Origin of the sequence: Paraburkholderia eburnea, assembly GCF_002917095.1 — a bacterium.
Classification (GTDB): Bacteria; Pseudomonadota; Gammaproteobacteria; order Burkholderiales; family Burkholderiaceae; genus Paraburkholderia; species Paraburkholderia eburnea.
On record NZ_PQGA01000020.1, the window covers coordinates 1 to 57671 of the forward strand.

Annotated in this window: 49 protein-coding genes, 1 tRNA gene and 1 pseudogene (1 of these 51 running past the window's edge); 23 read left to right on the top strand and 28 right to left on the bottom strand. The window is 62.7% G+C overall.

All coding sequences use genetic code 11. The features are described from left to right. Both B0G62_RS25555 and B0G62_RS25560 read left to right on the top strand, forming a co-directional pair. A pseudogene (locus B0G62_RS25555) lies at nucleotides 1-865 on the top strand (hypothetical protein); the annotation flags it as partial. A gap of 20 nt (nucleotides 866-885) precedes the next feature. Continuing rightward, entirely contained in the window at nucleotides 886-1134 is a 249-nt protein-coding gene (locus tag B0G62_RS25560) for a hypothetical protein (RefSeq protein ID WP_244193372.1), read from the top strand. 392 nt (nucleotides 1135-1526) lie between these two features. On the opposite strand, the gene B0G62_RS25565 is transcribed toward B0G62_RS25560, so the two are convergent. From B0G62_RS25565 to pepN, 3 genes are all read right to left on the bottom strand, one after another. Beyond that, nucleotides 1527-1602, bottom strand: a tRNA-Thr gene (locus B0G62_RS25565). A gap of 66 nt (nucleotides 1603-1668) precedes the next feature. Continuing rightward, on the bottom strand, nucleotides 1669-2685 hold the full coding sequence (locus tag B0G62_RS25570) for a class 1 fructose-bisphosphatase (RefSeq protein WP_103706977.1): 1017 nt from the start codon (nucleotides 2683-2685) through the stop codon (nucleotides 1669-1671). Nucleotides 2686-2915: 230 nt separating this feature from the next. After that, entirely contained in the window at nucleotides 2916-5606 is a 2691-nt protein-coding gene (pepN, locus tag B0G62_RS25575) for an aminopeptidase N (RefSeq protein WP_103706978.1), read from the bottom strand. Nucleotides 5607-6022: 416 nt separating this feature from the next. Between pepN and B0G62_RS25580 the strand changes: the two genes are divergently transcribed. After that, nucleotides 6023-6715, top strand: coding sequence for a DUF4136 domain-containing protein (locus B0G62_RS25580; protein ID WP_103706979.1), 693 nt, complete (start codon nucleotides 6023-6025; stop codon nucleotides 6713-6715). Between the two features lie 92 nt (nucleotides 6716-6807). On the opposite strand, the gene guaD is transcribed toward B0G62_RS25580, so the two are convergent. The 5 genes from guaD to B0G62_RS25605 form a co-directional block, all read right to left on the bottom strand. Next, nucleotides 6808-8109 carry a guanine deaminase gene (gene guaD, locus B0G62_RS25585; protein WP_103706980.1) on the bottom strand — a complete coding sequence of 434 codons (1302 nt, stop codon included), beginning with the start codon at nucleotides 8107-8109 and terminating at the stop codon, nucleotides 6808-6810. A 167-nt stretch (nucleotides 8110-8276) separates the two neighbouring features. Then, entirely contained in the window at nucleotides 8277-9332 is a 1056-nt protein-coding gene (locus tag B0G62_RS25590; RefSeq protein WP_103706981.1) for an adenosine deaminase, read from the bottom strand. A 29-nt stretch (nucleotides 9333-9361) separates the two neighbouring features. Further along, the gene (xdhC, locus tag B0G62_RS25595; protein ID WP_103706982.1) at nucleotides 9362-10462 is read right to left on the bottom strand and encodes a xanthine dehydrogenase accessory protein XdhC; all 1101 of its coding nucleotides are present in this window, start codon (nucleotides 10460-10462) and stop codon (nucleotides 9362-9364) included. A 476-nt stretch (nucleotides 10463-10938) separates the two neighbouring features. Next, nucleotides 10939-11469 (bottom strand): disulfide bond formation protein B, encoded by a 531-nt coding sequence (locus B0G62_RS25600; RefSeq protein WP_103706983.1) that lies wholly within the window; start codon nucleotides 11467-11469, stop codon nucleotides 10939-10941. A 191-nt stretch (nucleotides 11470-11660) separates the two neighbouring features. Beyond that, complete coding sequence (locus tag B0G62_RS25605) at nucleotides 11661-13058, bottom strand: amidase (RefSeq protein ID WP_103706984.1); 1398 nt, start codon at nucleotides 13056-13058, stop codon at nucleotides 11661-11663. A gap of 201 nt (nucleotides 13059-13259) precedes the next feature. Here B0G62_RS25605 and B0G62_RS25610 point away from each other — a divergent pair, with 201 nt between their 5' ends. From B0G62_RS25610 to B0G62_RS25620, 3 genes are all read left to right on the top strand, one after another. Then, entirely contained in the window at nucleotides 13260-15026 is a 1767-nt protein-coding gene (locus B0G62_RS25610) for a cation:proton antiporter (protein WP_103706985.1), read from the top strand. Between the two features lie 168 nt (nucleotides 15027-15194). Continuing rightward, entirely contained in the window at nucleotides 15195-16697 is a 1503-nt protein-coding gene (locus B0G62_RS25615; protein WP_103706986.1) for a type 1 glutamine amidotransferase, read from the top strand. 217 nt (nucleotides 16698-16914) lie between these two features. Then, nucleotides 16915-17637 carry a DUF2968 domain-containing protein gene (locus B0G62_RS25620; RefSeq protein ID WP_103706987.1) on the top strand — a complete coding sequence of 241 codons (723 nt, stop codon included), beginning with the start codon at nucleotides 16915-16917 and terminating at the stop codon, nucleotides 17635-17637. A 159-nt stretch (nucleotides 17638-17796) separates the two neighbouring features. Here the strand turns inward: B0G62_RS25620 and B0G62_RS25625 are convergent, their stop codons facing one another. Next, the gene (locus tag B0G62_RS25625) at nucleotides 17797-19116 is read right to left on the bottom strand and encodes a hypothetical protein (protein ID WP_146055355.1); all 1320 of its coding nucleotides are present in this window, start codon (nucleotides 19114-19116) and stop codon (nucleotides 17797-17799) included. Nucleotides 19117-19361: 245 nt separating this feature from the next. Next, nucleotides 19362-19904 carry a GNAT family N-acetyltransferase gene (locus B0G62_RS25630; protein WP_103706989.1) on the bottom strand — a complete coding sequence of 181 codons (543 nt, stop codon included), beginning with the start codon at nucleotides 19902-19904 and terminating at the stop codon, nucleotides 19362-19364. Between the two features lie 372 nt (nucleotides 19905-20276). On the opposite strand from B0G62_RS25630, the gene tcuC reads away from it, so the two are divergent. Beyond that, nucleotides 20277-21572, top strand: a complete 1296-nt coding sequence (gene tcuC / locus B0G62_RS25635) for an MFS transporter (RefSeq protein WP_103706990.1) — start codon at nucleotides 20277-20279, stop codon at nucleotides 21570-21572. A 104-nt stretch (nucleotides 21573-21676) separates the two neighbouring features. On the opposite strand, the gene B0G62_RS25640 is transcribed toward tcuC, so the two are convergent. After that, complete coding sequence (locus B0G62_RS25640; RefSeq protein ID WP_103706991.1) at nucleotides 21677-23587, bottom strand: tetratricopeptide repeat protein; 1911 nt, start codon at nucleotides 23585-23587, stop codon at nucleotides 21677-21679. Nucleotides 23588-23733: 146 nt separating this feature from the next. Here B0G62_RS25640 and B0G62_RS25645 point away from each other — a divergent pair, with 146 nt between their 5' ends. From B0G62_RS25645 to B0G62_RS25655, 3 genes are all read left to right on the top strand, one after another. Continuing rightward, a complete protein-coding gene (locus B0G62_RS25645) occupies nucleotides 23734-24057 on the top strand; it encodes an ArsR/SmtB family transcription factor (RefSeq protein WP_103707059.1) in 324 nt (107 codons plus the stop codon). Beyond that, nucleotides 24054-25094: a cation diffusion facilitator family transporter gene (locus B0G62_RS25650; RefSeq protein WP_103706992.1), complete on the top strand. Its 1041-nt coding sequence runs from the start codon at nucleotides 24054-24056 to the stop codon at nucleotides 25092-25094. The genes B0G62_RS25645 and B0G62_RS25650 overlap by 4 nt, the downstream gene beginning before the upstream one ends. A gap of 77 nt (nucleotides 25095-25171) precedes the next feature. Next, nucleotides 25172-26908, top strand: coding sequence for an FAD-dependent monooxygenase (locus B0G62_RS25655; protein WP_103706993.1), 1737 nt, complete (start codon nucleotides 25172-25174; stop codon nucleotides 26906-26908). 6 nt (nucleotides 26909-26914) lie between these two features. Here the strand turns inward: B0G62_RS25655 and B0G62_RS25660 are convergent, their stop codons facing one another. Genes B0G62_RS25660 through B0G62_RS25675 form a run of 4 tightly spaced genes read right to left on the bottom strand, consistent with a single transcriptional unit; the run spans nucleotide 26915 to nucleotide 32186 of the window. Beyond that, complete coding sequence (locus B0G62_RS25660; RefSeq protein ID WP_103706994.1) at nucleotides 26915-27151, bottom strand: formate dehydrogenase subunit delta; 237 nt, start codon at nucleotides 27149-27151, stop codon at nucleotides 26915-26917. 4 nt (nucleotides 27152-27155) lie between these two features. Next, a complete protein-coding gene (gene fdhF, locus B0G62_RS25665; protein WP_103706995.1) occupies nucleotides 27156-30092 on the bottom strand; it encodes a formate dehydrogenase subunit alpha in 2937 nt (978 codons plus the stop codon). Between the two features lie 13 nt (nucleotides 30093-30105). After that, nucleotides 30106-31659, bottom strand: a complete 1554-nt coding sequence (locus B0G62_RS25670) for a formate dehydrogenase beta subunit (RefSeq protein WP_103706996.1) — start codon at nucleotides 31657-31659, stop codon at nucleotides 30106-30108. After that, complete coding sequence (locus tag B0G62_RS25675; protein ID WP_103706997.1) at nucleotides 31656-32186, bottom strand: NAD(P)H-dependent oxidoreductase subunit E; 531 nt, start codon at nucleotides 32184-32186, stop codon at nucleotides 31656-31658. The genes B0G62_RS25670 and B0G62_RS25675 overlap by 4 nt, the downstream gene beginning before the upstream one ends. Before the next feature lie 131 nt (nucleotides 32187-32317). Here B0G62_RS25675 and B0G62_RS25680 point away from each other — a divergent pair, with 131 nt between their 5' ends. Together B0G62_RS25680 and B0G62_RS25685 are read left to right on the top strand one after the other, a co-directional pair. Next, complete coding sequence (locus B0G62_RS25680; protein ID WP_103706998.1) at nucleotides 32318-33403, top strand: substrate-binding domain-containing protein; 1086 nt, start codon at nucleotides 32318-32320, stop codon at nucleotides 33401-33403. 153 nt (nucleotides 33404-33556) lie between these two features. Then, entirely contained in the window at nucleotides 33557-33823 is a 267-nt protein-coding gene (locus tag B0G62_RS25685) for a hypothetical protein (protein ID WP_103706999.1), read from the top strand. A gap of 180 nt (nucleotides 33824-34003) precedes the next feature. Here B0G62_RS25685 and B0G62_RS31450 read toward each other — a convergent pair whose 3' ends face one another. Further along, nucleotides 34004-34240, bottom strand: a complete 237-nt coding sequence (locus tag B0G62_RS31450; protein ID WP_146055356.1) for a hypothetical protein — start codon at nucleotides 34238-34240, stop codon at nucleotides 34004-34006. Here B0G62_RS31450 and B0G62_RS32590 point away from each other — a divergent pair. From B0G62_RS32590 to B0G62_RS31465, 11 genes are all read left to right on the top strand, one after another. Further along, nucleotides 34239-34652 (top strand): helix-turn-helix transcriptional regulator, encoded by a 414-nt coding sequence (locus B0G62_RS32590; RefSeq protein ID WP_103707000.1) that lies wholly within the window; start codon nucleotides 34239-34241, stop codon nucleotides 34650-34652. The genes B0G62_RS31450 and B0G62_RS32590 overlap by 2 nt on opposite strands. 161 nt (nucleotides 34653-34813) lie before the next feature. Further along, entirely contained in the window at nucleotides 34814-35260 is a 447-nt protein-coding gene (locus B0G62_RS25695) for a hypothetical protein (protein ID WP_103707001.1), read from the top strand. A gap of 125 nt (nucleotides 35261-35385) precedes the next feature. Further along, the gene (locus B0G62_RS25700) at nucleotides 35386-36951 is read left to right on the top strand and encodes a recombinase family protein (RefSeq protein ID WP_219906128.1); all 1566 of its coding nucleotides are present in this window, start codon (nucleotides 35386-35388) and stop codon (nucleotides 36949-36951) included. Beyond that, nucleotides 36948-37847 (top strand): plasmid partitioning protein RepB C-terminal domain-containing protein, encoded by a 900-nt coding sequence (locus B0G62_RS25705; RefSeq protein ID WP_103707002.1) that lies wholly within the window; start codon nucleotides 36948-36950, stop codon nucleotides 37845-37847. Before B0G62_RS25700 ends, B0G62_RS25705 begins: the two co-directional genes overlap by 4 nt. After that, nucleotides 37844-38725, top strand: coding sequence for a plasmid partitioning protein RepB C-terminal domain-containing protein (locus tag B0G62_RS25710; protein WP_103707003.1), 882 nt, complete (start codon nucleotides 37844-37846; stop codon nucleotides 38723-38725). The genes B0G62_RS25705 and B0G62_RS25710 overlap by 4 nt, the downstream gene beginning before the upstream one ends. 392 nt (nucleotides 38726-39117) lie before the next feature. After that, complete coding sequence (locus tag B0G62_RS25715; protein ID WP_167401337.1) at nucleotides 39118-39372, top strand: ribbon-helix-helix domain-containing protein; 255 nt, start codon at nucleotides 39118-39120, stop codon at nucleotides 39370-39372. Next, nucleotides 39369-40883: an SAM-dependent methyltransferase gene (locus tag B0G62_RS25720; RefSeq protein WP_103707005.1), complete on the top strand. Its 1515-nt coding sequence runs from the start codon at nucleotides 39369-39371 to the stop codon at nucleotides 40881-40883. Before B0G62_RS25715 ends, B0G62_RS25720 begins: the two co-directional genes overlap by 4 nt. Then, nucleotides 40880-42304, top strand: coding sequence for a class I SAM-dependent methyltransferase (locus B0G62_RS25725; RefSeq protein WP_146055357.1), 1425 nt, complete (start codon nucleotides 40880-40882; stop codon nucleotides 42302-42304). The genes B0G62_RS25720 and B0G62_RS25725 overlap by 4 nt, the downstream gene beginning before the upstream one ends. Further along, a complete protein-coding gene (locus tag B0G62_RS31460) occupies nucleotides 42301-43497 on the top strand; it encodes a hypothetical protein (RefSeq protein ID WP_146055358.1) in 1197 nt (398 codons plus the stop codon). The genes B0G62_RS25725 and B0G62_RS31460 overlap by 4 nt, the downstream gene beginning before the upstream one ends. Beyond that, the gene (locus tag B0G62_RS25735) at nucleotides 43490-44731 is read left to right on the top strand and encodes an AAA family ATPase (RefSeq protein ID WP_103707007.1); all 1242 of its coding nucleotides are present in this window, start codon (nucleotides 43490-43492) and stop codon (nucleotides 44729-44731) included. The genes B0G62_RS31460 and B0G62_RS25735 overlap by 8 nt, the downstream gene beginning before the upstream one ends. A 646-nt stretch (nucleotides 44732-45377) precedes the next feature. Further along, nucleotides 45378-46025, top strand: coding sequence for a hypothetical protein (locus B0G62_RS31465; protein ID WP_146055359.1), 648 nt, complete (start codon nucleotides 45378-45380; stop codon nucleotides 46023-46025). Nucleotides 46026-46039: 14 nt separating this feature from the next. Here B0G62_RS31465 and B0G62_RS31470 read toward each other — a convergent pair whose 3' ends face one another. The 12 genes from B0G62_RS31470 to B0G62_RS25790 all read right to left on the bottom strand — a co-directional run. Next, complete coding sequence (locus B0G62_RS31470) at nucleotides 46040-46492, bottom strand: hypothetical protein (protein ID WP_146055360.1); 453 nt, start codon at nucleotides 46490-46492, stop codon at nucleotides 46040-46042. A 281-nt stretch (nucleotides 46493-46773) separates the two neighbouring features. Further along, on the bottom strand, nucleotides 46774-47238 hold the full coding sequence (locus tag B0G62_RS25740; RefSeq protein WP_103707008.1) for a hypothetical protein: 465 nt from the start codon (nucleotides 47236-47238) through the stop codon (nucleotides 46774-46776). Nucleotides 47239-47295: 57 nt separating this feature from the next. Then, a complete protein-coding gene (locus B0G62_RS25745; RefSeq protein ID WP_103707009.1) occupies nucleotides 47296-47568 on the bottom strand; it encodes a hypothetical protein in 273 nt (90 codons plus the stop codon). Between the two features lie 38 nt (nucleotides 47569-47606). Beyond that, complete coding sequence (locus B0G62_RS25750) at nucleotides 47607-48110, bottom strand: glycoside hydrolase family 24 protein (RefSeq protein ID WP_103707010.1); 504 nt, start codon at nucleotides 48108-48110, stop codon at nucleotides 47607-47609. Between the two features lie 2 nt (nucleotides 48111-48112). Continuing rightward, a complete protein-coding gene (locus B0G62_RS25755) occupies nucleotides 48113-48319 on the bottom strand; it encodes a hypothetical protein (protein ID WP_085547485.1) in 207 nt (68 codons plus the stop codon). 68 nt (nucleotides 48320-48387) lie between these two features. Then, on the bottom strand, nucleotides 48388-49770 hold the full coding sequence (locus B0G62_RS25760) for a hypothetical protein (RefSeq protein WP_103707011.1): 1383 nt from the start codon (nucleotides 49768-49770) through the stop codon (nucleotides 48388-48390). A gap of 3 nt (nucleotides 49771-49773) precedes the next feature. Continuing rightward, entirely contained in the window at nucleotides 49774-51162 is a 1389-nt protein-coding gene (locus tag B0G62_RS31970; protein WP_181315643.1) for a hypothetical protein, read from the bottom strand. A gap of 4 nt (nucleotides 51163-51166) precedes the next feature. Continuing rightward, nucleotides 51167-54310, bottom strand: coding sequence for a phage tail protein (locus tag B0G62_RS25770; RefSeq protein ID WP_103707012.1), 3144 nt, complete (start codon nucleotides 54308-54310; stop codon nucleotides 51167-51169). Next, nucleotides 54311-54742, bottom strand: coding sequence for an NlpC/P60 family protein (locus B0G62_RS25775; protein ID WP_244193373.1), 432 nt, complete (start codon nucleotides 54740-54742; stop codon nucleotides 54311-54313). Next, nucleotides 54743-55825, bottom strand: a complete 1083-nt coding sequence (locus tag B0G62_RS25780; protein WP_103707013.1) for a DUF2163 domain-containing protein — start codon at nucleotides 55823-55825, stop codon at nucleotides 54743-54745. A gap of 12 nt (nucleotides 55826-55837) precedes the next feature. Further along, entirely contained in the window at nucleotides 55838-56461 is a 624-nt protein-coding gene (locus tag B0G62_RS25785; protein ID WP_103707014.1) for a DUF2460 domain-containing protein, read from the bottom strand. 7 nt (nucleotides 56462-56468) lie between these two features. Next, nucleotides 56469-57671, bottom strand: the end of a protein-coding gene (locus B0G62_RS25790; RefSeq protein WP_103707015.1) for a phage tail length tape measure family protein. 1614 nt of this gene lie beyond the right edge of the window; only the last 1203 of its 2817 coding nucleotides appear in the window; its start codon lies off the right edge, out of view; its stop codon occupies nucleotides 56469-56471.

A 57671-nucleotide genomic window follows, 5' to 3' on the forward strand; every position in this document is an offset into this window, starting at 1 on the left:
GCGGCCCTTGAGCGAAGTGGACAAGGGCGAGCTGTGGGAAAAGGACCGGCTCAGGCAACTCGCGGACGATACGGCGGCGTTTGTCCGACATTTCCGCCCGAACTGGGACTTACGCACGATTACCGGCGAAAAGGCGCTGCGCGATGTTCAGGTGTTTGTCCGCGACAGTTTGAACCTGGCGCACTGGAACCTGCCGAGCGACAACGCGGTGGTCAAGAAAATACTCAGAGACGCGGTGGCATCCGGTCGGCTCGTGCCGGTTGTGAACCGCGAATATCGGGGCCTGCCGCGCGTAGCCCAGCCGAACGCCGCGCCGCAGCGCTGGGCTGCCCCGGTTGGCAGCGGCGGTTACGGATACGCGCCCAAGGTCTTGAATGCCTGGGAATTTGACGCGCTGCGGCGGGCCAATGGTGAGCTTCCCGCACTGGACTCAGGGGGCAGTGTCGTGAATGCGACGCTCGCCCCCCGGCCTGCCTTGGGTCTCCCTGCCACGGCTGACGACGGTTTTGGTTTGCCCGGCTTCGTTGAGTCGGCGGCGGGTGCTTTGATCGGTGGCGGTGACAATGATTCGGGCTGCGCCGACACGGGCGAAGCCGATTTGCTTGATGATAGCGGCGGCGGTTCAGCCCCGCTTGGTGATGCGCAACCGTTCCGACTTGGCGATGATCCAGAAGCCGCGGTCGGTGACGTTGAACAAGATGCAGGGGTATTCCTTACTCCAGCAGAGGAAGCGGAATGCGAAATGCAATATGAAGCAGACATGGCCGAGTGTAGCGCTTACGCTGCGATGAATCGGTCTTCTTGGGGCATATGCAAGGAGCGTGCAATGAACCGCTATGCAAGCTGCTTAAGGGGATTGGGATGAGCAAAAGAGGACCGAGATGTGTGCTGATTACCTACGACGAAGAGGGGCAGCAGATTGAGACATGCACAGTGGACAGAGACATGGTGGCGGCATTGAAAGAGCGGGCGCTTGTTATGCCGTGGTCTCTTGAGGATCGTTCGTTCACACTCGATGATGAATTCGCCAGGCAACTAGGTGGTGCAGCCCTTTTGCTACTTGCCATCAATCAGCCAGAACTTAAGCAATACGTCACAGTGACGCAGCATCAAGAAACACCGCCGGCACACTGACGCGCTGACCTTCCCGACCCTACACTCAGCCGACCTATGGATAGTCGGTTTTTTGTATTGGGCAAATCGAACGTGCCGCTGTTACCGCTGTGAACAAACCTGTGAGCAAACATAACCCACCCATTTTTCCATCATCGGGCGGCGCTGCTCCAGAAGGCCCGCGCGGTGATAGGTAGCTTCAACCCTGTTCGTGATCGTATGCTTGCCGAGGTGACATGCGAAGCGATAGCCATGTGCGCAACGGAGCGCGAAGAGTCACGCGTGGGGAAACCACGATGCGTAGCTTCAACCGGGGAGTGGGGCAGTGTTCCCGAATTGGCGCTGTACAGCGCTTACATGGCCGCACAAAGCAAAAAGCCCAGTCTTTGACTGGGCTTTTTGTTGAAACTTGGTGGTGCCGGAAAGAGGAATCGAACCCCCGACCTTCGCATTACGAATGCGCTGCTCTACCGTCTGAGCTATTCCGGCGTCACATCACAGAAGAAAGATTATAGAAAAGTGGCTCGAAGAATGCAAGCCCTTTCTTCATCTTTTTTATTTTTTTGCTTCGTGGTGATAACGCGTGACGCGCTCGACCTCGTTCTTCGAGCCGAGGAACACCGCGACGCGCTCATGCAGGCTCGTCGGCTGGATGTCGAGAATGCGATCTTCGCCGTTGGTCGCCACGCCGCCCGCCTGCTCGACAATGAACGACATCGGATTGGCCTCGTACATCAGGCGCAGCTTGCCCGGCTTCGACGGATCGCGCTTGTCGGCCGGATACATGAAGATGCCGCCGCGATTCAGGATACGGTGCACGTCCGCGACCATCGAGGCGATCCAGCGCATGTTGAAGTTCTCGCCGCGCGGGCCATCCTTGCCGTCGTTCAGCTCGCCGACGTACTTCTGGACCGGCTCGTACCAGTGACGGGCGTTCGAGGCATTGATCGCGTATTCGCGCGTGTCTTCCGGGATGCGCATGTTGCTCTGCGTGAGCACCCACGAACCGAGTTCGCGATCGAGCGTGAAGCAGTTCACGCCGTTGCCGGTCGTCAGCACGAGCACGGTCTGCGGGCCGTACACGGCGTAGCCTGCCGCGACTTGCTGCGTGCCGGGCTGCAGGAACGATTCCTCGGTGGCCTGCTTGCCGTCCGGGCAGCGCAGCACCGAAAAGATCGTGCCGATCGACACGTTCACGTCGATGTTCGACGAGCCGTCGAGCGGGTCGAACACGAGCAGGTATTCGCCCTTCGGGTAGTTGGCCGGGATCGGGAAGAAGGTTTCCATTTCCTCGGAGGCCATGGCCGCGAGGTTGCCGCCCCATTCGTTGGCGTCGAGCAGGATTTCGTTCGACAGGATGTCGAGGTTCTTCTGCACTTCGCCCTGAACGTTCTCGCTGCCTGCAGTGCCGAGCGCATCGCCGAGCGCGCCCTTGCTGACGTTGAAGCTGATCGCCTTGCAGGCGCGCGCGACGACTTCGATCAACAGACGCAGATCGGCGGGCAGGTTCTTGTGTTCGCGCTGCTGCTCGATCAGGTATTTCGTGAGAGTGGTACGACGTTGCAAAGCCATTGCAGTACTCCGGGGAGCTTGGGGAATAGCGCAATTCTACCCGCTGGGCTGTGACTGCCCGGTGCGCAACGCCGTAAAAATGCCGTAGGCGCACGGCCTGGCGCGCCGGGCAGGGATCGTGGCGGACAAAAGTAATCGTAAAAAGCGCGAAAAAAACGCGAAAAATAGCGCGAAAAAAAGCCGGCCCTGCGACGTTCGCAAGGCCGGCTTGTCGTGACGTATCTAAAGCGTCAGGCCAGGGCTTTTTCCACGATCTCGCGCACGTCGCGCGACTTCACGCGCGCGGCGACCTGTTCGAGCGCGGCGCGCATGGCGTCGCGCAGCGTCGGCGTGAAGCGGCGCCACAATTCGAGATTGCGGGCCAGTCGCGCGGCAACCTGCGGATTGATGGCGTCGAGCGCGATCACCTGTTCCGCCCAGAACGCGTAGCCCGAGCCGTCGGCGGCGTGGAATTGCGCCGGGTTGGCCGCGCAGAAGCTGAAGATCAGCGAGCGCGCGCGGTTCGGATTCTTCAGATTGAAGGCCGGATGGCGCATCAGCGCGCGCACGGTCTCGATCACCGGGCGCTGGCTGGTGCCGCGCTGGGTCGCCTGCAGCGAGAACCACTTGTCGATGACGAGCGGTTCTTGCTCGAAACGCGCATAGAAGTCTTCGAGCGCCTTTTTCGCGTAACCGGCGCCCGTGGCCGCCGAAGCGTTCATCAGCGCCGACAGCGCCGCCGCGCGGTCGGTCATGTTGTTGGCGGCATCGTACTGGGCCGTGGCGAGGCGCACGGCGTCGGCGGGGTCGTCGAGTTCGCTGAGGTACGAAAGCGCGAGATTCTTCAGGCCGCGATGGCCCGCCGCTTCCGGCGTCGGCTCATAGACTCCGGGCGTCAGATTGGCCTGATAGGCCGCGAGCCATTCGGCCTTGAGCGCCGTGGCCAGGCGCTTGCGCACGAACTGGCGCGCGGCGTGCACGGCGGCCGGGTCCGATTCGGCCATCTGTTCGGCGAGATAGGTTTCCGACGGCAGCATCAACGCGAGTTCGCGGAACGACGGCGACAGCGACGGGTCGGTCAGCACGCGGCTGAAGGCCTGCACGAGCGCGTCGTTGGCTTCGAGCGGCTGACCCGCCGAGGCGCGCGCGGCCAGCGCGAGCAGTTCGCGCGTGGCCAGACGCTGACCGGCTTCCCAGCGGTTGAACGGATCGCTGTCGTGCGCGAGCAGGAAGGCGAGTTCATCGTTGCCGTAGTCGTACTCGACGATCACCGGCGCCGAGAAGTTGCGCAGCAGCGAGGGCAGGGGCTTCGCCGCGACATCGACGAAGGTGAAGGTCTGCTGCGTTTCGGTGACTTCGAGCACGCGCGTCGTCGCGCCGAAGGCGCTTTCGCCTTCGAGCTTGAGCGGCAGATCCTGACCGTCCGGGCCGATCAAACCGATCGCGAACGGAATCAGCAGCGGCCCCTTTTGCGTTTCGCGCGCGGCAGGCGAGCTGTTCGCATAGCCTTGCGAAAGCGTCACGCTATAGCGCTTCGCGGCGGCGTCGTAGTGTGTAGTCACGCTCACGCGCGGCGTGCCCGCCTGGCTGTACCAGCGCTCGAATTGCGCGAGGTCGCGGCCATTGGCGTCGGCCATCGCGCGGCGGAAATCGTCGCAGGTCACGGCCTGGCCGTCGTGGCGCTGGAAGTACAGGTCCATGCCCTTGCGGAAGCCGTCGCGGCCAAACAGCGTCTGATACATCCGCACGACTTCCGAGCCTTTCTCATACACGGTCATCGTGTAGAAGTTGTTGATCTCGACGTAGCTCTCGGGGCGCACCGGATGCGCCATCGGGCCCGCGTCCTCGGCGAACTGCATCTGGCGCAGCACGCGCACGTCCTCGATACGCTTGGTCGCGCGCGCGGCTTCGTTTTCGTCGCCGCCCGACATCGCCGCCGAGAACTCCTGGTCGCGGAATACCGTCAGCCCTTCCTTCAGGCTCAGCTGGAACCAGTCGCGGCAGGTCACGCGGTTGCCGGTCCAGTTGTGAAAGTACTCGTGGCCGACCACGGCTTCGATGTTGGCGAAGTCGACGTCGGTGGCCGTTTCGGGGTTCGCCAGCACGTACTTCGTGTTGAAGATGTTGAGCCCCTTGTTTTCCATCGCGCCCATGTTGAAGTCGCTCACGGCGACGATCATGAAGCGGTCCAGATCGAGTTCGAGGCCAAAGCGCGCTTCGTCCCAGCGGATCGAGTGGATCAGCGAATCCATCGCGTGGCGCGTCTTGTCCAGATCGTGCGGCTCGACCCACACCTGCAGCAGCTTTTCCTTGCCCGAACCGGACTGGATGCGCTCTTCCAGCGCGACCAGCTTGCCCGCGACCAGCGCGAACAAATAGCTCGGCTTGCGGAACGGGTCTTCCCACTTCGCATAGTGACGGCCATCGGGCAGGTCGCCTTCGGCGATCAGGTTGCCGTTCGAGAGCAGCACGGGGTACGAGATCTTGTCCGCGCGCAGCGTCACCGTGTAGGTGGACATCACGTCCGGGCGGTCGAGGAACCAGGTGATGCGGCGAAAGCCCTCGGCTTCGCATTGCGTGAAGAAGTTGCCGCTCGACACATAGAGGCCGGAGAGCGTGGTGTTCGCCGCCGGGTCGCATGCGCCCGTGAGCGTGAGCGTGAAGGTATCCGGCACGTTTTCGACCGTCAGGCCATGGTCGTGCGCGCGCACCTGTTCCCAGGGCTGGCCGTCGATGGTCGCGGAGATGAACTCCAGTTGCTCGCCCATCAGTTCGAGATGGGTTGCGTGGTTCGCATCGGGGTTGCGGCGCACGGCAAGCGTGCTCTTGACGATGGTGCGCTCGGGCACGAGATCGAATTCGAGATCGACGGTATCGATCAGGAAGGCGGGCGGCGCGTAGTCTTCGCGGCGGATCACGGTAGGCGTGGCGGTATCGGACATGGTCTCGTGCGGGGAAACGTCGGGTCGTCGGTTCGTGGGATCGGGCGTCAGTCGATTCAGGTGGCCGCCTGCTCGTGCTGTGCCGAAGGCGGCCGGCCGTCCCATTGTACAAAGGCTCGGGCGGCTTGTCCGGAGGGCGGCAGCGGGAGATGGGGCGGCGTCAGCCAGGGGGGCGCCGGTGAGCCGAACTTTCGCGTCGTCGCGCGAGTCAGTATGATCGGACCTGCCGCGTCGCCCGCACCGCATCACGCGTGCCTGCGAAGCCGTTCGGAGCACAAAAGATTCGCTGCAAAATCACAGGGCGACGCCCATCCGACGGAATAAACGCCGTGGCAGATTCGTACCGGATAGGTACCGGAAGGAGCGGCCCCACGACTGCGCTTTCACAACCACTGGCAAGACTGCAAGAGAAGACCATGATGCCCGATCGATGGACCCGCCGCGCCCTGCTGATGCTGGCCGCGCTCGCCGTGACGCTGTCCGGCTGCACTACCTACGTAACGAGCCAGGTGACGGCGTTCTCCGCGTGGGAAGGCGGCAGCGACGCCACGCGCACCTTTGCGTTCACGCGCAACCCCGACCAGCAGCACAGCATCGAACAATCGACCTATGAGAATCTGGTCGCCGATGGTCTCGCGACCCAGGCGTTCCATCAGGTGCCGCTGCCGCAGGCACACTATCTCGTCGGTCTCGCCTACGGCAGCCGCATGGATACGGTGACGGTTGCCCAGCCCGTGTTCTACAACCCCTGGCCGGGTCCGTACTGGGGGCCGTTCAATCCGTGGGGCCCTTGGGGTCCGTATGGTCCGGCCTATGTGAACCAGAGCTATCCCGTCTATTCGCACGTGCTGGCGATCCGCATCACGGACAAGGCGTCGGGCAAGGAGTTGTATAACGTTTCCGCGCGCGCCTCGGGCGACGATCCCTCGCTCGTGCGGGTGATGCCGTACCTGGTGCGCAGCGCGCTCGCCAACTTCCCGTTGCAGAACGGCACCGTCACGCAGGTCAAGCTGCCGCTCGACAAGAACGGCGGGGCGCCGAACGAAGCGCCGGCTGCTCCGGCGGCCGCGATGCCTCCGGCGGCATCTGCTGCCGCACCCGCGAAGTAAGTCGCCAATAAGGGAAAAAAAGCAAAAAAAAGCGCGCCGGACCCGAAGGTCCGGCGCGCTTTGCTTTGGGGGAGACGCTCGTATGAGCGGGCTTACACGGTTTCCCGGCTGTGCACGCGCGCGCCTGCCGCATAGGTCTCGAACACGGCGCGGTCGTCGCCCAGCAGCGCGAACGCGAACAGCAGTTCTTCGAGCGATTCGGCGCGCGCGGTGCGGCGCGCGAGCAGCGGCGTGGCCTGCGGATCGAGCACGACGAAGTCGGCTTCGGTCTGCGGCGCGAGCGTGCCGACCGTGTCGGCGAGATCGAGCGCCTCGGCGGCGCCCGCCGTCGCGAGCCAGAACATGCGCGTGGCGGTCAGATGATGGCCGCCCATGCGCGCGACCTTGTGCGCCTCGTTCATGGTCTGCAGCATCGAGAACGACGTGCCGCCGCCCACGTCGGTCGCCAGCGTCACGGGCATCTGCGACGCGTTGGCCTTGTCGAAGTCGAACAACCCGCTGCCGAGGAACAGGTTCGACGTCGGACAGTGCGCCGCGACCGCGCCGGTGGCGGCCATGCGCTGGCGGTCTTCATCGTCGAGCCAGATGCAGTGGCCGTACACCGCGCGACGGCGCAGGAGTCCGTAACGATCGTAGACGTCCAGATAGCTGCGCTGACGCGGGAACAATTCCTTGACCCACTTCACCTCGTCGGGATTTTCGGCGACGTGGCTCTGGATGAAGATGTCGCCGTGCGCCTTCGCGAGCGCCTCGCAGGCTTCGAGCTGTGCCTCGGTCGAGGTCGGCGCGAAGCGCGGCGTGAGCGCGTACATCTGGCGGCCCTTGTTGTGCCAGCGGCCGATCAGCTCCGCGCTGTCGTCGTAGCCGGTTTGCGGCGTGTCGCGCAGGAATTCGGGGCAGTGACGGTCCATCAGCACCTTGCCCGCGACCATGCGCAGATTTTTTGCCTCGCTCGCCGTGAAGAGCGCATCGGCCGACTGCTTGTGCACCGTGCAATAGACGAGCGCGGTGGTCGTGCCGCTCCTGAGCAGTTCGTCGACGAAGAATTGCGCCGTGTCCTGCGCGACGGCCTCGTTCTCGAAGCCGCGCTCGGTCGGGAAGGTGTAGGTCTCCAGCCACGGCAGCAGGCCCGGCGCGGGCGACGCGATCATGTCGGTCTGCGGGTAGTGGATGTGCGTGTCGATGAAGCCCGGCACGATCAGCTTGTCGCGCAGGTCGTGCACCTTTGCGCCTTCGCTCACGCGGTCCTTGAGCGCCGACCAGGCGCCGGACGCCGCCACGCGGCCGTCCTCGACGATCACGACGCCGTCTTCATGGAACTGCGCCGCATCGGGCGATTGCGCGGGGTCGCCGGTGAACGTCAGAAGTTGTGCGCGAAAAGCCGATTGAGTCATGGGAACATCGTCTCCGAAAAATTCAGGTATGCGGGCGCAGGATGCTTGCGCGCGCCGCTCCTGAACAGGCGGCGCGCAAAAAATGGGCGCGAGCGGCCCCCCGGCCCGGCGCGTGCGCGCGGGGCCCTGGAGGAGGGTATTGCCCGGGCTGAAACGTTCTGCGCGGGTCAGGCCACAGCGCTGCTCCCGTCCTGCGTCCAGTATTGGTCGAGCTTCGCCACCAGCGCGGCGCGCTCCACTGGCGTCACGAACGACGCCTCGAAGCCATTGCGCAGGAGCGTGTACACCTCTTTGTCGTCGAGCTTGAGCGCTTCGACGATCGCGCTGTAGTTCTCGTTGACGTAGCCGCCGAAGTAGGCCGGATCATCGGAATTGATGGTCACGGCGACGCCGTGGTCGAGCAACTGCTTGAGCGTGTGCTGGGTCATGTCGTCGAACACGCAGAGCTTGGTGTTCGAGAGCGGGCAGACGGTCAGCGCGACGCGCGAGTCCGCCAGACGCGTGACGAGCGCCGGGTCCTCGATGCTGCGTACGCCGTGATCGACGCGATCGACCTTGAGCAGATCGAGCGCTTCGTAGATATACGCGGGCGGGCCTTCCTCGCCTGCATGCGCGACGAGCTTCAGGCCCTTGGCACGCGCTTGTTCGAACACGCGCTCGAACTTCGAGGGCGGATGGCCGCGCTCGGACGAATCGAGACCCACGCCGATCATGCGCGGGTAGCGCTCGAACAGCGGCAGCGCGGCGTCCCACGTGGCGAGCGCATCGGCTTCGCTCAGATGGCGCAGAAAGCACAGGATCAGCTTGCTCGTGAGGCCGCGCTTTTCGGCGTCGGCGAGCGCCCGGTCGATGCCCGCGACCACGGTGTCGATCGACACGCCGCGCTCCGTGTGCGTCTGCGGATCGAAGAAAATTTCGGCGTGCACGACGTTGTCCGCGAGCGCGCGCTCGCAGTACGCCATCGTCATGTCGTAGAAGTCCTGCTCGTGCAGCAGCACGCTCGCGCCCGCATAGTAGATGTCGAGGAAGGACTGCAGGTCGGTGAACGCGTAGGCCGCGCGCAGCGCTTCGATCGACTCGTAGGCGAGCTTGACGTTGTTGCGCTGGGCGAGCGCGAAAATCAGCTCGGGCTCCAGCGAGCCTTCGATATGGATATGCAACTCGGACTTGGGCGCGCCGAAGGCTTTCTGGACGAGTGGATTAGCGTGGGTCGTGATGGTCATGATCGGGTCGGTCAAGTGTTCGTGGGACGTCACGCGCAATGGGGCAAATGAGGCAGGGCGGCCGGCGCATGGGCGTGCGCGGCGGCCTCGATCGTCTGCAGCAACTGGGCGGCGGCCGATATCGCGATCACTTCGGGCGACTTGTCGACGATGCCGTCCACGCCGAGCGGGCAGTTCATGCGCGCGATCTGCATCGGGTCGATGCCGCGCGCGGCCAGGCGCTCCTCGAACTGCTTGCGCTTGCTGTGCGAGCCGATCATGCCGAAGAACACGAAGTCGCCGCGGCGCAGGATGCGTTCGGCGAGATCGAGGTCGTGCGCGTGATCGTGCGTCATCACGATGAAGCTGGCGCCGGGCGGCGCTGCCTCGACGGCATCGTCGGGTGCATCGCTGGCGTCGATCGCGACATTGGCCGCGCCAAGCGCCGCGAACGCTTCCGGCGAGGGAAACGCGGCGTCGCGGGCGTCGACCCAGCGCACCCGGCAGGGCAAGGTGCCGAGCACGCGCACGAGCGCCGCGCCCACCTGGCCCGCGCCGAACAGCACGACGGGAAAATCGTTGGGCGCGATCGTTTCGGTGAGCAGCAGCGTGGTTTCCGCGTTGCTTGCGCCGCTGCTACCGGTGTCCCAGAGCAGGCAGTCCGGCGAATCGACGCCCGGCTCCGGTTCCGAGAGCATGACGGCGCTCGCATCCGGATCGGCGGCGATCGTGGCGGTTGAAGCGGCCCCATTGCGCGAGGAGCGGAATGATACGCTACGAACGGTCGATGCGCCTGCCGCAAGCCGGCGCGACAGCGTGGCGAGCCAGCCGAGATCGGCCACATCGAGCCGCTCGAACGCGAGCACGACCGCGCCGCCGCAACACTGGCCGAGGCTCGGGCCCAGCGCCAGGCGCTCCAGACGCCGCGCGTGCGACATCCGCATGCCGTCGCGCAGCACCTGGCGCGCGATTTCGATGGCCTTCCATTCGAGATGCCCGCCGCCGATGGTGTGGCGCGCGGCCTCGCGCGTGACGATCATCTTCGTGCCGGCCTCGCGCGGCACCGAACCCTCGGCGCGCGCGACCGTGACGAGCACGGCGGCGTCGCCGTGCGCGAGCAGTTGCTGAAGATCGGTGACCCAGGCTTGCATCGGGCGGTCCTCCTACGCTGCGGCCGACGAGGCGCACGCGCCCGCCGCGCCGGGCACACGCTGGTTTGCGGCGGAGACAGCCGGGACGTGAGCGGGCGCGCACGCAAGCGGTTTGCTGCGGCAGGCGAAGGGCGCGTCATGCCATTCATGCACGGCGCCACGAAGGACGGATCGGATGGTTTGCGTTGTCATGTGAAACCCAGGAGACATTGCGGATCAGGCGCGCGTTACGCAGGGAGCCGGGGGCAAAGCCCAAGCCGGCCTCGCGCACGTAGATCGCCATCCAGTTGCGAATGTAGCACTGACGGCGCCAGGAAACTATTCCCTGTGAATAATGGGCGTTATGTGACGGCGCCCATGACCGGACGATGAACCATCTGGCCCTTTCGGAAGAGAAATCCCACAACGACGGAGGAAGGGCGCGCCGCCCGCTGACGGAGCGGCGCAGAAAAAAAGGGGGCGACGACCCGCGCGATTTAACGGCGGATGCCGGGCCACGACACCTGACGGCGGCGGTTGCGCCACAGGCTCGCGATCACGGCGAGAAACACGACGACAAACGCCAGCACGGACCAGATCGGCAGAGTGAGGCCGAGGATCGGCGGATAGGTGGTTTCGCACAGGCCTTGCACCTTGAAGACGCCGGGCAGCCAGTGCGCGGGCGGCAGGGCGTCCACGATGGGCTGCAGGGTGTCGAAGCCGCAGCTGAAGCTCGGGAACGCCTGCACCCAGGCGAGGCGCGCCGAGGCGACGATGCCGCCCACCGCCGAAATCACGATCAGCCCTTCGAGCGCGCGCACGCCGCGCCAGCTCGTGAAGCGCGCGCCGAGGAAGGCGAAGACGGCGATCAGAATAAAGAAGTAGCGCGTGAGAATGCACAGCGGACACGGATCCTGGCGCTCGGCGTACTGCATATAGAGCGCGCCGCCCAGCAGCGCGAGACAGATGATGCCGAGCAGGACCAGCAGGCTGCGCTCGCGGCGCAACAGCGCGTTATCGTCGTTCATGTGGTTGGTATTTTCGGGTTGGAGGCGCAGCGGCGCTCTGGAGGGCGGCTGCAACGGCGTGACCGGATTCTAGCGCGAAGGCCGGGCGCAGCGAGAAAGCGCACGGCGGCGCCTGGATCTCGTGCGCCTCTTGCGGCTCTTGCGCCTCGCGCGCGGCACCCTGGCCGACGCCCGGGACGCAGCTCAAGCGCTCAGCGCAGCGGGGCGAGCACGGCTTCGACGCCGCGCCCGATCGCGAGCAGCGCGTCGTCGGCGTACGGCGCGGCGGCGAGCATCAGCCCGACCGGCGCGGCGCCATGGCGGTGCACCGGCAGCGAGAGCGCGCAGGCGTCGAGGAAGTTGAACGCGCTGGGGTTGCGCAGCACGAGCGCATTGGTGCGCGCGAAGACGTCGTCGTCGGCGGCGAGCGGGGCGACAGCGGGCGGCGCGATCGGCACGGTCGGCGCGATCACGACGTCGAAGCGCGACCAGAGCGCGGCCTGCGCCTCTTCCATCACGGCGGCGCGCGCGGCAATCAGGTCGAGATAATCGGCGGCGCTCGCGGACTCGCCCTTGAGGACGCGCACGAGCACGCGCGGATCGTACTGATCGCGATGCCCGGCGATGAGCGCGCGATGCCACGCATACGCTTCCATCGACGACAGGCCGATGCGGTTGATGTCGGCGAAGCGCTCGAACGCGGAAAAGCGCACTTCATTGACGATCGCGCCCGCCGCGTCCAGATGCTTGAGCGCGGTGTCGATGGTGTCGGCTACTTCCGGGTCGATGCCGTCGGTCACGTAGTTCGTCAGCACGCCGATGCGCACGCCTTCCAGATGGCGCACGGCCGGCACGTGGGGCGCCTCGCCCGCAAGGATGCGATCGACTAGCGCGCAGCACGCCACGGTATTGCCGATCGGGCCAAACGAATCGAGCGTCGGGGAGAGCGGCACGCCGCCCGCTTTCGGGATGCGCGCGGCGGTGGGCTTGAAGCCGGTCAGGCCGCAGAACGCGGCGGGAATGCGGATCGAGCCGCCAGTGTCGGTGCCGAGCGCGACGGCGGCCATGCCGTCCGCCACGGACGCCGCCGCGCCGGACGACGAGCCGCCCGCGACGCGCTCGTCGCCTTTCACGCCGCGCTGCCACGGCGAGAGCGGCGTGCCGTAGTGCGGGTTCAGGCCCAGGCCCGAAAACGCGAATTCGCTCATGTTGGTGCGGCCCACCAGCACCGCGCCCGCCCGGCGCAGGCGCGCGACCACGGGGGCGTCGGCGCTGGCGGGCGCCGCGTGGGCGAGCGCCGTGGAACCCGCGCGCGTGACCTCGCCCGCCACATCGAACAGATCCTTGACCGAGACCGGAATGCCCGCGAGCGGCGAGAGCACCGTGCCCGCGGCGCGCAGGCGGTCGTGCGCGTCGGCGGCGGCACGCACGCGCGCGGCATCGACGTGCGTGAAGACGGTGGCGCCCTGGCCGCCGGGTTCCTCGATGCGTTCGAGCGCGGTTTCGGCGAGGGCGCGGCTGGTGGTGCGGCCCGCGGCGAGATCGGCGGCCAGTTGGGCGAGTGGCGGGAAGGGCGTAAAGCCGGGCGAGGGTGTGGCGCAGGAGGTCATGGCGGCGAGGGAATCGAAGGCGGTTCGTTGAACGCGGGCGGCGGGCGGCGCGCGGCTCACAGACTTGCGGTCCGCGCGCGCCGCACCGCGAGGGACACATCATTGTAGAACGCTGGATTTTTCTTGCGCGGACGATTTGGCGTGGCCGGATCATCGGGTAACATTCAGCTATTCGATAGCATTTTGTAAGGATTTGAGCTTATGCATCAGGGAATCGGCTTTATTCAGGATCTGGCAGTCGTGATGGCGATCGCCGGGATCGTCACCGTGCTGTTTCATCGCCTGAAGCAGCCGGTGGTGCTCGGCTATATCGCGGCGGGCGTCATCATCGGGCCGTACACGCCGCCGTTCCAGCTGATCCACGACGAGCAGACCATCCAGACGATGGGCGAACTCGGCGTGGTGTTCCTGATGTTTTCACTGGGTCTCGAATTCAGCCTGCGCAAGCTCTTCCAGGTGGGGGCGACGGCCATCGTCGCGGCCCTATCCGAAATCGTGGTGATGCTCTGGCTCGGCTACGAGATCGGCCGCGCGTTCGGCTGGGCCGCGATGGATTCGCTGTTCCTCGGCGCGATTCTCGCGATTTCCTCGACCACCATCATCGTCAAGGCGCTCTCGGATCTGGGCGTCAAGCGCGAACCGTTCGCGCAGCTCGTGTTCGGCATCCTGATCGTCGAGGATATTCTGGGCATCGCCATGCTGGTGCTGCTCGGCGGCATCGCGCAGACGGGCGAGCTGTCGCCCGGCATCGCCCTCATCACGCTCGGCAAGCTGCTGCTTTTCATGCTGGTTTCGCTGCTGGCGGGCATCCTGGTCGTGCCGCGCGTGCTTGGCTACGTGGCGCGCGTGGGCAGCGACGAGATGCTGCTGGTTTCGGTGCTCGGCTTCTGCTTTGCGTTCTGCCTGCTGGTGGTGAAGCTCGATTATTCGATCGCGCTGGGCGCTTTCCTGATCGGCGCGGTGATGGCCGAGTCGCGGCACCTGGAGCGCATCGAGCACCTGGTCGCGCCACTGCGCGATGCGTTTTCGGCCATCTTCTTCGTGACCATCGGCCTGATGCTCAACCCGCTCGTGCTGGTCGATTACGCCTGGCCGATCGCCGTGATCTCGCTCGCGGTGGTGTTCGGCAAGCTGGTGTCGTGCGGCCTCGGCACCTTTCTCGCGGGCCGCGACGGCCGCACGGCGATGCGCGTGGGCATGACGGTTTCGCAGATCGGCGAGTTCTCTTTCATCATCGCGTCGCTCGGGCTCACGCTGAAAGTCACGAGCGGCTTTCTTTATCCGATCGCGGTGACGGTTTCGGCGATCACGACGCTCACCACGCCTTATCTGATCCGCTTCGCCGATCCGCTGTCACAGCGTCTCGCGCGCGCGATGCCGCCGGCGGTGTCGAACGTGTTCGGCCTGTACAGCCAGTGGCTGCGCTGTCTGATGCCGCGCTCGCAAGGCGAGGGTGGCCCGACGCTCTTTTCGCTCACGCGGCGCATCGTGCTGCAGATCGCCGTGAATCTTGCGCTGGTGTCGGCGATTTTTATCGGCGTGTCGTATGGCGCGCGCTATGCGTCGCCGTTCATCGCGAGCTGGGTGCCCGACGAGCGCATCCAGCGCGTGGTGCTCTGGAGCGCGGCGCTGCTGCTGGCGATGCCGTTTCTCGTCGCCGTGTGGCGCAAGACCCAGTCGCTCGCGCTGCTGCTGGCCGAAGTGAGCGTGCAGCCCGAGAAGGCGGGGCGCTTCACGCGCGCGCTGCGCCACGCGATCGCCGAACTGGTGCCGGCCGTGTCGATGGTTGGCGTGTTCGTGCTGGTGGCCGCGCTCTCGGGCACGATCCTGCCGCCCACGGGCTTTTTGATCGGCGTACTGGTGTGCGCGGCGCTGCTCACGATGCTGTTCTGGCGTTGGTGCGTGAAGATCCACGCGAGTATGCAGATCGCGCTGCGCGAGACCTTCGACGAGCGTCAGGATTCGTAGTCAGGGCGACGCAGGCAGGACGGATGGGTGGCATTGCAGGCGCGGCCAGGGTGACGGAATGTGAGCAATTGTGCAAATGGGTGGCGGCGACATGCGGTGCGACGCATAATCGAAACCCTGTTCATCCGTTTGCGCCCTGCAACGATGTAGCGCGCCCGACCCCACGTCATGAGCGACAACAAGACCGACCGCCCTGAGGTTCCCGACGGCGCAGGCCGTCCCGCCGGATCCGGCGAATCCAGTGCTTCCAGCACTTCCACGGATACCGGCGCAGCTTCCCCTTCTTCTGCTTCCGCGACTTCCCATGCTGGCCAGTCGAGCGCGTCCGGCGAGGCCGCGCAGCGTGCATCGACGGACTCGCCGGAGAGCGCATCGACCGTCACGCCCGATGCGGCAGGGGCCGACAGCTCCGGCGGTGGCACCGACGAAGAGCCGCTGACGGCAAATCCCGCGCCCGCCGCGTCAGCCGCTCCCGGATCCGAAGCCGTTCAGGCCCGCGAGGAAAGCGAGCGCGCTGTTGCGCGTCAGGCCGCCGAAGCCGCCGCCAGGGCAGCCGCGACGGGCGCAGGCAAACCGCAGGTGCCGATCGAAGTCGCCGCCAACGCTGGCCGCGAAGTGCCCGCCCCCGCGTCAGGAGAAGCCCAACCGGCCACGCCCGACGCCGCCGCGCAGGCAACGCCGCCGCAGACGGGCGGCGCTCCGCGTCCGGGCGCGGCCCCCGCGGGATTCGGTCAGGCGCCGGACTTCAGCGCGCACAATCCGCCGCCGCCGGGCGCGTTGCCGCCCGATCCCCCGCGTTATCTGCGTCCGAGCGATTCGGCGTGGTCGGTGCTTGGCCGTATCATCGCGGCGCGCGCGCGGCAGCTGTTCGACCGCGCGGGGCAGCGCATCACGCAGCGCACGTTGCGCATCGGCGTGTCGGCGCGCATCTTTCACCCCGAGCCAGGCGCCCAGGGTCTGCGCGGCAAGACGCTGCAGTATCTCGAGGAGTCGATCGCGCACTGGGTCATGTCGCGCGACGTGATCGTCTTCATGATTCCGACGGTCGGCCATCAGGGCATGCTGCATCCGAGCAATATTCGTCTGCGCGACTATGCAAAGCACCTCGACGGCCTGCTGCTGCAAGGCGGCGCCGATGTCTCGCCGCAAACCTACGCGGAAGTCTCGCCGCGCCCGGAATGGCCCGGCGACCGTGTGCGCGACATGTACGAGCTGGAACTGCTGCACGAATTCGTCGAGTCGGGCAAGCCGGTGCTGGGTGTGTGCCGGGGCTGCCAGCTCATCAACGTGGCGTTCGGCGGCTCGCTTTACCAGGATATCGCCACCGATGTGCCGACGGCCAGCGTGCACGTTAGCGAGCACTACGACCAGCACCGCCACGCCATTACCTTCCCGGAAGGTTCGTCGCTTGCGAGCATGTTTCCGGGGCGGCGCGAAGCCATCGTCAATTCGATCCACCACCAGGCGGTGAAGACGCTCGGCCGCGATCTGACGGTCGAGGCGGTGTCGGCGGGCGATGGCCTGATCGAAGCCGTGCGTTACCGGCGCGCGCCGTTCGTGGTCGGCGTGCAATGGCATCCGGAATTCCATCGCGCGGGTGGGCCTGAACTGCTCGACTGCACGCCGTTGCTCGACAACTTCCTGCGTTCGGCGCGCGAGACGCGCTTCTAACGTTCCAGACGCCACCTCTCCCGCCATTCCAGAAAAAGGGGCCGCCGCCCCTTTTTCTTTTTCTGTACGACTCATCCGTCAATTCCTAGGATTAAGTAGGTGATTTCGGACAAGCAAATCGCAGGTTCTTTTGTTATCCGAAATTAATCGACGTTTATGAGATTTTCGGGCGGCGATAATAAGCGGTTACTCGGAATCCTGAACGGAACAGGCAGTCATGAAGCAATCCATTGTGCTGCGGCGCGCCCTGCTGGCCGCCGCGGTCTCCATTCTCTTGCAGCACGGCGCGCCCGTTTGGGCCGGCACGCCTGCGAGCGATGCCGCGCCGGTGGCGGGCAGTCGTCCGGCGCTCGGCAGCCTGACGCCACAGCCCGCGAATGCCCAGGCGCCCGCGGGCCTGGTCGACGATCAGGCGACAGCGGGTGCATCGCAGGGCGATGTCGCGACGCTGATGCAGCTCATCCACGACGCTCAACTGGTCGAACTGCGCACCACGTATAACGCCAGTTACGGGGCGAGCCTGTTCTTCTATCCGCCCGAAATGACGTACTACGTGGTGCTGTTCCAGGACAAGCATTTCTGGCGCGTGATTCGCTCGCAGGACGATGCGCGCGCGGAATCGATCTATGCAAACTTCGTGCAGCAGACCCAGCGTCTTGCCGAAGTCGAAATCCGCCGCACGCAGATCGAGGCGCAAAAAGCCTTCATCGAGCGGGTGATTGCCATCAACGAAGATCGTGCCCGCCGCCTTCAGGCGGATATCGATGTTGCGCGCACGCAGCAGGCGCGCGTCGACGACTATCAGCGCCAGGCGCAGGGCAGCGCGGCCGCGCTCAATGCCGAGAAGGTCCAGGCGCAAGCGCAGTTGCGCGAGCTGCAAAATCAGGTCGACCAGCTTCAGCGTGAAACGGAGCAGGGTTTGCCTGGATCGCGCCGTTAGGCTGGCCTGAGAAGGGAAGCACACTGCGCTGCTCGCTGGCGGCGCGGTGTGTCGGGATGACGAGTCGAAAGCAGGGAGAAAAAACAGAAAGCCCGGCCATGAGCCGGGCTTTCTGTTATCGGGGACGCCGCGCGGTGGTGAACGGCGATAGACCGGACATTACTTCGCGAAGCGGTCTGGCACCTCGGTCACGCGGCGTTGCGCGACGTGATCGACCCAATCGGTGCTGTCGGTGCTGACCGGGGCGCGGGTGATGGGGCGTGGCTCCGTGCGCGTGCCGGCGTAGGTCGTGAGCGACGGATATTCGTCGCTGGAATTGACTGCGAACTGATGCGGTGAATATTCCGCAGCCTCCGAATACATACCGCGCGTGCGCCGCGTGGGAACGAGCGGCGCACTGGCGTGCGGCGCGAATTCGTGAATTGCATGGTGGTTGCCCACATTGCGCGACGCCCGTGCGCCCGCCCTGGTTTCCTGACGGCGGTTGGCCGTAGCGACGCGTTTTTCGCTGGCAGCCTTGAGCACGGGCGTGATTTGCGCGGGCTTGCTTGCCTGCGTACGCATCGCGAAGTCGGGCCGTTCAGCGGATACCGATGCCGTCGTCGCTTCGACGGACGTTGCAGCGGGAGTCGGTACCGGCGCGGTTTCCTTGCGCGGCACGACAGCGGGTGCCGAGGCGACGACGGGCGTGGCCGTGAGTTTATCGGCGCGTTGCGCTGGAGCGTTTGCAGGCGAGAACGAAGGTGCGAATGGAGGGGCAAGCGTAGCGTCGCGCTGGACAACGACTGCCGAGCCGATCGCGACGCCGTTCTCGTGTCTGGCATCCGACACTACGGCTTGCGGACCCTTGACGACGCCCGACATCGAGCGGTCGTGCAGGGTGCGTTCGTCGGCAAGACGAGTCGACGATTGCGTTGCCGGGTTCGCTGCCGACTTCGCTGCCGGGCTCGCGTTGGCCTTCGAAGCCGGGTTCGCGGATGCAAGCAGCGCGGATTCGCTTTTATCGTCGTGGAATTGCGTGTGGCTGGCGACGATCCAGGCGAGCAACGCTGCGCCGCCGACGGCGACCGCGCTGGCGGTGAGCCTGTGCGAGGGATATGCCGTGAGTCCCGTCTGTGTGCTTTGTGCCCGCTGCGCCGTCTGTGCGCCAGCAGCAGTACGGCCGCCCAGGGCTTCTGCTGCGGCCCGCTGCGCCTGCGCGGCGCTCAGCGCTGCGCCGACGGACGCGGCGACAGGCCGCGGCGGCTCGGCTGCGGTACGGGGCTGGCGATCCCAGCGATACACCCGGCGGAAGGCTTCCGCGCTCAGGCAGATGGTGCGCAGGAACGCCGCGTAGAGCCCGTGCAGTTCGGTGCGCAGGCTGAAATGCGACGGCATCAGTGACCATTCGCGGCCGAATGGCGGTGGGACTCGATTGAGCGGGCGCATGTGCGGCATCGCGAGTGCGCCTTCCACCTGAACTAACGGAAAAGTTGACATGGATCTCTCGCTGCCTTGTTGTGGTGGAACACCAGAACATGGTGGTATTCGAAAGGCGCTCTACGGTTCAGCGCGCTATTCGGGAATCGGATGCGTAGTCTCAAATATTGCAGGGCCGACTCCCGACAATCCATCGGAAACATCTGAAAAGTCGTCGGGGATTGTAGTCGTAATGCGAATGGGGACCGACTTGCGCGCCCGGGACCAGGCGCGAAGCCGGTGGCCTTCCGGCAAAAAATCCGCGCCTAGCTGGCGGCGAGCCGGTACACGTAACGCAGCGCGGTGATGTCGACGCCGCCCATGCGATCCGGCTCGGAACCTGAGAGCTCCCAGCCCTGGCGCTCGTAAAACGCAATGGCCGGCGTATTGCCGTCGAGCACGTACAGATACAACTGCGCTTCGCCCTGGTCGCGCGCCCAGCGCTGCGCGGCCTCCATGAGCCGCTTGCCCACGCCGATTCCCTGATGCGCGGGCAGCGCATGCAGATTGTCGAGCAGCACGCCCCACGGCGATTCGGGCTGGCGCTCGACGCACACGAAGCCGACCGGCGTGGGCGCGGCGCCCGGCGTGGCGAGTTCCGCGATCAGCACGAGGCGGCGCTGAGCGCCCGGCGCTTCCATGCGTGCGCGCCAGTAGGCATCGCGCTCGGCGTTGACTTCGTTTTCGAGGAAGGCGGACGGCAGCAACCGGCGGTAGGTGGCCTGCCAACTGGCGGCGTGCATGGCGGCGAGTAGCGGGGCATCGGCAATCGTGGCCGGTCGCAGTGTGAGGGGCGTGGCAGTAGACATGCGGGGCGTCGATTATGCGGAAAAGGTGCGGCACATCTCCACGCCGGCGAATTCGCCGGAACGGGCTGCATCGATGGGCTATTGTGCATGATAGGCACCCTCATGCGTATCGTCGTAGCTCGTCCCGGTTGCCGGCGACTTCGAAAGCTATATGAAATATTTGAATGAAGTTAGAAAGGGTAGCGCGACGTTCATGGCCGTTAGCTAACCGTAGTCAGGTCTTACCCGGATTTCTGGACCCGAGGGCGCGCAGCATAATGAGCGCCCGCGCGCGCGAGGTCGTGGCGCATCGGTGTTTTGTGTTTCCCTGCCAGGCGGTCCAGGCGCAGCAATGCGATATGACGGCCGGCTGGCAATCCTTCAGAGATCGTCATGTCCACAGCGACCCACGCTTCTTCCAGCGAATCGAAGTTCCGCACGGTGTTTCGCGTCGTCAGCGGCAACTTCCTGGAAATGTACGACTTCATGGTCTATGGCTATTACGCCTCGGCGATCGCCAAGACCTACTTCCCGAGCAATAACGCGTTCGCCTCGCTGATGCTCGCGCTCTCCGTGTTCGGCGCGGGTTTTCTGGTGCGACCGCTCGGGGCGATCATCCTCGGCGCGTATATCGACCACCACGGCCGGCGCAAGGGCCTGATTCTCACGCTCGGCCTCATGGCGCTCGGCACGCTGGCTGTCGCGGTAGTGCCGGGTTACGCGACCATCGGCGTGCTCGCGCCGGTGCTCGTGCTGCTCGGGCGTCTGCTGCAGGGTTTCTCGGCGGGGGTGGAGCTGGGCGGCGTCTCGGTCTATCTCTCGGAAATCGCGACCAAGGGCAACAAGGGCTTTTACGTGTCGTGGCAGTCGGGCAGCCAGCAGGTCGCGGTGATCTTCGCGGCGCTGCTCGGCGTGGTGCTGCACAACCTCCTGCCGGTCGAGGAAATGACCGCGTGGGGCTGGCGCGTGCCCTTCATCATCGGCTGCCTGATCGTGCCGTTCCTGTTCATGATTCGCCGCTCGCTGCAGGAAACCGAGGAATTCGCGAAGAAAAAGCATCGTCCGTCGATCGGCGAAATCATGACGTCGATGCTGCAGAACTGGGGCATCGTGCTGGGCGGCATGGGCATGGTCATCATGACGACCGTGTCGTTCTACATGATCACGGCTTATACGCCGACCTTCGGCAAGGAAGTGCTCAAGATGGGCGAGCTGGATACGCTCGTCGTGACGGTCTGTATCGGCTTGTCGAATCTTTTCTGGCTGCCGGTTTCGGGCGCGATTTCGGACCGCATCGGCCGTCGTCCCGTGCTGTTCGCTTTCACGATTCTCACGATCCTCACGGCCTATCCGGCGGTGCAATGGCTCGTGGCCGATCCGTCGTTCGCGCGCCTCCTGATGGTCGAGCTGTGGCTGTCGTTCCTCTACGGCTGCTACAACGGCGCGATGGTCGTGGCGCTCACCGAAGTCATGCCCGTCGATGTGCGCACTGCGGGCTTCTCGCTGGCCTACAGCCTCGCGACGACCATCGGCGGCTTCACGCCGGCGATTTCGACGTACCTGATCCATGTCAGCGGCAACAAGGCGGCGCCGGGCGCGTGGATGGGCGTCGCGGGCATTTGCGGGCTGATTGCCACGCTGGTGCTCTATCGCACGGCCGAGGCGCGCAACCAGTACAAGACGGTCTGACGCGCGCCGCGCGCAAAGAAAAAACCCGCAGCGATGCGGGTTTTTTTACGTCCGGCGTCCGGGTGCTCAGGCAGGCGTTCGGGCTTTGGGCGGCTGGAAGCGCTTCAGCCTTCGCGCAACGCTTGGGCGACTTGCGCCACCACCTCGTCCCACGCGCCGGGGCGTGGCTGGCGTACGAGTCGTGCGCGCGGATACCAGGGGCTTGAGTCGGTGCCCGTGAACCAGCGCCAGTCGGCGGCGAAAGGCAGCATCAGCCAGAGCTGCGCGTCGAGCGCACCCGCGAGGTGGGCAATCGACGTGTCGATGGACACCACGGCGTCCAGGCGCTCGATGACAGCGGCGGTGTCCGCGAAATCAGCGAGCTTGTGGCCGGGACGGTGGATCGAACGCGCGCGCGGATGCGAGTCGAGCGCCGCATGTTCGGCCTCGGTCAGATCGGGCTGAAGCACGATCCAGTCGATGCCGTCGAGCGCGAAGAGCGGTTCGAGCGCGGCGAGCGGCATGCTGCGAGTCTCGTGCCGGTGGATGCGGCCCGACCACGCCAGGCCGATCTTGCGCCGCGCCTGGCCGCCGAGCGAGCCGCGCCATTTGCGGCGATACGGCGCGGGCGCGGCGAGATAGGGCATGGGCGCGGGCAGGGCGTCGAAGCTCGTGCCGAGCACGAGCGGCAGCGACAGCAGCGGGCATTGCAGATCGGCCTGCGGACGCGGCGCGCCCTGGGCAATCAGCGTGATGCGCGCTGCCTGGGCCGCGGGCGCGATGAGCGGCACCAGCGGCGCCTGCACTTCGAGCACGATGCGCGTGCCCGTCTGCGCGAGCGCCAGCACGGACGGCACGAAGCGGATGAACTGCAGCGTGTCGCCGAAACCTTGTTCGGCGTGGATCAGCAAGGTGCGCTCGCCCAGCGGCTCGCCGCGCCAGCGCGGCACGCCTTGCGGGCAAGTGGGCACCGGCGCGCTCGCGCGCGCGGGCAGGCCCAACGCGCCGAAGCCTTCGTCGCGCGCGCCCGGATCGAGCCGCCATTCGTACTCGGGCAGGCCGCGCCGGAAGTCGCCGAGCGTGAGCCAGGTGAGCGCCCGGTTCAGATGCGCGGCGGCCAGATCGGGCCGTGTGCGCAGCGCCTCGTCGAAGGCGCGCAGCGCGGCGGCGTGACGGCCGAGCGCGTGCTGCGCCGTCCCAAGCGCGAGCCAGGCGAGCGAAAACTTCGGATCGAGGCCGATCGCGCGCTCATAGGCCGCGATCGCCTCGTCGTGACGGCCGAGCGCCGCGAGCGCATTGCCGAGTCCAAACAACGCGGGCGTGAACTGCGGTTGCAGGGCCAGAGCGGTTTCATAGCCGGATACCGCGTGCGCGTGATAACCGGTCGCCTCGAGCGTGTTCGCGAGGTTGAAATGCGCGGCGACGAAACGCGGCTGCACGCGCAGCGCCTTCTGGAAGTGCTCGACCGCGCCCGCGCTGTCGCCCAGCGCGTTCAGGGCCATCCCGAGATTGTTGTGCGCGCCCGCGTGGCCCGGGCGGATCTTCAGCGCGCGCCGGAACGTCTCGGCGGCTTCGGCGTGGCGGCCAAGCGCATGCAGCGCGTTGCCCAGGTTGTTGTGCGACGACGCGTCGCCGGGCTGCAGGCGCACCGCATGGCCGAACGCGTACATCGCGTCCTCATGGCGGCCGATCGCCGCATAGGCGTTGCCGAGGTTGTAGTGCGCGAGCGCGAAGGTGGGCGCGAGCGTGAGCGCATTGCGAAACCGCTCGATCGCGTTGTCGAGTTCGCCCATTGCCTTCAGGGCGTTGCCGAGGTTCAGCTGGAGCGCGGCGTCGTCGGGGCGCAGGTCGACCGCCCGGCGCACGAGGTCCGCGGCTTCGGCGTGCTGGCCCTTTTGATGCCGCAGCACGCCGAGCATGTGCAGCGCATCGACGTGCACGGGATCGGCGGCGAGCGTCGCGCGGTAATCGCGCTCGGCGTCCTCCAGCCGGCCGTCGCGATGTGCGGCGAACGCGCGGACAAAAACCTGTTCCATGAACGAAAGGCGAAGACGTAGGAGATCTAAAGGCGGCATTTTCCCACACTCGCGCAGGCGTCCCGTAATCGAACCGTGGGATGTTGACCACGCCCGTCGAAAAAACTAACATATGAATACATATTCATATGTATTGGACGCGTCCCATGCCAACCCATTTCGACGACGAGCGCGTGGTGCCGCTCGCGGACCTGTTCCGTCTGCTCGGCGATCCGACGCGCCTGCGCATCGTGCTCGCCTGCGTGCAGGGCCGCATGGCGGTGGGCGCGATCGCCGACACGCTCGGGCTGTCGCCCTCGCTGGTGAGTCACCATCTGCGGCTGTTGCGCGCGGCGCGCGTCGTGCGCTCGGAGCGCGAAGGCAAGCAGGTCTTCTACGCCGCCGCCGATGCCCACATCAGCGCGATGCTGGCGGGTATGCTCGAACACGTCGCGGAGCCCGCGCTCGGTTTGCCGGAGGTGAGTCGATGAGCGCCGGTCATCAGCACAAAAGCGCGGCGGGCGAGGGCCATGCCCACGACCATGAGCATGGGCATGACCACGACCATGACCATGACCACGCACACGGCGGGCACAGCCACCATCACCACCACGCTCCCGTCGCGGGCCACGGCCGCGCGTTCGCGCTGGCCGTCGCGCTCAATGTCGTCATCGTCGTCACGCAAGGCATCTATGGCGTGATCGCGCATTCGGCGGCGCTGCTGGCCGACGCCGGCCACAATCTTTCCGATGTGCTCGGCTTGCTGCTCGCATGGGGCGCGACATGGCTCGCCACGCGGCGACCGTCGGCGCGCTTTACGTTTGGCTTCGGCAGCAGTTCGATCCTTGCGTCGCTTGCCAATGCGGCGTTGCTGCTCGTCGCCTGCGGCGCGATCCTGGCCGAAGCCGTAGGACGCCTGATCAACCCGGCGCCTGTCGTCGGTCTCGACGTCTTCGTGGTCGCGACGATCGGCATGATCGTCAACGGGTTCTCCGCGTGGCTTTTCATGCGCGGGCAGAAGGACGACATCAACATTCGTGGCGCCTTCCTGCACATGGCCGCCGATGCGCTCGTGTCGGCCGCCGTCGCGGTGAGCGGTCTGGTGATTCTCGGCACGGGCTGGAGCCGGGTTGATCCGGTGATGAGCATCGTCGTCGTGCTGGTGATCGTGCGCGGCACCTGGGGGCTGCTGCGCGAGTCGGTGCGGCTCGCGCTCGCGGCGGTGCCCGAGGGCGTCGATATCGACGGTATCCGCCTCTTTCTTGCACAGCAGCATGGCGTGACCGATGTGCACGACCTGCACGTCTGGGCGTTGTCCACCACCGGCAATGCGCTTTCCGCGCATCTCGTGATGCCTGCGGGCCATCCCGGCGACGCGGTGCTCGATGCCATGGTGAGCGCGCTCGGCGCGCGCTTTCGCATGCAGCACGTGACGCTGCAGGTCGATCTCGGGACGAGCGTGCATCGCTGCGCGCTCGATCCGGCGCTCGACGCCACCGTTGACAGCGCGCCGCATGGTCATACCTGAACGCCGCGCCGGTCCATGCACGGCCACGCGGGGAGCGGGCGTACACTACGGTTCATGTCGGCCGCATGGAGGTCTGCATGACCGAGGTTTTTTCCCAGCCGTCCGTGCTCATCGTCGGCGCGGGACCGACTGGTCTCGCCGCTGCTCTGAGCCTCGCCCGCGCGCGTATTCCGGTCCGCGTGATCGAACGTATGCGCGAGCCCGCACGTCATTCGCGCGCCATCGGCATCCAGGCGCGCACGCTCGAACTATTCGAGCAGCATCGCATCGTCGAGCCCTTTCTTGCGCGCGGTCATCGCGCGCACGTCGCCAATCTCTATTCGAACGGACAGCGTCGCGCGCAGCTCGATTTCGATCCGCTTTTCACGCGCTATCCGTATCTGCTCTTCCTCGATCAGACCGAGACCGAGCGCATCCTCGCCACGCAACTGGCGAGCTTCGGCGTCGAGATCGAACGCGGCTGCGAACTGCTGGAACTGCATCAGGGCGCCGCGGGGATCAGCGCGGACGTGCGTTGCGCCAATGGCCGCGTGGAGGCGATGCGCTGCGCGTATCTGATCGCCGCCGACGGCGCGCACAGCACGGTGCGCCACCACCTCGGCATGGAGTTCGAGGGCGAGACGCTCGCGCAGTCGTTTTTGCTCGCCGATGTCGAGGCGAGCACGCCCTGGTCCGACGACGAGTTCCATGTGTTCGCCTCGGGCGACGGTCTTGCCGCGCTGTTTCCTTACGGGCACGGCCGCTATCGTCTGATCGCCGATCACAAGACGATGCTGCCCGCCGCGCCCGAAGGCACGATCCCCGTGCCGACGCTGGAGGAGTGCCGCTCGGTGGTCGAGCGGCGCGTGCATCATCCAGTGTCGATCGCCGACATGACCTGGGCGTCGTACTTCCGCATCAATAGCCGCATGGTGCGTTTTCTGCGCATGGAGCGCGTGTTCTTCGCGGGCGACGCCGCGCACGTGCACAGCCCCGCAGGCGCGCAGGGCATGAACACGGGCATCCAGGAAGCGTTCAATCTGGGCTGGAAACTCGCGCGCGTGCTGGGCGGCGCGCCCGAGCGGCTGCTCGACACCTATCACGCCGAGCGTTATCCGATCGAGCGCATCGTGCTGCGTCAGACGAGCTTCATGACGCAACTCGTCGAGGCCGATCATGGGCCGCTCAAGGTGCTGCGCGAGCGCGTGATGCCGGCGCTGGTCGCGCTCGGGCCGTTGCGCGACGCGGCGCGCCAGGCGGTGAGCGAACTGTCGATCCAGTACCGGCGCAGTCCATTGACGCTGGAGCGCGTGCTCGACGGCGGACCGCGCGCGGGCGAGCGCGCGCCCGATGCGTGCGTGCGCGTGATCGACGGGCCGCTTGGCAAGGCGCCGGGCAAGGGACGTATTTTCGATCTGCACGACCCGGCGAGCTTTTCGCTTTTCCTGCTGGTGGACGCCGATACGGTGCGCGCCGCCGAAGCCGCGGAGCATGACCCGAACGCCGCATCACCGCAGGCGGGCGCGGCGAACGGTGCCACGGGCAACGGGCCTGACGCATTGCGCCGTTTCGGCGACGCCGTCGAGCGGGTGTTGCCGCAGGCGGTGCGGGTCTGGTGGCTCGCGGATCTCGAAGCGGGCGAAGCACCGCTTCCGGGCGAGGGCGCGCCGTCGCTGGGCGATGCGTACGGGCGCACGCGCCCCGCGTTCTATCTCGTGCGGCCCGACGGCTACATCTGCGCGCGCGGCCGCACCGGCTCGGACCTGCACGGCCTGTTGCGCCACTGCGAGGCATGGTTCTCGCCGACGCCGTCGCCTAAACCTTCCGCGCAGTGAGGAAGGCTAGGTGGCCGGCGTGAGCGCCTCGCGATGCTGAGTCAGCGCGGCGCGCACGATCTCGCTGAAACCGGCGTCATCGTGCGCGCCGTCCAGCTCCGTCAGCAGCGCGCGGCGCATGCGCGGCTCCCAGAATTTGCGGATGTGCTCGGCGATGCCCGTGAGCGCTTCCTCGCGATCGGGCAGCGAGTCGAAAAACAGGCCGATCTGGTTGGCCATTTCGATCAGGTGGTCGGTTTTCATCGGCTTATTTCCCTGACGTCACGATGGATTCGCGCTTGCCCAGCAGATCGAGCTGCGTCGCGTTGAAGCGCGAATACTCGCGCTGCCATTCCGAAGGCTGCTGCACGTGGCTCACCTGCACGGCCGTCACCTTGTATTCGGGGCAGTTGGTGGCCCAGTCGGACGCATCCGTGGTGATGACGTTCGCGCCCGACTCGGGGAAGTGGAACGTCGTGTAGACCACGCCCGGCTGCATCCGCGTGCTGACCTTCGCGCGCAGCACCGTATGCCCCGCGCGCGATTCGATGCCCACCCAGTCGCCGTCGCGAATGCCGCGATCCTCCGCATCCACCGGATGCACTTCCAGCCGGTCTTCTTCGTGCCAGCGCGAGTTTTCGGTGCGGCGCGTCTGCGCGCCCACGTTGTACTGCGACAGGATGCGGCCCGTCGTGAGCAGCAGCGGGAAACGCCGCGTGACCTTCTCCGGCGAGGCGATGAACTTCGTGATGACGAACTTGCCCTTGCCGCGCACGAAACCGTCGATGTGCATGATCGGCGTACCCTCGGGAGCCGTTTCGTTGCAGGGCCACTGGATGCTGCCCAACTCGTCCAGCCGCGCATACGAGACGCCGTGGAAAGTCGGCGTGAGGCGCGCGATCTCGTCCATGATCTGCGACGGATGCGTGTAGCCCATCTCGTAGCCGAGCGCGCGGGCGAGCAGAATCGTGACTTCCCAGTCGGCGTAACCGGCGATCGGCGGCATCACCTTGCGCACGCGCGAGATGCGGCGCTCGGCGTTGGTGAAGGTGCCGTCCTTCTCCAGGAACGACGAGCCCGGCAGCAGCACATGCGCGTACTTCGCCGTCTCGTTCAGGAAGATGTCCTGCACGACGATGCATTCCATCGAGGAGAGCGCCGCCGCCACATGCTGCGTGTTCGGATCGGACTGGACGATGTCCTCGCCCTGGCAGTACAGGCCCATGAAGGTGCCGTCGAGCGCCGCCTCGAACATGTTCGGAATGCGCAGGCCCGGCTCGCTTTGCAGCGCGACCTGCCAGGCGTCCTCGAAGAGCGCACGCACGTTGGCGTCGCCCACATGCCGGTAGCCGGGCAGCTCGTGCGGGAACGAACCCATGTCGCACGAACCCTGCACGTTGTTCTGGCCGCGCAGCGGATTCACGCCGACGCCTTCGCGGCCGATGTTGCCCGTGGCCATCGCGAGGTTGGCGATGCCCATCACCATCGTCGAGCCTTGCGCGTGCTCCGTGACGCCCAGGCCGTAGTAAATCGCCGAGTTGCCTGGACGCGCGTAGAGTCGCGCGGCTTCGCGCACCTGCTGTGCGCTCACGCCGGTGAGCGCTTCCATCGCCTCGGGCGAGTTCTCCGGCAGCGCCACAAAATCGCGCCATTGCTCGAACGCGCGCGTCTCGCAGCGCTCAGCCACGAATGCTTCGTTCACCAGACCTTCGGTGACGATGACATGCGCGAGCGCGTTGATCATCGCCACATTGGTGCCGGGGCGCAATTGCAGATGATGTTCGGCCTTCACGTGCGCCGTATCGACGATATCGATGCGGCGCGGATCGACGACGATCAGCTTCGCGCCCTGACGCACGCGGCGTTTCAGACGCGAGCCGAACACCGGATGCCCGTCAGTCGGATTCGCGCCGATCACCATGATGATGTCCGAATGATCGACCGACGCGAAGGTTTGCGTGCCCGCCGATTCGCCCAGTGTCGTTTTCAGCCCGTAACCCGTGGGCGAATGGCAGACGCGCGCGCAGGTATCGACGTTGTTGTTGCCGAACGCGGCGCGCACGAGTTTCTGCACGAGATAGGTTTCTTCGTTCGTGCAGCGCGACGACGTGATGCCGCCGATCGAATCGCGCCCATGCTTTTCCTGGATGCGGCGGAACTCGCTCGCCGCGTAGCTGAGTGCTTCTTCCCAGCTCACTTCGCGCCATGGATCGGTGATCTTCGCGCGAATCATCGGCTTCGTGATGCGGTCCTTGTGTGTCGCATAACCCCAGGCGAAGCGGCCCTTCACGCAGGCGTGGCCTTCGTTGGCCTGGCCGTTCTTGTGCGGCACCATGCGCACGACCTGGTTGCCCTTCATTTCGGCCTTGAACGAGCAGCCCACGCCGCAATAGGCGCAGGTCGTCACGACCGAATGCTCGGCCTGACCGAGCATCACGACGCTTTTTTCCTGCAGCGTCGCGGTCGGGCACGCGGCCACGCACGCGCCGCACGAGACACATTCCGATTCCATGAACGATTCGCTCGCGCCCGCCGCGACGCGAGACTCGAAACCGCGTGCCGCGATCGTCAGCGCGAAGGTGCCTTGCGTTTCCTCGCAGGCGCGCACGCAGCGATTGCAGACGATGCACTTCGACGGATCGTAGGTGAAGTACGGGTTCGATTCGTCCTTTTTGTCCTTGAGATGATTTGCGCCGTCGAAGCCGTAGCGCACTTCGCGCAGGCCCGTCACGCCCGCCATGTCCTGCAGCTCGCAGTCGCCGTTGGCGGGGCAGGTGAGGCAGTCGAGCGGGTGATCGGAGATGTACAGCTCCATCACGTTGCGGCGCAGCTTCTGCAGCCGCTCGCTTTGGGTGCGCACCTTCATGCCCGCTTCGACGGGCGTGGTGCACGACGCGGGATAGCCGCGCCGGCCTTCGATTTCGACGAGGCAAAGCCGGCACGAGCCGAACGGTTCGAGCGAGTCGGTCGCGCAGAGCTTCGGCACGTTGACGCCCGCTTCGATCGAGGCGCGCATGACGGAGGTGCCCGCGGGCACCGTCACGCTTTGACCGTCGATTTCGAGCGTGACATCGACATCGGCATGGCGCAGCGGCGTGCCGTAGTCGGTGTCGTCGAAGGGCGAGCGCTTCTGGATGGCCGCCGATTTGCAGGCGCAATTGCCGGAACCGCAACCACCGGACTGGGACATGAGCGTGTCGGACATGGAGGTTCCTCGTTCAGGCGGCGGCCGCCGGTTGGGTGGCAAGACCGAAGTCTTCGGGGAAATGATCGAGCGCGGACAGCACGGGGAAGGGCGTCATGCCGCCCATCGCGCACAGCGAGCCGGATACCATCGTGTCGCACAGATCGCGCAGCAGCGTGACCTGTTTTTCGGAGGTGTCGCCCTGGCGGATCTTCGCGATGACTTCGACGCCGCGCGTCGAGCCGATGCGGCAGGGCGTGCACTTGCCGCACGATTCGAGCGTGCAGAATTCCATCGCGTATTGCGCCAGCGCCGCGAGATTCGACGTGTCGTCGTGCACCACGATGCCGCCGTGGCCCACGACCGCGCCGACCGCCGCATAGGCTTCGTAGTCCATCGGAATGTCCCACTGACTTTCGGGCAGATACGTGCCCAGCGGCCCGCCCACCTGCACGGCGCGCGCGGGGCGACCGCTGGCGGTGCCGCCGCCGTAGTCGAGCATCAGCTCGCGCAGCGTCACGCCGAAGGCCAGTTCCACCAGGCCGCCGCGCGCAATATTGCCGGCAAGCTGGAACGGCAGCGTGCCGCGCGAGCGGCCCATGCCGAAGTCCTGATAGAACGCCGCGCCCTTCGCGAAGATGACGGGCACCGTGGCGAGCGTGATGACGTTGTTGATGACCGTCGGCTTGCCGTAGAGGCCCGCGAGCGCGGGTAGCGGCGGCTTGGCGCGCACGATGCCGCGCTTGCCTTCGAGCGATTCGAGCAGCGCCGTTTCCTCGCCGCACACATAGGCGCCCGCGCCTTTGGCGACGAACAGATCGAAACGCTTGCCGCTACCCAGCACGTCGTCGCCAAGCCACCCCTGGGCGCGCGCGCGCCCAAGCGCTTCTTCGAGCGCGGCAATCGCATGTGGATACTCGCTGCGCACGTAGATATAGCCGAGCGTCGCGCCCACCGTCACGCCCGCGATCGTCATGCCTTCGATCAACACGTACGGATCGCTTTCCATGATGAGGCGATCGGAGAACGTGCCCGAATCGCCTTCGTCGGCATTGCAGACGATGTACTTCTGGTCCGCTTGCGCCTGCGCGACCGTGCGCCATTTGATGCCGGCCGGGAAGGCCGCGCCGCCGCGTCCGCGCAGACCCGACTCGATCAAGGCCTGGCAGGCGTCGCCTGCGCTCATCTGCAGCGCGCGGCGCAGGCCTTCGAGGCCGCCGTGTGCGACGTAGTCGCCGGTCGAGAGCGGGTCGGTGATGCCGATGCGCGCGAAGGTGAGGCGCTGCTGGCGGCGCAGATACGGAATCTGCTCGACGAGGCCGACGCTGCGCGCGTGCTGGCCGCCTTGCAGGAAGCCGGCGTCGAACAGCGCGCCGACATCGCTTGCTTCGACGTTCGCATAGCCGACGCGGCCATCGGGCGTATCGACTTCGACGAGCGGTTCGAGATAGAGCAGGCCGCGCGAGCCGTTGCGCACGAGTTCGATTTCGACGCCGCGCGCGGCGGCTTCGCGCTCGATCGCGGTGGCGACGTCATCGGCGCCAAGCGCCAGCGCCGACGAATCGCGAGGAACGTAGATGCGCGTCATGCGGCCTCCTCGGTATGGGTAACGTCAGCCGCGACTGCGGCGACCGCTCTCGCGAGCAGCGCGTCGAACTTCTGCGGGGTCACTTTTGCGTGCAGCGTGCCGTTAATCATCATGGCGGGCGAGAGCGCGCACTGGCCGAGGCAATAGACCGATTCCAGCGCGACGCCTTGCGCCGAAGCCTGTTCATGCGCGCCGAACTTGCAGCCCGTGTGCGCTTCGGCATGCTGCGCGAGCGCTTCGCCGCCCATGCTGCGGCACGCTTCGGCGCGGCACAGCTGCACGACGACGGGCGCGGGCGGCGCGGTGCGGAAATGGTGGTAGTAGGTGAGGACGCCGTGAACCTCGGCGCGCGAGAGATTCAGCGCGCGGCCGAGCGGCGCGACGGCGGCCGGCGGCACGTAACCGAGATCGTCCTGGATCGCATGCAGGATCGCGAGCAGGGTGCGGCCGGGCAGCGCGTGACGCTGCACGAGCGCATTCGCCAGAGCGGCTAACTGCGCATCTGAATGCGCTTTTGTCTCGTCCATTGTGAGGCTCCTCCAGGGGCATATATGCACTTGTTATTCATAAAGTGTGCATCTATGCTGGGGTTGTCTTGTTGTATGGACGAACAATAGGCCCGTAGAATGGCCGCTGCAATAGGAAGGAAGACTTCATAATGATCAAGGTCGATTGCCACGCGCAACTGGTCGTGCGCGACGCGGATGGCCGAGAGGCAAGCCTGACGGACGTTGTGCCGCTGCTCGCGCTCGTCGCGCAGGAAGGCAGCATCGCGCAGGCCGCGCAGCGTAAGGGTTTGTCCTATCGGCACGCGTGGGGTTTGCTGCGCGACGTCGAAGAGCGGCTGGGCGGCGCGCTGATCGCCAAGGCGCGCGGACGCGGCTCGGTGCTCTCGGAACTGGGCGAGGCGGTGCTGCGCTCGCAGCAGCTGTGCGCCGAGCGCCTGCATGGCAATCTCCAGGCGCTCGCGAGCGAAGTGGCGAGCGACCTCAACCGCTGGCTCGCGCCTGACGTGCAGGATCTGCGCATCCACGCCTCGCACGGTTACGCGGTGGCGGCGCTGGTGACGGCGCTGGTCGGCGATCAGGTGCCGGTCGAAATCAAATACCGCGATAGCGCCGATGCCATCACGGCGCTCGCGCGCGGCGAATGCGATCTGGCGGGTTTTCATCTGCCGCGCGGCGAATTCCGCGCAGCCTGCGCCGACGCCTACCGCAACTGGCTCGATCCGCAGCGCCACGTGCTGATCCATCTCACGCGCCGCAAGCAGGGGCTGTTTGTCGAGCGTGGCAATCCGCGCGGCATCGCGGGTCTCGCCGACCTCGCGCGTGGCGACATCCGCTTCGTGAACCGTCAGCCGGGCTCGGGCACGCGTTTGCTGATCGATCTGCTGCTTACGCGTATCGGCGTCGATCCGGATCGCGTGAACGGCTACGCGTCATCGGAACTCACGCACTCGGCGATCGCGGCGTTCGTGGCGAGCGGCATGGCCGACGTGGGTTTCGGCGTGGAGCCGGCCGCGCATCACTTCGGCCTCGACTTCATCCCCATCGTCGACGAGGACTATTACTTCGCCTGCGAGCGCAGCCAGCTCGAGCGCGAGCCGCTTGCGGCTGTGCTCGAACTGTTGCGCGGTGCGCCATTCGGCGAGGCCGTGGCGCGGCTGGAGGGCTACGATCCTGGCGAATGCGGCACGGTCGTGCCGCTCGGCGAGGGCTGGCTTGGGCACGTTTTCGCGGCCTGACGGCGGCGGGTTCAAGCGCCTCGTGCGCACGGGCGTTGTAATGCGGAGCAATATGTCCGTCAGCCAGCGCTGCAGAGTCGGCGACTTTTTGTGATACTTTCGACCGGTATAAGCTCCCCCGTTCCAGATGCGCCCAGTCCGCGCCGATCGACCATGAAATTCTTGCTCAAAGTTTGTGCAGTTGCCGCTACCGCCGGCGCGCTGTTTGCCACCATCGACGTCGCTTTCGCGCAGAACTCCCCCGGCGTGCCGGGCGGCATTTTGACCGACGAATTCCGTCTCCAGGAACATCCGCAGTTGCAGTTCGCGGCCTCCGCGCCGTCCGCCAAGTATCAGCACGGCAAGGCGTCCGCAATGCGCAAAAAGGGCGATCTCGGCGATCCGAACGGCTGTAATCTGCAATGTCCGCAAGATAATTAAGCGGACGGATTTTGCGATAGAAGGCGGCGCGATGGCGCCGCTTTTTTATTTGTTGCAGGTTGTTGCAGACTTTGTCGCAGCTTTATTGCGCCGCAAAAAGAAAAAACTCGCGAAGCTTTAGAAAGCTTTCGCGAGTTTTTATTTTGCTGCAACAAATTCTGGTGGTGGGGTCGCACCCTGTCATGAACTGCCGGGCGACGCGCGCCAAACCGAATTTCCGGCAAGTTGCCCAGTGTTGCGAACCGTCTCGAAAAGTGGGGTTGACACGTCAAATCCACGAGTCACGAAATGTGCCATCGTCGCGCGCTGGGAACGGTGCTTTAGATCCGCATCGGGAGCCAGTTCGATTCCGAAGGGGGGAATCGAACCGACGTCCTTAATTCCGGACTTGGCTTGCGGACGAAGCAGCGCCTTCATGGACTCCCGCCAACTTATCAGAAGGGAGTTCAAGATGGATATTGTTCACTTCAATCAGCGCCAACTGGCTGCCCGCTGGGGCGTCAGCGAAGCCACGCTAGAGCGCTGGCGTAGCGATGGGATCGGACCGAGATATTTGAAATTGGTCGGTAAGGTGCTCTATCGGCACGTGGACGTCGAGGCTTTTGAGGAGGCAAGCGCAAGGGCGGCAACTCCAGGCAAGAGAAAGCCTCGTGCACAGACGGCCCCTGTCGATGAGAGTTCAATACCTGACCGAAGCTTCGATTTTTCGCGGCTGGTCGGCCCGGCTCAGCGTTGGTATCACGTAGTCGGAGCGCAGGGCGGGAAAGTGGCGTCGAACGCGCATTCGCTTTTCGAGTCAGACAATAACGCCTCGGAATTGAGGGACTGAAAGGGTTGGCTGTGGGCAACCGAGGCGCTTTCCACCAACAGGGGGCTGATGGGGCCGGTCGAGTTGCAATGGCCCGGTTGCTACACCGGGCTCCATTCTCCGCAAGTAAGCCATCACCGTAGACAATTCCCCCCGATTGCGTTCCGCTCGGGGGATTCTCGATGGCACACAAGCTTTGCGTCTGCTGTGGTGATGTGTTCGTACCGCGTCCGCAGACTCCTCATCAGGCCTACTGTTCGTCGCCCTCTTGCCAGCGCGCCCGCAAGCGTCAGTGGCAGCGCGAGAAACTCCGAACCGACTCCGACTACCGCGATAACCAGCGTGATGCGCAGCGCGCGTGGTTGAGCCAGAACCCGGATTACTGGCGTCAGTACCGGCGTGACCATCCGGATTATGTGACCAGCGGCCGAGCACGGCAACGGGGCCAGCCGTTCGCGGCCTCTGCCAGCGTTGCAAAGATGGATGTGTGCATCGCGCTGTCCGGCGTGTACCGGCTCACGCCAATTTCTCAGCCAGCAGGCGCTTCGACGGATTCCTGGCTAGTCGAGATCACACCCTTGTGCGAGACATGTCCGCGCAAGATGGACGTGTGCAAAGAGAGGACGTGATCGACACGAAAAAGCTCGCCACTTACCGTTTCCCGGAGACCGTGACGGGGCTGGATCGCCTGTCACGCCGGCCCCCGGCGGGATGTCCGGGAACAGCAACTCTCTCGATCAGGCGACCCGTCACCATGTGGCAGGAAAATCCCCCCGATGAAGCTTCGCGGCCGACGGTTATCTACCGGGCAGCGGAATATGTCCGGATGTCCACCGAGCACCAACAATACTCGACAGAGAATCAGGCGGATAAGATCCGGGAATACGCCGAGCTTCGTGGCATCCAGATCGTCCGGACCTACGCCGATGAAGGCAAAAGCGGCCTGAGCATTGATGGACGACAGGCTTTGCAGCGGCTGATCCGCGATGTTGAGTCCGGTCAGGTGGACTTCGAGATGATTCTCGTCTACGACGTCAGCCGATGGGGCCGGTTCCAGGACGCCGACGAGAGTGCCTATTATGAATACATCTGCCGGCGCGCCGGCATCCAGGTCACATACTGCGCGGAGCAGTTCGAGAACGATGGTTCGCCGGTCTCGACCATCGTCAAAGGCGTCAAGCGTGCGATGGCCGGCGAATATAGCCGGGAACTGTCGGCGAAGGTGTTCGCAGGCCAGTGCCGGTTGATCGAGCTCGGGTATCGCCAGGGTGGTCCGGCTGGCTACGGCCTGCGGCGCGTCCTCGTCGACCAGACCGGCACGTTCAAGAGCGAACTGGCGCGTGGCGAGCACAAGAGCCTTCAGACCGATCGCGTGATCCTGATGCCGGGGCCCGAGCAGGAGGTCGCAACGGTTAACCAGATCTACCGATGGTTCGTCGACGACGGGCTCACCGAATCGGAAATCGCCTCGCGGCTGAACGCTGGATGTGTTCCCACGGATCTCGGGAGAGAGTGGACGAGGGCGACCGTGCGGCAGGTGCTCAGCAATGAGAAATACATTGGCAACAACATCTACAACCGGATCTCATTCAAGCTCAAGAAGCACCGCGTGGTCAACGAGCCGGAGATGTGGATCCGAAAGGACGGCGCGTTCGAGGCGATCGTTTCGCCCGACATTTTCTACACCGCGCAAGGCATCCTCCGGGCGAGATCGCACAGGTATAGCAACGAAGAATTGCTCGAGAAGCTGCGAAATCTGTTCAGGCAGCGCGGCGTCTTATCCGGGCTCATTATTGACGAGGCCGAGGGCATGCCGTCGACAGCAGCATACATCCACCGTTTCGGCAGCCTGTTGCGCGCCTATGAGGCGGTCGGATTCACGCCTGACCGCGACTACCGGTTCCTCGAGGTCAATCAGTTCCTGCGCCGGCTGCATCCGGAAATCATCAGTCAGACCGAGCGCATGATCCTTGACCTGGGCGGCTCGGTCCAGCGGGATCTCGCGACCGACCTGCTCGATGTAAACCGTGAATTCACCGTGTCGATGGTGTTGGCGCGCTGTCTAATGCTGGACAACGGCCGGCGGCGCTGGAAGGTGCGCTTCGACACGAGCCTGCTGCCCGATATCACTGTCGCCATCCGGCTCGACGAGACGAACAGGACTCCGCTCGACTATTACCTGCTGCCGAGGCTCGATTTCGGACAGCCCGGGATTTCGCTCGCCGATCACAACCGCATCGAGTACGAGAGCTACCGCTTCGACAATCTGGACTACCTGTATGGCATGGCAGAACGCTATCGTCTTCGGAGGGTTGCATGAACAAGGAACATTCCGCGATCGACCTGCAGATGATCCCGGTCGACCTGATCGACGTGCTCAATCCCCGCGAGCGAAACGCCAGGGTGTTTAATGAAATCGTCGAGAACATCCGGACCGTCGGTTTGAAAAAACCGATCAGAGTCGCGCCACGCAACGGTCCAGGCGGATCACGTCGCTATCTGCTGGTCTGCGGCGAGGGGCGACTCAAGGCCTTTCAGATGCTCGGTGAGCCGTTCATCCCGGCAATTGTCGAGGATATGGACGATGAGCAGGCCTTCATCGTCAGCCTGTCTGAGAACATCGCACGGCGCCAATATCAGCCGCTCGAGCTGCTCTCTGGTATCGCGCGCCTGCGCGACCTCGGCTACGACAGGAAAGCCATCTCCGAGAAAACCGGCCTGAGCAGCGAATACGTGCAGGGGATCCTGTACCTACTCAAAAATGGCGAGGAGCGACTGCTCGCCGCCGTCCATTCCGGACGCATTCCGCTTAATGCCGCGATGACCATTGCCGGCGCGGGCAACGACGACAAGGCGATTCAGGCCGCGCTGCAGGAGGCCTATGAAACGCACACGCTACGCGGCAGCCAGTTGATTCAAGCGCGACGGGTCATCGAGCGCCGACGGACTCAGGGACGATCACTGGCCCGCGGCGCCTCGCGCAAGAAACCCGAGGTGACGCCGTCGAGTCTGGTTCGCAATTACCAGAACGAGGTCGAGCGACAGCGGCTGATGATTCGGAAAGCCGAGATAACACAGCAACGGCTACTGTTCATCGTCGAAGCCTTGCGCCAGCTACTTGAAGATGAAAATTTCACCAACCTGCTGCGTGCAGAAGGTCTGGAAACGCTACCCAAATATCTGGCCGAGCGTGTCTGGGAAGGGAGCGCAGTGTGAGCCAGCCGCCGCTTGGATTTGTTCCCGACCCCATAACCGTTCCGCTCGACAGGATCCTGCCATCACGCAAGACACCTGACGGCGTTCACGAGTCGAAGAAATTCAAGACCATCCTGTCGTCGCTCGAGGAAGTTGGCCTGATCGAGCCGCTGACCGTCAGCAAGGCAGATCCGAAAACCGGACAGTATGTCCTGCTCGACGGACATATCCGGATGCTCGCACTGCGGCAGCTCGAATTCGTCGATGCTCCGTGTTTCGTCGCGATCGATGACGAAAGCTATACCTACAATAACCGGATCAACCGCCTGTCGACAATCCAGGAGCACTTCATGATCCGGCGAGCCGTCGATCGGGGCGTGAAGCCCGATAAGCTGGCCAAGGCCCTGGGCGTTGATGTCAGCCACATCATCAAGAAAATGAACCTGCTCGACGGTCTCTGCCGGGAAGCGGCTGAGCTGCTGAAAGACCAGCAGTTTTCAGCGAACCTCGGTGCGGTGCTGCGCAAGATGAAACCGACGCGGCAGATCGAATCTGTGGAGCTGATGCTCGCCGCAAACAACATCACGGTCGCGTACTGCCAGGCGCTGCTCGCCGCGACGCCACCAGAGATGATCGTCGGGGAGGCGAAGCCGAAGAAAATGGCCGGCGTCACCGCCGATCAGATGGCTCGCATGGAGCGCGAGATGGGCAATGTCCACGGTCAGTTCAAGATCATTGAGCAGTCGTACGGGCAGGATGTGCTCAACCTCGTGCTCGCCAAAGGCTACATCGCCAAGCTCCTCGATAACGACGCCGTCGTTCGTTTTCTGACGAAGTATCAGCCGGACATGTTTGCCGAATTCGAGGACATCGTACGGACCGTGTCGCTAGAGAAGTGAATGAATGTGGTGAGATCCCATGTCTGGTATGCGGCCTGTTTCATTGACACTGAGATAATGGCGGCGGCTGCGACCCCTTGGCACTCGACGGAGCCGTAGCGCGCGGATGTGACGGCTCTTCTAAAGTCCGGCATTGATCGCAGCCGCCAATTCCACAAGATCCTGCGATACCTGGCCATAGCAAACCACGGCGACGTCCAGGGAGTGATGGCGTACGTGATGCAACGCACGTCGCAGTGCTTGCAGGATCCAGCTGCGTTCGTTACCAAAAGCACCACCTCCCACCTTGCACCGAGCCTCAAGGACGGCTCGCCGCGATGCAACCAGGATGGTTGGTCGCCGTGCCTCGCCATTATCAATATGATTGCGAAGCCGACTCTGGCTCGAGTAGAATGCTGTTTTATGATGCAAAAAACAGCACTTTGATGGCTCGTCCCCGTCTTAACCGGAAGATCGTTCGGACATCAGTTTCACTCGATGAGCAAATGTTCAGCGAAGTGTTTCAGCTTGCCGCTCAAAACGATGTGTCCGTGGCGTGGTTGGTTCGCAAGGCTGTAGCCGAGCTTCTCGAGCGTCATCGAGGGGAGCTGGAGCCGCAGCTACCCCTTCTATCCTCTGACTTCAAGCTGCAGGAATACAAGAAATGACCTTGGCTTGTGTCGAAATTGATGGCCTCATCACCGCTCCGACGCGACAGGAGCGAATGATGAATTCAACACACCAACTTCATGAGATTGCGTATTCGCAGGCAAAGGAAGCGCAAACAAACGTGGTGATTCAATCCGATGCAGTGGTCGGTATCGAGTCATGCGTAAAACAAGGAAATGTTGTCCCTCAAGTGCATAAAAGCCTAAAGAACATCCTAGAACCATTAGACGCGAACTACCCGATCGAGCAATGTCTAGATCTTGGTCAATTTGTGCATTGGCGCGGCAATGCCACTTCCCCGATGCACAGATGGCTAAGGTACCGTGAGGCTTACTCGCCCGAGCTGATTGACAAGCTGCAGCTTGGAAATCGTATTCTTGATCCGTTTAGTGGGTGTGGCTCCATTCCAATTGGTGCGGCAATCCGGGGTAAGTCCGCGTTCGGCATTGATCTGAATCCGATAGCCGCTTTCTCTACAAAGGTAAAGCTTACGCCTTTGAGGCCTCGCTCAATTCGAGGGGTTGAAAAATTCATTAAGGATATTCCCCAGCTGCTGTCGATGCACGAGCGTTGGCCGCTGCCAGAATTGAGTATTTCCGAAAAAGTATTTGAGCCTGAAATGCTGGACTCAGTGCTGCGCGCAAGAGCTGCCATCGAGCGAGTATTCGAAAGAGATCAGCAGGCTCGAGATTTCGTATTCCTGGCTTGGCTTGCTATTCTCGAAGGAGTTGGAAGTTACTTCAAAGAAGGCAATGGGATAAAGTACAGAAATAAGAAGCGTCAAAAGGGAAAGTACGAAGACCGTTTGGATGGCGAATGGCAATTGGCAAGGTTTGGCCCAGATCAACGCTCATTTTTCCAGGAGGCGTTCGCTAGGCAACTTCAAATGATGCTTGAGGATGCCGTAGAGTGGGGTATTGGCAGTTGGGATGATCAGCGCGTCGCCGAAGGAAGTGCTTTTAATCTACTGGATCTTATCGACGGAGAGACTTTCGATTCAGTCATTTTCAGTCCGCCATACGCAAACCGGTTTGACTACTTTGAATCATTTAAGGTTGAACTCTGGTTTGGGAATTTCGTGAATTCCTACTCGGATTTGAATGCACTTCGAAAGGCTTCGTTGCGTTCTCACCTCAACGCGGATTTCAAGCGGCCGGCGGACAATCTGGCTCCCCTTGAGGAGCTGATCGGTCTGATGGATCGAGACTCCAGCAGCTGGCGTATGGGCGTGCCCGACTTGATGCGTGGGTATTTCCATGACATGCGTATGGTTCTCCGGCAGTGTAGGCAAGCTGCTCCAAACGGGCGTTGCCACGTGGTGGTCGGAAATTCAGCGTTTGCCGGGGTCATTATCCCCACAGATGTTTTTACGGCCATGGTTGGCATTCAGGCAGGATTCAATCGCGCAACCATTGTGGAGACTAGGCACCTGACGGTGGCGCCTCAGCAGAGAAATCGGCTTAGGGGCTTTGAGAAGTACATGCGTGAGTCAATCGTAATACTGGAATGAGCGAACAACTCGAACTAATAGCTTCAATCGAATCCGAGATTATTCGAACGGTCAGTTCGCGACCTATCGAGCCATCTGGGAATTATGATGACCAGCCCGAAACGCTTCGGGAGGTCGAAGAGTTTCCGCCGCATGGCGAGATCGCGCACGGCGAACTCCTTAGCCTGACGCTGTCCACAAAAACGTCGGGACTCACACATGGGCTTCATCGATTCCCTGCGAAGTACATTCCTCAGGTACCAAGGTGGGCCCTCAATAACTACGCCACCGAGGCGAGTGTCGTCCTAGACCCTTTTATGGGCTCTGGCACTTCACTCGTTGAAGCACTCTGCTCTGTTGACTGTTCCTATGGGACTGACATCGACCCGCTGGCGCGCCTAATCACTGCAGCCAAGACGGGCGACTTTGATCCTAGTAAACTGAAGTCTCTCTCGATGGCGTTGAGTCCGAGCCAACTGCCACACTGTGCTGAGTGTTTTCTTCCTATGGAGGGGGTCAAGAACGTCACTCACTGGTTTTCGGAGGCCGCGTGGCAGAGCCTCAGTCGTATCTATCTAGCGATTGAAAGACTCCAATGCTCGCAAGCTGAGCGAAACTTTTTTTTTGCGGTGTTCAGCTCAACTCTTCGTTGGGTTTCTAACGCAGACGATCAAACTCAGAAAACCTACGTATCCGGAACGCTCAAAAAGGTACCGCCTGACGTTTTTCAAACTTTCGAAAAGTTCCTGCAACGCGCACTAACAGGGATTTCTAGTCTGGCGTCAATTCGAGGCACTCGACAAACGCGTATCCTTGAGGGATCTGCGTTAAGTGTGCCGCTTGCAGATGCGTCAGTAGATCTGATTATCACAAGTCCACCGTACCTCGACTCGGTCGATTACATGTATAACTTCATGCTCGAGTATTTTTGGCTTGGGCCAATGCTCGGGGTGTCGAGTCGTGGTGAGTACAACAAGAGAAGGCGGCTCCCTATCGGCGCGAAGAACCCCGTCGTTGAATCGTCGTCCATTCACGAATCACTCGTTGGTCTAGTGGATTTGCAGCAGATTCCTGAGTATCGCAGAGAGGCTGCATTGGCGTACTTCGACCTTATGCAAAAGCATTTTGTTGAGGCGGCGCGCGTAATGAAAGATGGCGCCCGATACGTCCTAGTCGTAGGAAACAGTCAAGCGTCGACTGGTGTATTGCCTGTCCATGATTGCTTGCTACGCCTTGCCAAGACCGCTGGTCTCCACTTGGAGAAAGCTTTTGCGTACCGAATTCGACGTCACTATATGAAGTTTCCCCGTAAGGGCCGGGGCGGTATCATTCTTATGGATTGGGTCATTACACTGAAGAAGACAACGGGGGCGATTCTGGAAAATGAGGATCGGCTACCGATTCCGCGTGTGTCAATTGGAGCTGATGAGGTGGCAAATTGATTGGGCAGTTCCCCCGTGCTGCACGAACGTCGGACTTTTGGCGGGTAAATAGCTACGGTTATCCATGTTTCTTTAGTGAGAGCGAGAAGTCGCAGGAGGCATGGACGACTTTACTTTCCTTCTTCAACTTCACGAACTATGATGAGTTGAAATCGTATTGGTCCTCTACCGGCGCCCCACGCCAACTCAGCTCCCATGCGGTTGAAAGTTGGAAAGCGACATTCGAAGAATTTGGAATTCTTTATGTCGAGTCGCGGTCAAACCGTATAACGATCACTCCTGCAGGTGCCCAACTTAAGGATGCTGCTGATCGCGGCGACAAGAACGAATTTGCGTGGATCGGTCTGAACCTGTTGTTGCGCTATCCATTGCGTGGTCCTCGACGTCCGAAAAGCGAAGCGCATCGCGATTCGGACCTTCTGCTCTATCGCTTTTGGTATTCAGCGCTATTGGACCTCGACGGTTATGTTTGGTGGACAGAGCTTGAGCGAGTTCTCTGTCGCGTGTTTCTAACAAACGAAACTATCGATGCCGTAGAAGATATTCGAACGCTGCGCAGTCACCCTGAGCTTCTGACTCAGATAAACATGCCGGTCGGTCAACGTCAAGGTGCATTCTATAACTCGCTAAATCAGGTGGCTGTACACGCAGGGATGAATCATCTTCTTCTCGGTGGAGAAGATATGGAATGTCCCTACGGAGTAACGGAGCTGAAGCGTCGCCATTTCATTCGAAAAGATTGGCTTGGCATGATTAGAAAGGCGCTTTCGAATAACGGAGGCTCTGATCAATGTGCGACAGGTGGGTCGGCCATAGCGCGCTTGCCAGCAGCGCCTATGTTTAGCGATGAAAACGAATATTTTTCATATCTTGGTGCGCCTGTCACGCCAATGAATGTCCATGTAACATCCGCATTAACTAGCGTAGTGATGCAAGGTGAGCGTGTGTTCTTTCTCTCTGAGGGCGAAAGCTACAAGGTTCTCAGCGGCCAGGATATTTTAGGGCCCGTTGCCTCCCTTTGTCAGCTTGCTCGGGGGCAGCGGATTATTCTCAGCCACGACGAGCAATGGACGTACCTGGTTGAGGCGAAAGATCTCTTGGATGCAAACGTGGTGAAAGTTCGTCTCCGCCGCGCGCGACCAATATCAAACATTCAAGTAATTCGCGCTTTGCGGGGAAACGCCAATGGCTGACATCAACGAGAGCCAACTTGTCGACAGCGGTGCGATTCCGCCGACTGACTTTCATCAGGCAATTGAAAGGATACGGGAGGTTGCTCAATATGACCTCGAGTTGCCCGCTGATTTTGATGCGCGCTTAAAGCATGTGACCTCTCAGCTCGTTGTGTCTGAGGATGTCCTACGGGCCGTCTCGGCTGCGATCCGAGTTGGGCACGTGGTTCTTCAAGGTCCACCAGGAACAGGGAAGAGCTCACTTGTTCGGGCTTTAGCTAAGGCATTCAACGTGTCCACATTTGCGGTTACCGCGCACGAGGATTGGACGATCTATGACGTTATTGGAAGGCTTGAGCTTCGACTGACTGAAGATCGCAAGGAGGAAATTACTCCGGTAAACGGCGCTCTCACCGAAGCGGTGATCCGATGCGGAAACAATGTAGTACAGCACTTCGATGACCCTAGCCATCCCCAGGCAGAGTGGTTGTTAATCGATGAGTTGAATCGTGCACACCTTGACAAAGCATTTGGTGAGCTTTTCTCTGTTCTCGGAACAGATGAACTTGTCCCAATCAATCTTCCACATCAGAAAGATGGAAATCGGGAGCTTGTGATACCAAAGCGATTTCGTATTATCGCGACGCTGAATTCCTACGACAAGCAGTTCGTTCAGAGTCTGAGTCAAGCTATCCGGCGACGGTTTACATTCATTTCCCTAGATGTTCCGCCAAAAAAATCGCCAACAGATCCGTGGATGTTCGATATTTCAAACTCGTCACCCGCAATCCGCGAGTTTTCCTACGTAATCCAGCGGGCTGCGCAACGGATCGCCAGCCGGGAGTGCTCTATGACACCGGGCACGACAAGTGGGGTTCTTGATGAGATTGTCGAAGACATAACATCACGACATTTAGGTCGTCTTTCCGCCCTGTTTGACATTGTTGAGTCAATTCGGTATGCCCAAGAAGGTAATGGGGTACCGCATTTGCCGATTGGTACGGCGCAACTAATCGATACCGTCGAAATATTCGTCACGCGAAATCGACAGGATGGAAACTCGGCTGACACCGCGGATAGGAATATCGATTGGGCGGCATCCGTGAAACTAGCTCCGCTATTTGAATCAGATGTACTTGAGCCGGATCAGCTCGAGAATTTTGCGAAAAATTTGCCCTCTCCATTTTCGAATCAATTCGCTCGCCAGTTGTTAATAATTGCCGCCTCGGGAATGCATTTTGTTCCAGAAAAATGATGCCCAATTGGGGTACCGATTTCTAAAGGAAGCGCTACCTCTAATCTCGAGCTACTTTTCCGGCGAAGCTGTTGAGCTTGGTGGGGTGGTAACGCCCGTCGGGGAAGATTCGGATGATGAAAGCACAAAATTTGCTGAACACATCAGGTTCAGGCACGCAATTGCGTGCTGTACCCAACTTATTCCGATCGTTCAACGAATCGAAAGTGGGCTGTCAAGCTTGACGGAGACCATTCGCACGGAGACCAAGGGTGTGATACGAGGGCGGTTGGATATACCGAGGTACGTCTCGAGGCGGGCTTCTTCATTCTCTTGGCCCAAAACGTATCCGATATTGGTTACGACTGAAGTGCCTAGCACGCCCGAGAATGCTTTGGTAGTTCGTATCTTTCGTACATTGACGCAGAGACTGTCGAATTCCAATTTCCCACCTAGTTCTGCTGAGTCATTGTTGGGCAGGCGGTACAAGAGCTGGATCCTTGGGCGAATGAAGCGGGATCCGTGGACAGCGGTAGGCGGGGGCTCATCCCTTCCTAGGCTTTACCTTGAAGCGTCACGCAGAATTGCCCGGAGGCAAACAGGAAATGAACGGGCGTATTCAGATCTCGTTGACTTTGTAAGAGATTGGAGACTGGTTGGAGAGGATTTGACCGGTGCAACGTCTTCTGAACGTTTCGTCGAGTCAATGCTTTCATTTCCTGCTGACGAAATATTTTTGGACCGTATTTATGAGATTTGGTGCATTCGCTCGATAGGTCAGGCTTTTCTGCAGGTTGGAGCACGATTGAAAGACGGGCCTGCTCCATTGATCGAAAGCCGGCGGCGGCCGATATACGCCTTTGAGCTCGATGCGCACACGTTTGAGGTTTGGTTCCAAAGATCATTACCCGCCGAAGATGCGGAATGGATGTATGAATCCACTGGGGCAGCACTTAGGGGTATACCCGATATTTGCGTGATCGCGGATAATTCTTGTCGTATTCTAATTGACGCAAAAAATAGGCTGGTAACTGGATCTACACGATCCGAAGAGACCTATAAGATGCTTGGATATTTTGAGAATTTCCATTCAGCGCTTAGGTCGCCTGCCAATTGGGGGGTTTTGGCGTTTGTTTCGAAAAATGGGTTTTCGCGGAGCCTCAGGGCGCGCAATGGTCGCCGTCTTGAGTTGATTAGTTCCCATCCGACGAATGCAGGAGATTGTTTATTTGCTAGTGATATTAGGGAAATTCTACGGAAATGGATGGCTGGCTTGGGGGTTTCATTTGGTGATCCGGAATCCAATTTGATTTGACAAAGTTCGGATTATCATTTTTTCGACCGAATCATCCATTGAAGTAGGGTTTCGGCATCTTTTTTGGGGAGTTTTCGCATTGAACGAATTAAGCCAACTTTGACGGCCCATCCGTTGATGCGATGATCTTCATGCTTGAATCGGTCGAGCTGATCCCAGAGATCTTTAGTTTTTACTGGAATTTCCTGCTGCTGATCCAAGATGCACTGTGGCTCGACGTCAACAATCAACGGTAATTTATACTTTGTTGCATAGACGTGGTCCATCGACTTGTATGGTGAGCTTGAGACGGTTAGAGCGCCGCACCAGGTCATTCTCTCGGCTAGATAGCAGATCAATACGTCATCTGTTTTGACTTTCTTGATGCTAGCCTCGAGCGTCAATCTAAATCCAATAGATTTTTTTGGGAGAGCTATGAAATCCTGCCAAGTTGACGGCGTGAATACCACTGTGTAGTAATCAGGCATATTTTGCTTTCAGTGAGTAACAACTGTTTTAGTGCGAGCGGGTTTCGAATTTTACTACGACATCTCGAACGTTTTCATGCCGAGTCTTCCATGATTGGATAGCATCAACAGGATGATCTCCGCGAGCCGACGGAGCACCAGACCATTTTACTTCCCGCCGTTCCTTGGGCCCGACGCAACATGGGAGCTGCCAGCGGTGTTCCGCTCGATAGTTCACAATGCGCAGGATCAGTGTCTATCCCATCTCGGCTGAAAAGAGCCGCCCCCAAGTTGCACAGCCATCATAGGCGTGCTGTGACAGCGGCAGATGCTTCCGAATCCGGACCTACTGGCAGCGTCGCCAGAGCTGCCGACAGGGCCGTCTGGAAAACAATCAACCCCGCCTGTACTGTGAGTCGAGTCTGACTATCGAGCGGAAGATCGTTGACGATCGTCAGCGCCGTCGGAATCGATGTATCGATGAGCGCCTGCACCGATGCGGTATCGACATTGGTGGTCGCCTGGCAGACGGCTGTACTATCGGTCGCGAGCGTGGCCAGTGCCGATGCTTGAGGGGCAAGCAACGTGTTGCCGTTGGAGGCCAGCGCCGCCAGACTATTCAGCTCCGGCTGAACCACGGCACAGGCCTGCTCGACGCGAGTCTGAAAGGTGGTCGCCACTGTCGTCGTCGTCTGCTGTTGCGCCGTCGTGCAGGCAGCGAATGCAATGGGCGTAGCAAGACCCGCCGCGAGAAGCAGCTTCTTCATGATAGACACCTTCGTGGAGATTGCCGCGAACGCGGCGGGAGGAAAACAGTGGGGGAATTACGCCTGCTGGGTAGCCGGGGCAGGGGGCACAGTTGGAGCTGGGGTAACGGGCTCAGCCGCAGGTGCGGGCGCATCGGTCTTCGCGGCCTGATGGCTCGCCCAGCAGTTTCCGATCGCATGTACGCCGGTCACGATCAGCGCCGCAACCAGATACGGCAGGCTCTCCGGAATGGGCAACGGGCATCCGGCCAGCAACCACTGCAGCATGGGCGCGAGCGTGGCGGCGGTGATGGTCGTTCCGCCGGTGACGAGGGACGAGACTTGATTCATGGTCGACTCCTTGGTCGTAGTGGTGAAAATCGAACGGATTACGCGAGGTTGGTTGCCCCGCGCAGAATTGCGCCACCCGCATTGACGTAGGCGGTCTGCAATGCGGCGATCGTATTGACGTGCTGCCCGTAGTCGTTGCCGGGCAGGCTGGCCCAGATGCCAGAGCAGAGTTGGACCGCCTTCGTGAAATTGCCAACGTCGATGAAAGGCAGCGCGCCTTTCTCGCGAATCTGCTGCAGCGCGATCCGGTCTTGCGAGAACGGCGAAAAATCCGGCAACTTCAACTGCTGCCGATACGCGAGCCAGTAGCGATAGAGCAGCTGGTACCGGCCGGCGGCGGTCGAATTGAACGCGGAGTTGAGGATGTCGGGGTGCGTCGCGTAGCTGGAAAACGTCAGCGGCTTGCCCGGCGTCGCGCTGACGAGCACGCGATAGCCGTCGTCGGATTCGGGGATGCGCGAGGTTCCTTCGCTCCATGCAATCATGTCGAGAAACGCGGTCCGGTTGGGGCCACCGGCCTGCTGTGCGGTGATGACGGGCATGGTCAATCCTCCGTGCTTGTGCGGCGGCGAAAAACCTTGTCGCGCGCCAGGATGAAAATCTGCAGAACCGTGTAGACGAGCGTGGCCGACAGCACAACGTTCGAGAGCGTCAGGTACGCCGCGACCTGGCCCAGCAGCGTGCCGATCAGGCCGCCAACCCACGCGATCGACACCTTGATCGATTCCATGACGTGATCATTGCTGTTCATGGGCATGCTCCAGAAATGAAAAACCGCCCCGGAGGGCGGCGATGGATGTCTGCGAGGCGAGGTTCAACCTAAGCGCCGCAGTAGTAGGAAAAGACAGCTAACGCGAGATCGGGGGCCACCTGCGGCTGGAATGCATAGAACCCGCACGAATCGGGCGTGAGAAATGAGTTGATCGCCTCGCTGAAAAGCGTTTGCCACGATGAACCGTCGCCTGACACTTCGTAATACCAGTTCGTCGCGTCGCTACGGAGTCGCATCCATTCCGGAACGGCACCGAGGTTCGTCGAGAAAGCGTTTCCGCCCCACGACGAGAAATTGCTGAAGTTGCCGACCCAGTAGCCGAGCTGGTTCTGATACGCAAGCTCAAAGAGTTTCAGCTTTCCGCTCGCGCTGTCATACAGGCACGGCCCAACGCACCCGTAGTTGGCATTCAATGGCGCTGCGCGCAAGCGCATCGTCACCTGAAAGGTCCCAGATGGTATCGGCTGCGTGAGGACGAATGCCTGCGCGCTGCTTGAATGCGGAGTGACAATGTCAATGCCCCACGGATACTGCGTGGCGATGGCGCCCGTCGCCCCCTGATTACGCAGGGTGAAGGCGGACAATTGCGGCACGGTGTCCGTCGCGCCGTGTGATGAATTCGGTGTGATCGTCGCGCCTGATCCTGTCGCTGTCACGCTCGCGTTCGTGAAATTCAGCGCCCCCGGCGCCACGGCCTTGATGATGCCGCCCTGTTCAACCGCGCTGAGCGTACCGACAAGAGACAACCCTGCTCCGAGCTTGCCTCCTTCGATCACCTGCAGGTTCGCGCCGCCCGAGAGCGACTTGAAGACGAGTGATTGCGCGGTCGAGCTCGCTGCGTCGAGAATCGGGGCGCCACTGCCTTCATTCGATGCCCCGGTGATCGAGCCACCGGGACAGGTCAGCACCAGACTTCCTGCGCCGTTGTCCGCGATTGAGAAATTTCCCGCTGCGGCCAGCGTTTTCACGACGAGACTCGCGGCCGTCGATGACGATGTATCGATCAGGCCGGCGCCAGCCCCTTCATTCACGGCACCGCGCAGCGATCCGCTGATGGCGTTCGGCTGGTAACTGCGCATGTCGGTGTAGCTCGACGCCGTCAATGTGCCGGTAACAACCTGAAACAGCGGAAACGAGGTAGCCGGAAACCCCGAAGTGTTGCTGCTGACGGCGCCCGTCACTGGGTCCGCAAAGATGTAATTCGTCGCACTCGCGGCGAGCGTCAGGATTCCATCGGGTACCGATTGCATGACGCCCGCCGGACTCGTATAGGTGCCGCCGTAGTAGCCCCAGATGAGGCCGCCCGTCGTTGCCGCACGCCGGCCCCATAGCATCATCGGGCTGGCGGCATCGAACAGCGCATTAAGCGTTGCCTCCTTCGTCGAGGAAGTCGCGGATAGCGTATCGAGCAGGGTCGAGCTGTTCGACATGACTTACGCTCCGGCGTACCAGGAAAACAGCGAGAGGCCGACGGCCTGACCGTTCGGATCGGCGAAAAATCCCACCTGATCCGGCGTGAGAAACGTCGTGCGCGAAAACGAATACATGTTGACCCACGTGACGCCATCCGGCGACACGTCGTAGTACCGGTTCGTCCCGTCGTCACGGATCCGGTGCCAGTCGGGCCAGAAGGTCATCGCGTACTGCGAGCCCTGAAACCCGTTCCACGAGGTCGGGCTGTTGAAGTTGCCAATGCCGTACTGGAATCCGCTCTGATACAGCAGGCCCGCGGCCTGCAGCAGACCGCTTGAGCTGTTACGCCAGACCAGGCCACACTTGATGTAGCTGGAGCTGGCCGGAAACGCGCGCATGCGGGCGACGATCTGGTAGGGCGTCGCGGGCGCGGCAATCACAAGGCACGCGCAGTTCTCACCGCCCGCTTTCGGCGTGGACAGGCTGATGCCCCAAGGCTCCTGCAGCGCGGTGGCGCTGCCCTGATTGACCCAGGTGAAATTCGACAGGTTCGGCAGTTGATCGGGCGTGCCGAACCCCGAGAACAGCGCGATCTGCGCCTGCGATCCGCCCGGATTCGTGACCTGCGCCCCCTGGAAGTTGAGCTGCGTCGCCGCGCTGACGACGGTCGTGCCGTTCTGCTGGATCGCTGGCGCAGCGGCAGCGGCCGTATTCGCATCGATTGCGATGCCCGCGGATCCATTGTCGGTGATCGTGATGCCGCTGCCGGCGACCAGTGTCTTGAACGCGAGGTTGCTCGACGTCGTGGAGGCAGTGTCGAGCACGCCGACTCCACTGCCTTCGTTGCTGCCGCCCGTGACGGTGCCGCTCGTACCGCTCGTGCTGATCGTGAGCCCGTTCGATCCACCGTCCGTGACGGTGACACCGGCGCCGCCGATCAACGACTTGAAAGCGAGCGTCTGCGCCGTAGAATTCGCTGCATCCAGCACGGGCGTGCCGCTGCCTTCGCTCGTTGCGCTGCGGACGGTGCCCGCGATCGCGCTGGGCTGGTAGCTTCGGCAGTCCGTGTAGCTGGAGATGCCGGTCGAACTGGTCACGATCTGGTAGAGCGGAATTGACCCGGCGGGGAAGCCCGTGGTGTTCACCGACACGGAACCGGTCGTGGCGCTCGCATACACGTAGTTGGTCGCGCTCGCGGTGAGCGTGACGGTGCCGTTCGCGATCGCATTGGCGGTCGTGCCGACCATATACGTGCCGCCATAGTAGCCCCAGGTCAGGCTGCTCGTCGTGCTCGCGCGCCGGCCCCAGATCATTGCGGGACTGGCCGCATCGAACAGGGCATTGGCGATCACTTCCTTGGCTACCTGATTCGTTGCGATGGTGTCGAGCAGCGTCGTGCTGTTGGACATCGTGTTACCTCGTGATGGTCGTCGTGGCAGATGCGCCCAGCACGCCCTGATCGCTGTTCTGCTGCACGCGGAAGGTGATCGTCGCGCCTGTTGAGAAGCCGTCCGCCGTGATATTGGCTGCGGTATACGTGTAGGCGCCGCCGGCACCATTGCCGGCAACCGTGACGGTCCGAACTGTGGTCGAGCCGTTCAGGATCGTGAGCGTGTAGTTCTCGGCTGACTCGTCGAGCGGGACATCGGCGCCATCGAGCCACTGGGTGCGGACGCGGGCACGCCGGATCCACGACAGCGAGATGTCGGAGGTGCTCGACGCGCTGCCGTGCGCGGCCATGAAATACACTGGCGAGAGCGGCATGACCCGGCCGTTCTTGGGTGTGAGGCTCACCTGCGCGCCGGGCGAACCCGAGAACAGATTGAGCAGGAATGTCTCGAAATACAGGGTTGAGCCGAAATCGGTCGTCTGGATCGGCATCGACACGATCGCAGCAGGATCGAGCAGCACGAACCGCTCGCCGGCGGCGTGGGTCGTCATGGCGGCTTCCGTGCCACCGCGCCCTCGCAGCAGACCGGACAACGTCCAGGTGTTGGCTGCCGTCTGCGTCGCGTTGCGGAAAAACAGGATTTCGCCGCCCAGCCACGCCGCATTGGCGCCGGCGAGGAAATCCGCATAGCTGCACGAGGCAAGTGCTCCTTCATAGAGGACGATGCTGACTGTATTGGTCTCGTCGGGGAGATTGCCACCGCCGAACGATGAAAGGGCGCCCGCCGCGTAGCCCATGACGGACGCATGGGTGATCTGCGCGAACTGTGTGAACGTCACGTCATCGCGCGACAGGTCGATCGCCGCACCGGGCCACGACGAAGCCATCCCGCACGCGGCAATGTAGACGCCCGGTGTGCTGTCCGCATCGCGCAGCGGCGGAATGTCGAGCACAGAGAGGATGGTCGGGCCGCTGTAATCGATCTGCTGGCTGGCAAATCCGAGCGCAGTGCCGCCCTGCGTCGTGTAGGAGCTGCCTGGATAGATATCGGGTTCCTCGAGCGCGGCGGCCCAGAGGAGCGACCCCTGGCCGTCGTACTGGCAACGCGTGATGCGCACCGTCCAGCTCTCGCCATTCGAGCCCTGCAATGTCATTACGTCGCCTGGCTCGTACTGCAGATAAGCGAGGCCTGTCGTGAACTGGAAGGTTTTGCGTCCGACCCATGCGGCCCATAGCATCGCCTGGGTGCGTGCCTGCGCGTCGGAACCTGCGAGCACGATCGGCACCTGCATGACGGTGTCGCGATTCGAGTTCGTGTATGCGCGCATCGCGCGCTGTGTGTTCGGGTTGTAGTCGTCTCCGAGTTCCGGGTAAGTCAGCTGCATCGAGCGCGGAAGATCAACCTCCTGCGCGATCGTCTCGGTGACCGGTGTCGTGTTCGCTGTGTCCGCCAGATTTGGCGATGCACCGAGATCGGCGTACAGGAAGGTCCCGGCCGGTTGCGCACCGCGCTTCACGAACCGGATCACACCGCCCGAATCGCACGCATCAAAGAAGTACGTGGACATCAACGGGCCGAGGTTGCTGCGCGTGGTCGAATGGTTCGTCACGCAGTAGCCGTTCATCATGTCGGTAAGCTGCGAGACATCGACCTGCGACGCTGCCAGGCCGGCTCGATTGCACAGGTCAGAGACGGCATTGCCGACCGTCGTGAAGGTCTGGCCCTGCGAGATCCACATGTAGCCGAGTGAGATACTGCTGAGGTTCGCACCCGAGGCGAACACGAAGAAATTCTCGTTGATGGCCACCATCGTCGATACGCCGAACGGGGCATAACCGAGTACCGTATAGGTGTTCTGCGATGGCCGGAACAGCGACACGGCGAGGTTGTCGCCGACCGTGTAGATGTAGTCGTCCGTCAGCACATATCCGGTGTTCGCATTGAAATTGATGCCGTTATACGTGGCGGTGACGGCCAGCGTGTTGCGGTCAAACTGGAACAGATGGCCAGTCAAATCATCGAATGCATAGACATGCGTGGCCGAGCCGCCGAGGATGTGCCATTCGCCCAGCTGGGTACTCTGCGCGACGATCAGCCCCTGCTGCGAGAGATCGCACCGGTAAATTGGGCGGCCGCTCGTCGTATAGGACGAGCTCAGGAAGATGTCGCTGCCATTGCGCCAGAAGCAGGCCTCATCGCCGTCGAAGCCGAGGTCCATGCTGCCCGTCAGGCTCATGTCGTCGTAGGAGCCGTCTGGATGCAGCCACCCGGGCCAGGTATAGATGCCCGGTACGTCGCTGTAGCCGAGCGGCATGTTGATGCCACCCCGGTTGCCGCTCCAGTTGAGCAGTTGGGTCTGGACGGCACCATAGGCGCTCAGGTTTGCGACCGTCACGCCGTTGTAGCCGAAGTAGTACCCGTAACCCATAGCGATGCCCCCCGACGCCGACAGGCACGGCGCCATGAAGAACGTTCCGAGCGAGGTCGAGTACGCATACGTTGACGCCGAGCTCGAAGTGGCGAGCGCAGCCGGCGCCGTGACGACCTCGAACGAGAGCGACGGCAGGTAGTTGCCCCACTGCGATAGATCCAGCTCGTTGAATACGACGTAGGCCAGTCCCCGGTACGCGGGCGTGTTGTTCACGCCAAGCGCGGCCTGCATCACCGGATCGGGCAACTGATTTTCATCGCCGGGGTAGACGGTGAAATTCGTCACCATCTGGTTCGAGCCACTGATCGCCTGGAAATTCGACGGATTGGACACGTCGTAGATCAGCTTGCCGTTGGCCCAGATGCGCCGCACGGCCGTAATTGGACCCGCGCACAGACCGACAGCGAACGACATGGACACCTTCTGCTGCTGCGGTCCCTTGCCACCAGCCCCTTTACCGCCGCTGCTGGCGACGTAAGGCTGGCCGGCCCAGATGATGTTCCCGGCAATCCGGTAGATGCCGTAGGCGAGCGGAACCGGCTTGCCGTATGCGCTGTCCTGGATGCGGATGTCGGCGGGCTGCGGGCCCTTCTGGCGGAACAGCAGGCCACCGGCGATTCCGCCCGCCATCCAGCCGAGTTCCGCGCCTTCTGCGATACCGGCAGGCCCGCCGATCAGGAAGCCGGCCGCACCACCAACCACTGCGCCGGCGGCGGACAGGACAAGCTGGCCCATTCAGACGACTCCGGGGATGCGGTAGGCCGCGATCACGTGACGCCGGGTTTTTTCATCGAGGCGCGACTCGACCACGCGCCGGTTCGGAAGATACGCGTGGATGAAGTGATCGGCATCGGTCAGGATCGCCACGTGGATCGGCGTCGCGTGCCACGCGAACAGCAGCACGTCGCCGCCTTGCGCATCTGCAAGGGGAACTCGCAACAGATGCGCTTCGAGTGTTCCACGCAGCCGGCCATCCGGGCGGCGCCCGTAATCGGGCGCATCAGGCACGTCGAGGCCGACTGCGCGCGACACGCCGATCACAAGACCAATGCAGTCACAGGCGGTGCCCTTCAAGCGTCCCTGATGCTGGTACGGCGTGCCGAGCCAGTCGCGGGCTTCGGCGACGAACCGCACGCGCGCGATGGTCACCACGGCATGATCTTCCATTCAGTTCCCCTGAGGCGAGAGCAGGAGGTCGGGGCCGGGGATATACGGCTCGCCACGGAAATGGACGATGTTGTTGTAGCGCGCGTAGCAGGTGCCAAGCTGCTTGTCGCAGCCGGCCGTGATCATGTACGTGTCGCCGACAGCGACCGGATACGGCATCGCCATCGCAAGCGTCACGACGCCCGGCGCGAACGCCTTGACCTCCATGACGAAGCCCGCGTTCTGGCCGGTCAGCCACTTGACCTTGCCGAACGCGAAATACCCGACCGTGTAGTTGTAGCTGATGAAGATCTCACCACCGGCCTGTGCGCTATTGAACGTGTAGAGACCCGTAGTCGAGACCGTGTACTGCCCGGATCCGGTCCCGACACCATAGGTGGTGCCATGCGAATCGACGACCGAGATCGTCGAAACGAACCCACCTCCGTTGGGAGGCACGACCTGGACCGTGAACGGCGAGCGTGTCGGGATCTTGTGGCCAGTCGTATCGGTATAGGCGACGACAGGCCCGGTCTGCGAGAGGCCGGGATCGTTCCAGCTGGTCGCGCTGTTCACGCTTGCGACCGTCCCGTTGAAGGTGAGCGACGTCACATCGACCGTGCATTTCGCGTCGCCAAGCTGCGCGCGGCAGGTCGGGCTGTACACGTCACCCTGCTCCTGCTGCATCAGCTGCGCCACACCGCGCATTTCGACCTGATAGGCGCCGTTCGTGATCGTCACCTGACCGAGTGTGCCGCTTGCCAGTGTCACGGCACCCGCCGACGGGGTCGTGTAGTCGACCAGCATGCAGGTCACCTGCGCGAAATCCCACTGTCCGGACTCGAGCGAGGCCTGCGTGATGGTCGAACTGTCGAACACGGCCTGTACCTCGAGGTTCGAGGTGGAAAGGTCACTCGTGCTGTCGATCTGCGAATGGGTGTAGCCGCCTGCCGACTGATACGTCAGGCCACCGTACGTGACGGGCTGGTCGAGGTCCGTGAACGCGAAGACCTGTCCATCTGTGCGGGTGATCTTCCAGAGCGTGCAGACGGTCTGCACCTCGGCCTGGAGCGTGGCGAGGAGGGCGGTGGGAATCGAACGCATGAAGATGGCGAATTACGGGCGGATCTCTATCAGGGGAATCGAGCTCCAGTCGACCAGCAGGTCGCCGACCGCACCATTGCGGTCCATGATCTGCTTCTTCATCTGGTCGACATCGAAGCGCACGGGCACATCGAACTGCCCGGTCCACGTGAGCATGGGCGAGCCTGTCGGCGCCGGCGTGATCGTCACAAGGCCCGTGGTCGTGTCGAGCGCGACGCCCGTCGTGAGGGGCACGCCGGATTTGATAATCTGCACGCTGCCCGCCACCGGCTTCTGGATCAGCCGCGATTCAGTGAGCGCGCCGTTCGCATACAGCTTCGTCATCTGGTAGACGCCACTGGTTGCGGTCGCAATCAGTACGCCGGCGCCGCCGTCGGAGTAATCGGTCCAGTCCTTGATACGAAAACCATATGCGCGTCCCTTGACCGTGCGAAAGAAGGCATCGAGCGTGGCGGTATCGGGGGCGTTCATCGTCCGGCGCCCGACCTCGAACTGGATACGCGCCTGCGTCCAGGCGGGGATGCGAGCGTCGCGCCCGCTGTAGACCTGGTTGACGACGGTCAGGTACGTTGGGCCGACCGTGGCACCGAACGCGATGTTGTCCGGAAAGCGGGGCGATTCGAGAAACGTGGTCATCGCTGAATCAACCGTTCCTTGCCATCGCGATGTTTGTCTGCCGCATGATGGCCTGCGCCTGCTGCTGCGCGCTCTGCCGGGTCGTGCCGGGCGGCACCGCAATATTCAGGTTGAACGTGTGGCCACCGCGCGCGGGACCGGATGACCCACCCGGGGTAACCGTACCGCCCTGGTTGCCCATCATGAGGAACGTGCGGTTCGCGACGGTCAGCAGCTCCGGTCCTTTCTCGTTGACCTCGTACAGGCCACCGGGCGACGTATCGCCGCCGGATGCCATATGAAACGGATAGGTCAGCATGCTGCCGATATCGTCCGCCGCGACACTGAAATCGGGAGTCAATCCCATCAGGCCGGACTGCATGACATCGGTCGAAAAAGACGTTGCACTGCCACCCGTCAGCCCAAGCAGTCCCATACCCCAGCTGAACAGCTGTCCAAGCCACCCGCCCGAACTGCTGCCGGAACCGGTGCCCGAGCCAATGCCGAACAACTGGTTTGTCAGATCCTGCGCAATGATCCGCATGATGGCCTGCTCAATGCTATTAGCCATATCGAGGAATTCCTGCCGCAGTGTCTTCGTGCGCGTGATCGTGTTGTCGAGCATGTTCGCGAACGAGTTGGCGAACACGTCGGAGATAGACTTGCCGAGGACGTTGCTCGAGGCAGACAGTTGCTGGACTTGCAGGCCGAACTGCTGCGCCTGAAGATCGAGTTGCGGCAGGCCCGAGTTCGATGCGATGCCCTGCATCTGCTGCTGGATCTGCGCAAGCTGCTGCGCGGCCTGCTGGCGAAGCTGGCCGAGTTCGATCATGCCGGCAACGGCACCTTTCTCGCCTGTCTCCTGTGCGACGGCCAGTTCCTTCTCCGCGAGGGTAAGCCGTTGGGTGATCTGCTCAGCTTCCTGCTTCAGCGAATTCATCTGCGCCTGTGCGACCGCTGCATTGCGTGCCTGTGCCAGCGTAGCGAGCGTGTCGGTGTCGCCAGAGAGCGTCGCCTCGCGCTGTAGATGACCGTGCTCACGATCGAAGTCCGCGCCCGCCGTCCGCCCCGGATCACGGTCGAGCTTGCCGAGTTCCGAGTTCAGCTTCTCAACCTCGTCCCGGTATTTACGCGTATCCTCTGTCTGCCTCTCGGTCAATTCTGACAAGCGCTCCGACGACTGCAGTAGCGCCTGCTGTTCGTCGTTGCGCAGCGCGTTCGCCCGGTTCGT

What these genes read in the sequence shown, in the direction of transcription:
- B0G62_RS25740 (WP_103707008.1), bottom strand. Translation starts at nt 47,238, where the DNA reads ATGAAGAAGCTGCTTCTCGCGGCGGGTCTTGCTACGCCCATTGCATTC.
- B0G62_RS25770 (WP_103707012.1), bottom strand. Translation starts at nt 54,310, where the DNA reads ATGGGCCAGCTTGTCCTGTCCGCCGCCGGCGCAGTGGTTGGTGGTGCG.
- B0G62_RS25780 (WP_103707013.1), bottom strand. Translation starts at nt 55,825, where the DNA reads ATGCGTTCGATTCCCACCGCCCTCCTCGCCACGCTCCAGGCCGAGGTG.
- B0G62_RS25720 (WP_103707005.1), top strand. Translation starts at nt 39,369, where the DNA reads ATGACCTTGGCTTGTGTCGAAATTGATGGCCTCATCACCGCTCCGACG.
- B0G62_RS25655 (WP_103706993.1), top strand. Translation starts at nt 25,172, where the DNA reads ATGACCGAGGTTTTTTCCCAGCCGTCCGTGCTCATCGTCGGCGCGGGA.
- fdhF (WP_103706995.1), bottom strand. Translation starts at nt 30,092, where the DNA reads ATGTCCGACACGCTCATGTCCCAGTCCGGTGGTTGCGGTTCCGGCAAT.
- B0G62_RS25625 (WP_146055355.1), bottom strand. Translation starts at nt 19,116, where the DNA reads ATGTCAACTTTTCCGTTAGTTCAGGTGGAAGGCGCACTCGCGATGCCG.
- B0G62_RS25615 (WP_103706986.1), top strand. Translation starts at nt 15,195, where the DNA reads ATGAGCGACAACAAGACCGACCGCCCTGAGGTTCCCGACGGCGCAGGC.
- B0G62_RS25630 (WP_103706989.1), bottom strand. Translation starts at nt 19,904, where the DNA reads ATGTCTACTGCCACGCCCCTCACACTGCGACCGGCCACGATTGCCGAT.
- B0G62_RS25735 (WP_103707007.1), top strand. Translation starts at nt 43,490, where the DNA reads ATGGCTGACATCAACGAGAGCCAACTTGTCGACAGCGGTGCGATTCCG.
- B0G62_RS31470 (WP_146055360.1), bottom strand. Translation starts at nt 46,492, where the DNA reads ATGCCTGATTACTACACAGTGGTATTCACGCCGTCAACTTGGCAGGAT.
- B0G62_RS25670 (WP_103706996.1), bottom strand. Translation starts at nt 31,659, where the DNA reads ATGACGCGCATCTACGTTCCTCGCGATTCGTCGGCGCTGGCGCTTGGC.
- B0G62_RS25680 (WP_103706998.1), top strand. Translation starts at nt 32,318, where the DNA reads ATGATCAAGGTCGATTGCCACGCGCAACTGGTCGTGCGCGACGCGGAT.
- B0G62_RS25700 (WP_219906128.1), top strand. Translation starts at nt 35,386, where the DNA reads ATGTGGCAGGAAAATCCCCCCGATGAAGCTTCGCGGCCGACGGTTATC.
- B0G62_RS25675 (WP_103706997.1), bottom strand. Translation starts at nt 32,186, where the DNA reads ATGGACGAGACAAAAGCGCATTCAGATGCGCAGTTAGCCGCTCTGGCG.
- B0G62_RS25580 (WP_103706979.1), top strand. Translation starts at nt 6,023, where the DNA reads ATGATGCCCGATCGATGGACCCGCCGCGCCCTGCTGATGCTGGCCGCG.
- tcuC (WP_103706990.1), top strand. Translation starts at nt 20,277, where the DNA reads ATGTCCACAGCGACCCACGCTTCTTCCAGCGAATCGAAGTTCCGCACG.
- B0G62_RS32590 (WP_103707000.1), top strand. Translation starts at nt 34,239, where the DNA reads ATGGACTCCCGCCAACTTATCAGAAGGGAGTTCAAGATGGATATTGTT.
- B0G62_RS25785 (WP_103707014.1), bottom strand. Translation starts at nt 56,461, where the DNA reads ATGACCACGTTTCTCGAATCGCCCCGCTTTCCGGACAACATCGCGTTC.
- B0G62_RS25695 (WP_103707001.1), top strand. Translation starts at nt 34,814, where the DNA reads ATGGCACACAAGCTTTGCGTCTGCTGTGGTGATGTGTTCGTACCGCGT.
- B0G62_RS25645 (WP_103707059.1), top strand. Translation starts at nt 23,734, where the DNA reads ATGCCAACCCATTTCGACGACGAGCGCGTGGTGCCGCTCGCGGACCTG.
- B0G62_RS25570 (WP_103706977.1), bottom strand. Translation starts at nt 2,685, where the DNA reads ATGGCTTTGCAACGTCGTACCACTCTCACGAAATACCTGATCGAGCAG.
- B0G62_RS25685 (WP_103706999.1), top strand. Translation starts at nt 33,557, where the DNA reads ATGAAATTCTTGCTCAAAGTTTGTGCAGTTGCCGCTACCGCCGGCGCG.
- xdhC (WP_103706982.1), bottom strand. Translation starts at nt 10,462, where the DNA reads ATGCAAGCCTGGGTCACCGATCTTCAGCAACTGCTCGCGCACGGCGAC.
- B0G62_RS25715 (WP_167401337.1), top strand. Translation starts at nt 39,118, where the DNA reads ATGCTGTTTTATGATGCAAAAAACAGCACTTTGATGGCTCGTCCCCGT.
- B0G62_RS25650 (WP_103706992.1), top strand. Translation starts at nt 24,054, where the DNA reads ATGAGCGCCGGTCATCAGCACAAAAGCGCGGCGGGCGAGGGCCATGCC.
- B0G62_RS31970 (WP_181315643.1), bottom strand. Translation starts at nt 51,162, where the DNA reads ATGTCCAACAGCACGACGCTGCTCGACACCATCGCAACGAATCAGGTA.
- B0G62_RS25775 (WP_244193373.1), bottom strand. Translation starts at nt 54,742, where the DNA reads ATGGAAGATCATGCCGTGGTGACCATCGCGCGCGTGCGGTTCGTCGCC.
- B0G62_RS25705 (WP_103707002.1), top strand. Translation starts at nt 36,948, where the DNA reads ATGAACAAGGAACATTCCGCGATCGACCTGCAGATGATCCCGGTCGAC.
- B0G62_RS25605 (WP_103706984.1), bottom strand. Translation starts at nt 13,058, where the DNA reads ATGACCTCCTGCGCCACACCCTCGCCCGGCTTTACGCCCTTCCCGCCA.
- B0G62_RS25755 (WP_085547485.1), bottom strand. Translation starts at nt 48,319, where the DNA reads ATGAACAGCAATGATCACGTCATGGAATCGATCAAGGTGTCGATCGCG.
- B0G62_RS25590 (WP_103706981.1), bottom strand. Translation starts at nt 9,332, where the DNA reads ATGACCATCACGACCCACGCTAATCCACTCGTCCAGAAAGCCTTCGGC.
- B0G62_RS25600 (WP_103706983.1), bottom strand. Translation starts at nt 11,469, where the DNA reads ATGAACGACGATAACGCGCTGTTGCGCCGCGAGCGCAGCCTGCTGGTC.
- B0G62_RS25745 (WP_103707009.1), bottom strand. Translation starts at nt 47,568, where the DNA reads ATGAATCAAGTCTCGTCCCTCGTCACCGGCGGAACGACCATCACCGCC.
- B0G62_RS25750 (WP_103707010.1), bottom strand. Translation starts at nt 48,110, where the DNA reads ATGCCCGTCATCACCGCACAGCAGGCCGGTGGCCCCAACCGGACCGCG.
- B0G62_RS31450 (WP_146055356.1), bottom strand. Translation starts at nt 34,240, where the DNA reads ATGAAGGCGCTGCTTCGTCCGCAAGCCAAGTCCGGAATTAAGGACGTC.
- B0G62_RS25725 (WP_146055357.1), top strand. Translation starts at nt 40,880, where the DNA reads ATGAGCGAACAACTCGAACTAATAGCTTCAATCGAATCCGAGATTATT.
- B0G62_RS25620 (WP_103706987.1), top strand. Translation starts at nt 16,915, where the DNA reads ATGAAGCAATCCATTGTGCTGCGGCGCGCCCTGCTGGCCGCCGCGGTC.
- guaD (WP_103706980.1), bottom strand. Translation starts at nt 8,109, where the DNA reads ATGACTCAATCGGCTTTTCGCGCACAACTTCTGACGTTCACCGGCGAC.
- B0G62_RS25640 (WP_103706991.1), bottom strand. Translation starts at nt 23,587, where the DNA reads ATGGAACAGGTTTTTGTCCGCGCGTTCGCCGCACATCGCGACGGCCGG.
- pepN (WP_103706978.1), bottom strand. Translation starts at nt 5,606, where the DNA reads ATGTCCGATACCGCCACGCCTACCGTGATCCGCCGCGAAGACTACGCG.
- B0G62_RS25760 (WP_103707011.1), bottom strand. Translation starts at nt 49,770, where the DNA reads ATGTCGAACAGCTCGACCCTGCTCGATACGCTATCCGCGACTTCCTCG.
- B0G62_RS25660 (WP_103706994.1), bottom strand. Translation starts at nt 27,151, where the DNA reads ATGAAAACCGACCACCTGATCGAAATGGCCAACCAGATCGGCCTGTTT.
- B0G62_RS25610 (WP_103706985.1), top strand. Translation starts at nt 13,260, where the DNA reads ATGCATCAGGGAATCGGCTTTATTCAGGATCTGGCAGTCGTGATGGCG.